The sequence below is a fragment of the Pseudomonas sp. BS3767 genome (assembly GCF_900099665.1).
In the GTDB taxonomy this organism is placed as follows: Bacteria; Pseudomonadota; Gammaproteobacteria; order Pseudomonadales; family Pseudomonadaceae; genus Aquipseudomonas; species Aquipseudomonas cerasi.
Genome location: NZ_FNCX01000001.1, coordinates 857,359 through 912,997, shown reverse-complemented (window position 1 = coordinate 912,997; position 55,639 = coordinate 857,359). Strand labels below are relative to the sequence as shown.

At 60.5% G+C, this 55,639-nt stretch carries 53 protein-coding genes, 2 pseudogenes and 2 riboswitches (2 of these 57 running past the window's edge); of the genes and pseudogenes, 27 read left to right on the top strand and 28 right to left on the bottom strand.

Annotated features, from left to right (window positions below; all coding sequences use genetic code 11):
• The 8 genes from BLR16_RS03540 to BLR16_RS03505 all read left to right on the top strand — a co-directional run.
• On the top strand, positions 1-1,250 hold the 3' portion of the coding sequence (locus BLR16_RS03540; protein WP_060707920.1) for a M10 family metallopeptidase. The gene continues 358 nt to the left of window position 1, outside the view; only the last 1,250 of its 1,608 coding nucleotides appear in the window; its start codon lies off the left edge, out of view; its stop codon occupies positions 1,248-1,250.
• 310 nt (positions 1,251-1,560) lie between these two features.
• Positions 1,561-2,964, top strand: a complete 1,404-nt coding sequence (locus BLR16_RS03535) for an amidase (RefSeq protein WP_060707919.1) — start codon at positions 1,561-1,563, stop codon at positions 2,962-2,964.
• Positions 2,965-3,044: 80 nt separating this feature from the next.
• Positions 3,045-3,803, top strand: coding sequence for a DeoR/GlpR family DNA-binding transcription regulator (locus BLR16_RS03530; RefSeq protein ID WP_003364616.1), 759 nt, complete (start codon positions 3,045-3,047; stop codon positions 3,801-3,803).
• Positions 3,781-5,061 (top strand): Zn-dependent hydrolase, encoded by a 1,281-nt coding sequence (locus BLR16_RS03525; protein WP_044310600.1) that lies wholly within the window; start codon positions 3,781-3,783, stop codon positions 5,059-5,061. Before BLR16_RS03530 ends, BLR16_RS03525 begins: the two co-directional genes overlap by 23 nt.
• Positions 5,062-5,071: 10 nt before the next feature.
• On the top strand, positions 5,072-6,025 hold the full coding sequence (locus BLR16_RS03520) for an aminoglycoside phosphotransferase family protein (RefSeq protein ID WP_074806102.1): 954 nt from the start codon (positions 5,072-5,074) through the stop codon (positions 6,023-6,025).
• Positions 6,022-6,957: a choline kinase family protein gene (locus BLR16_RS03515; RefSeq protein WP_003364609.1), complete on the top strand. Its 936-nt coding sequence runs from the start codon at positions 6,022-6,024 to the stop codon at positions 6,955-6,957. The genes BLR16_RS03520 and BLR16_RS03515 overlap by 4 nt, the downstream gene beginning before the upstream one ends.
• Positions 6,958-7,103: 146 nt before the next feature.
• Positions 7,104-7,364, top strand: coding sequence for a hypothetical protein (locus BLR16_RS03510; protein WP_003364607.1), 261 nt, complete (start codon positions 7,104-7,106; stop codon positions 7,362-7,364).
• Complete coding sequence (locus BLR16_RS03505; RefSeq protein ID WP_011268179.1) at positions 7,361-8,890, top strand: sodium:solute symporter family protein; 1,530 nt, start codon at positions 7,361-7,363, stop codon at positions 8,888-8,890. Before BLR16_RS03510 ends, BLR16_RS03505 begins: the two co-directional genes overlap by 4 nt.
• 13 nt (positions 8,891-8,903) lie before the next feature.
• Here the strand turns inward: BLR16_RS03505 and BLR16_RS27830 are convergent.
• Together BLR16_RS27830 and BLR16_RS03500 are read right to left on the bottom strand one after the other, a co-directional pair.
• Positions 8,904-9,014 (bottom strand): annotated as a pseudogene (locus BLR16_RS27830) (LysR family transcriptional regulator); the annotation flags it as partial.
• Positions 9,015-9,026: 12 nt separating this feature from the next.
• Complete coding sequence (locus tag BLR16_RS03500; RefSeq protein WP_074806104.1) at positions 9,027-9,863, bottom strand: pirin family protein; 837 nt, start codon at positions 9,861-9,863, stop codon at positions 9,027-9,029.
• 112 nt (positions 9,864-9,975) lie between these two features.
• Between BLR16_RS03500 and BLR16_RS03495 the strand changes: the two genes are divergently transcribed.
• Positions 9,976-10,887: a LysR family transcriptional regulator gene (locus BLR16_RS03495; RefSeq protein WP_004413849.1), complete on the top strand. Its 912-nt coding sequence runs from the start codon at positions 9,976-9,978 to the stop codon at positions 10,885-10,887.
• A 30-nt stretch (positions 10,888-10,917) separates the two neighbouring features.
• Here BLR16_RS03495 and BLR16_RS03490 read toward each other — a convergent pair whose 3' ends face one another.
• From BLR16_RS03490 to BLR16_RS03460, 7 genes are all read right to left on the bottom strand, one after another.
• Positions 10,918-11,367 (bottom strand): helix-turn-helix domain-containing protein, encoded by a 450-nt coding sequence (locus tag BLR16_RS03490; RefSeq protein WP_054081032.1) that lies wholly within the window; start codon positions 11,365-11,367, stop codon positions 10,918-10,920.
• A gap of 284 nt (positions 11,368-11,651) precedes the next feature.
• On the bottom strand, positions 11,652-12,275 hold the full coding sequence (locus BLR16_RS03485; protein WP_044309353.1) for a PqiC family protein: 624 nt from the start codon (positions 12,273-12,275) through the stop codon (positions 11,652-11,654).
• A complete protein-coding gene (locus BLR16_RS03480) occupies positions 12,272-13,951 on the bottom strand; it encodes a PqiB family protein (RefSeq protein ID WP_003364592.1) in 1,680 nt (559 codons plus the stop codon). The genes BLR16_RS03485 and BLR16_RS03480 overlap by 4 nt, the downstream gene beginning before the upstream one ends.
• Positions 13,944-14,558 carry a paraquat-inducible protein A gene (locus BLR16_RS03475; protein WP_003364588.1) on the bottom strand — a complete coding sequence of 205 codons (615 nt, stop codon included), beginning with the start codon at positions 14,556-14,558 and terminating at the stop codon, positions 13,944-13,946. Before BLR16_RS03475 ends, BLR16_RS03480 begins: the two co-directional genes overlap by 8 nt.
• Complete coding sequence (locus tag BLR16_RS03470) at positions 14,555-15,184, bottom strand: paraquat-inducible protein A (protein ID WP_044309352.1); 630 nt, start codon at positions 15,182-15,184, stop codon at positions 14,555-14,557. The genes BLR16_RS03475 and BLR16_RS03470 overlap by 4 nt, the downstream gene beginning before the upstream one ends.
• 266 nt (positions 15,185-15,450) lie before the next feature.
• A complete protein-coding gene (locus BLR16_RS03465) occupies positions 15,451-15,750 on the bottom strand; it encodes a protealysin inhibitor emfourin (RefSeq protein WP_003364583.1) in 300 nt (99 codons plus the stop codon).
• Positions 15,751-15,781: 31 nt separating this feature from the next.
• Positions 15,782-16,852: a M4 family metallopeptidase gene (locus tag BLR16_RS03460; RefSeq protein WP_003364582.1), complete on the bottom strand. Its 1,071-nt coding sequence runs from the start codon at positions 16,850-16,852 to the stop codon at positions 15,782-15,784.
• A gap of 267 nt (positions 16,853-17,119) precedes the next feature.
• On the opposite strand from BLR16_RS03460, the gene BLR16_RS03455 reads away from it, so the two are divergent.
• Entirely contained in the window at positions 17,120-17,461 is a 342-nt protein-coding gene (locus tag BLR16_RS03455; protein ID WP_074806110.1) for a hypothetical protein, read from the top strand.
• Positions 17,462-17,552: 91 nt separating this feature from the next.
• Here the strand turns inward: BLR16_RS03455 and BLR16_RS03450 are convergent, their stop codons facing one another.
• A complete protein-coding gene (locus BLR16_RS03450; RefSeq protein ID WP_003364576.1) occupies positions 17,553-17,870 on the bottom strand; it encodes an ElaB/YgaM/YqjD family protein in 318 nt (105 codons plus the stop codon).
• A gap of 153 nt (positions 17,871-18,023) precedes the next feature.
• Here BLR16_RS03450 and BLR16_RS03445 point away from each other — a divergent pair, with 153 nt between their 5' ends.
• From BLR16_RS03445 to BLR16_RS03435, 3 genes are all read left to right on the top strand, one after another.
• The gene (locus tag BLR16_RS03445) at positions 18,024-18,278 is read left to right on the top strand and encodes a hypothetical protein (RefSeq protein ID WP_003315380.1); all 255 of its coding nucleotides are present in this window, start codon (positions 18,024-18,026) and stop codon (positions 18,276-18,278) included.
• A gap of 117 nt (positions 18,279-18,395) precedes the next feature.
• Entirely contained in the window at positions 18,396-19,757 is a 1,362-nt protein-coding gene (locus tag BLR16_RS03440) for an MATE family efflux transporter (RefSeq protein WP_074806113.1), read from the top strand.
• Positions 19,758-19,779: 22 nt separating this feature from the next.
• A complete protein-coding gene (locus tag BLR16_RS03435; RefSeq protein WP_004413838.1) occupies positions 19,780-20,430 on the top strand; it encodes a TetR/AcrR family transcriptional regulator in 651 nt (216 codons plus the stop codon).
• Between the two features lie 16 nt (positions 20,431-20,446).
• On the opposite strand, the gene BLR16_RS03430 is transcribed toward BLR16_RS03435, so the two are convergent.
• Both BLR16_RS03430 and BLR16_RS03425 read right to left on the bottom strand, forming a co-directional pair.
• On the bottom strand, positions 20,447-23,188 hold the full coding sequence (locus BLR16_RS03430; protein WP_074806115.1) for a glycoside hydrolase family 3 protein: 2,742 nt from the start codon (positions 23,186-23,188) through the stop codon (positions 20,447-20,449).
• Positions 23,185-23,427, bottom strand: a complete 243-nt coding sequence (locus tag BLR16_RS03425; RefSeq protein ID WP_044309348.1) for a hypothetical protein — start codon at positions 23,425-23,427, stop codon at positions 23,185-23,187. Before BLR16_RS03425 ends, BLR16_RS03430 begins: the two co-directional genes overlap by 4 nt.
• A 592-nt stretch (positions 23,428-24,019) precedes the next feature.
• Between BLR16_RS03425 and BLR16_RS29190 the strand changes: the two are divergent.
• A pseudogene (locus tag BLR16_RS29190) lies at positions 24,020-24,316 on the top strand (hypothetical protein); the annotation flags it as partial.
• 37 nt (positions 24,317-24,353) lie between these two features.
• On the opposite strand, the gene BLR16_RS03415 reads toward BLR16_RS29190, so the two are convergent.
• Both BLR16_RS03415 and BLR16_RS03410 read right to left on the bottom strand, forming a co-directional pair.
• Positions 24,354-25,172, bottom strand: coding sequence for a glycoside hydrolase family protein (locus tag BLR16_RS03415; RefSeq protein ID WP_371123447.1), 819 nt, complete (start codon positions 25,170-25,172; stop codon positions 24,354-24,356).
• Between the two features lie 190 nt (positions 25,173-25,362).
• On the bottom strand, positions 25,363-25,842 hold the full coding sequence (locus BLR16_RS03410; protein WP_003411342.1) for an LEA/WHy family protein: 480 nt from the start codon (positions 25,840-25,842) through the stop codon (positions 25,363-25,365).
• A 190-nt stretch (positions 25,843-26,032) separates the two neighbouring features.
• Here BLR16_RS03410 and BLR16_RS03405 point away from each other — a divergent pair, with 190 nt between their 5' ends.
• Both BLR16_RS03405 and BLR16_RS03400 read left to right on the top strand, forming a co-directional pair.
• Positions 26,033-27,241: an acetyl-CoA C-acyltransferase gene (locus tag BLR16_RS03405; RefSeq protein ID WP_074806120.1), complete on the top strand. Its 1,209-nt coding sequence runs from the start codon at positions 26,033-26,035 to the stop codon at positions 27,239-27,241.
• An 89-nt stretch (positions 27,242-27,330) separates the two neighbouring features.
• The gene (locus tag BLR16_RS03400; RefSeq protein WP_004413827.1) at positions 27,331-28,104 is read left to right on the top strand and encodes an enoyl-CoA hydratase; all 774 of its coding nucleotides are present in this window, start codon (positions 27,331-27,333) and stop codon (positions 28,102-28,104) included.
• Here BLR16_RS03400 and tssI read toward each other — a convergent pair.
• Positions 28,044-29,666, bottom strand: coding sequence for a type VI secretion system tip protein TssI/VgrG (gene tssI / locus BLR16_RS03395; RefSeq protein WP_074806125.1), 1,623 nt, complete (start codon positions 29,664-29,666; stop codon positions 28,044-28,046). The two genes, BLR16_RS03400 and tssI, sit on opposite strands and share 61 nt — an antisense overlap.
• A 326-nt stretch (positions 29,667-29,992) precedes the next feature.
• Between tssI and BLR16_RS03390 the strand changes: the two genes are divergently transcribed.
• Positions 29,993-30,697 (top strand): YebC/PmpR family DNA-binding transcriptional regulator, encoded by a 705-nt coding sequence (locus tag BLR16_RS03390; RefSeq protein WP_074806128.1) that lies wholly within the window; start codon positions 29,993-29,995, stop codon positions 30,695-30,697.
• Between the two features lie 20 nt (positions 30,698-30,717).
• Here BLR16_RS03390 and BLR16_RS03385 read toward each other — a convergent pair whose 3' ends face one another.
• On the bottom strand, positions 30,718-32,022 hold the full coding sequence (locus BLR16_RS03385; RefSeq protein WP_074806131.1) for a leucine-rich repeat-containing protein kinase family protein: 1,305 nt from the start codon (positions 32,020-32,022) through the stop codon (positions 30,718-30,720).
• A 78-nt stretch (positions 32,023-32,100) separates the two neighbouring features.
• Positions 32,101-32,646 (bottom strand): TetR/AcrR family transcriptional regulator, encoded by a 546-nt coding sequence (locus BLR16_RS03380; protein WP_003364542.1) that lies wholly within the window; start codon positions 32,644-32,646, stop codon positions 32,101-32,103.
• 106 nt (positions 32,647-32,752) lie between these two features.
• Here BLR16_RS03380 and BLR16_RS03375 point away from each other — a divergent pair, with 106 nt between their 5' ends.
• Complete coding sequence (locus BLR16_RS03375) at positions 32,753-33,982, top strand: MFS transporter (RefSeq protein WP_074806134.1); 1,230 nt, start codon at positions 32,753-32,755, stop codon at positions 33,980-33,982.
• Positions 33,983-34,018: 36 nt separating this feature from the next.
• On the opposite strand, the gene BLR16_RS03370 is transcribed toward BLR16_RS03375, so the two are convergent.
• The 3 genes from BLR16_RS03370 to BLR16_RS03360 all read right to left on the bottom strand — a co-directional run bounded on the left by BLR16_RS03370 (position 34,019) and on the right by BLR16_RS03360 (position 36,768).
• The gene (locus BLR16_RS03370) at positions 34,019-35,155 is read right to left on the bottom strand and encodes a M14 family metallopeptidase (protein ID WP_074806136.1); all 1,137 of its coding nucleotides are present in this window, start codon (positions 35,153-35,155) and stop codon (positions 34,019-34,021) included.
• A 101-nt stretch (positions 35,156-35,256) separates the two neighbouring features.
• Complete coding sequence (locus BLR16_RS03365; RefSeq protein WP_044309340.1) at positions 35,257-35,808, bottom strand: sigma factor-like helix-turn-helix DNA-binding protein; 552 nt, start codon at positions 35,806-35,808, stop codon at positions 35,257-35,259.
• 492 nt (positions 35,809-36,300) lie between these two features.
• The gene (locus tag BLR16_RS03360) at positions 36,301-36,768 is read right to left on the bottom strand and encodes an Lrp/AsnC family transcriptional regulator (RefSeq protein WP_004413813.1); all 468 of its coding nucleotides are present in this window, start codon (positions 36,766-36,768) and stop codon (positions 36,301-36,303) included.
• 172 nt (positions 36,769-36,940) lie between these two features.
• Between BLR16_RS03360 and BLR16_RS03355 the strand changes: the two genes are divergently transcribed.
• Positions 36,941-40,423, top strand: a complete 3,483-nt coding sequence (locus BLR16_RS03355) for an indolepyruvate ferredoxin oxidoreductase family protein (RefSeq protein WP_074806512.1) — start codon at positions 36,941-36,943, stop codon at positions 40,421-40,423.
• Positions 40,424-40,510: 87 nt separating this feature from the next.
• On the opposite strand, the gene cobM is transcribed toward BLR16_RS03355, so the two are convergent.
• Genes cobM through BLR16_RS03335 form a run of 4 tightly spaced genes read right to left on the bottom strand, consistent with a single transcriptional unit; the run spans position 40,511 to position 42,635 of the window.
• Positions 40,511-41,260, bottom strand: a complete 750-nt coding sequence (gene cobM, locus BLR16_RS03350) for a precorrin-4 C(11)-methyltransferase (protein ID WP_003364531.1) — start codon at positions 41,258-41,260, stop codon at positions 40,511-40,513.
• Between the two features lie 32 nt (positions 41,261-41,292).
• Positions 41,293-41,742: a cobalamin biosynthesis protein gene (locus tag BLR16_RS03345; protein ID WP_044309339.1), complete on the bottom strand. Its 450-nt coding sequence runs from the start codon at positions 41,740-41,742 to the stop codon at positions 41,293-41,295.
• Positions 41,720-42,442, bottom strand: a complete 723-nt coding sequence (locus BLR16_RS03340) for a CbtA family protein (RefSeq protein WP_046719297.1) — start codon at positions 42,440-42,442, stop codon at positions 41,720-41,722. The genes BLR16_RS03345 and BLR16_RS03340 overlap by 23 nt, the downstream gene beginning before the upstream one ends.
• Before the next feature lie 10 nt (positions 42,443-42,452).
• Positions 42,453-42,635, bottom strand: a complete 183-nt coding sequence (locus BLR16_RS03335; protein WP_003342053.1) for a CbtB domain-containing protein — start codon at positions 42,633-42,635, stop codon at positions 42,453-42,455.
• Between the two features lie 98 nt (positions 42,636-42,733).
• Positions 42,734-42,949: riboswitch (cobalamin riboswitch) on the bottom strand.
• Positions 42,950-43,007: 58 nt separating this feature from the next.
• Positions 43,008-43,230: riboswitch (cobalamin riboswitch) on the top strand.
• A 118-nt stretch (positions 43,231-43,348) separates the two neighbouring features.
• Between BLR16_RS03335 and cobW the strand changes: the two genes are divergently transcribed.
• Genes cobW through BLR16_RS03315 form a run of 4 tightly spaced genes read left to right on the top strand, consistent with a single transcriptional unit; the run spans position 43,349 to position 49,880 of the window.
• Positions 43,349-44,413 carry a cobalamin biosynthesis protein CobW gene (gene cobW / locus BLR16_RS03330; RefSeq protein WP_011268157.1) on the top strand — a complete coding sequence of 355 codons (1,065 nt, stop codon included), beginning with the start codon at positions 43,349-43,351 and terminating at the stop codon, positions 44,411-44,413.
• 3 nt (positions 44,414-44,416) lie between these two features.
• The gene (cobN, locus tag BLR16_RS03325; protein ID WP_074806142.1) at positions 44,417-48,181 is read left to right on the top strand and encodes a cobaltochelatase subunit CobN; all 3,765 of its coding nucleotides are present in this window, start codon (positions 44,417-44,419) and stop codon (positions 48,179-48,181) included.
• The gene (locus BLR16_RS03320) at positions 48,181-49,215 is read left to right on the top strand and encodes a magnesium chelatase ATPase subunit I (RefSeq protein ID WP_003364520.1); all 1,035 of its coding nucleotides are present in this window, start codon (positions 48,181-48,183) and stop codon (positions 49,213-49,215) included. The genes cobN and BLR16_RS03320 overlap by 1 nt, the downstream gene beginning before the upstream one ends.
• Before the next feature lie 53 nt (positions 49,216-49,268).
• Entirely contained in the window at positions 49,269-49,880 is a 612-nt protein-coding gene (locus BLR16_RS03315; RefSeq protein ID WP_042930244.1) for a vWA domain-containing protein, read from the top strand.
• 158 nt (positions 49,881-50,038) lie between these two features.
• Here the strand turns inward: BLR16_RS03315 and BLR16_RS03310 are convergent, their stop codons facing one another.
• A complete protein-coding gene (locus BLR16_RS03310) occupies positions 50,039-50,305 on the bottom strand; it encodes a hypothetical protein (protein WP_003315350.1) in 267 nt (88 codons plus the stop codon).
• Positions 50,306-50,633: 328 nt separating this feature from the next.
• On the opposite strand from BLR16_RS03310, the gene BLR16_RS03305 reads away from it, so the two are divergent.
• On the top strand, positions 50,634-51,959 hold the full coding sequence (locus BLR16_RS03305; protein WP_092194093.1) for a sigma-54 dependent transcriptional regulator: 1,326 nt from the start codon (positions 50,634-50,636) through the stop codon (positions 51,957-51,959).
• Here the strand turns inward: BLR16_RS03305 and BLR16_RS03300 are convergent.
• Positions 51,936-52,481: an AAA family ATPase gene (locus tag BLR16_RS03300; protein ID WP_003364515.1), complete on the bottom strand. Its 546-nt coding sequence runs from the start codon at positions 52,479-52,481 to the stop codon at positions 51,936-51,938. The genes BLR16_RS03305 and BLR16_RS03300 overlap by 24 nt on opposite strands.
• Positions 52,478-53,041 carry a nicotinamide riboside transporter PnuC gene (gene pnuC / locus BLR16_RS03295; RefSeq protein ID WP_004413793.1) on the bottom strand — a complete coding sequence of 188 codons (564 nt, stop codon included), beginning with the start codon at positions 53,039-53,041 and terminating at the stop codon, positions 52,478-52,480. Before pnuC ends, BLR16_RS03300 begins: the two co-directional genes overlap by 4 nt.
• Before the next feature lie 251 nt (positions 53,042-53,292).
• Between pnuC and BLR16_RS03290 the strand changes: the two genes are divergently transcribed.
• Positions 53,293-54,123: an undecaprenyl-diphosphate phosphatase gene (locus tag BLR16_RS03290; RefSeq protein ID WP_004413791.1), complete on the top strand. Its 831-nt coding sequence runs from the start codon at positions 53,293-53,295 to the stop codon at positions 54,121-54,123.
• Positions 54,120-54,554, top strand: coding sequence for a DUF1294 domain-containing protein (locus tag BLR16_RS03285; RefSeq protein WP_032609763.1), 435 nt, complete (start codon positions 54,120-54,122; stop codon positions 54,552-54,554). The genes BLR16_RS03290 and BLR16_RS03285 overlap by 4 nt, the downstream gene beginning before the upstream one ends.
• On the opposite strand, the gene BLR16_RS03280 is transcribed toward BLR16_RS03285, so the two are convergent.
• Positions 54,549-54,917 (bottom strand): MmcQ/YjbR family DNA-binding protein, encoded by a 369-nt coding sequence (locus BLR16_RS03280; protein WP_058396262.1) that lies wholly within the window; start codon positions 54,915-54,917, stop codon positions 54,549-54,551. The genes BLR16_RS03285 and BLR16_RS03280 overlap by 6 nt on opposite strands.
• A gap of 126 nt (positions 54,918-55,043) precedes the next feature.
• Here BLR16_RS03280 and pcaD point away from each other — a divergent pair, with 126 nt between their 5' ends.
• Positions 55,044-55,639 carry the 5' portion of a 3-oxoadipate enol-lactonase gene (pcaD, locus tag BLR16_RS03275; protein ID WP_003364505.1) on the top strand. It continues 196 nt past the right edge of the window, so the window shows 596 of its 792 coding nt (coding positions 1-596); its start codon is at positions 55,044-55,046; its stop codon lies beyond the right edge, outside the window.

The following is a 55,639-nucleotide window of genomic DNA, read 5'->3' as shown; positions in this document are numbered from 1 at the left end:
ACGCGCCGGGCACGCTGGGCCGCTCCGGCGATGTCTGGATCGGACCGAACGTCAACGCGGCCGATCCAGCCAAGGGCACGGACGATTACCTCACGTTCATGCATGAAACCGGTCATGCACTGGGCTTGAAGCATTCGTTCGAAGGCTCGCAGTACAACGATGTCCTGCTCGATGCCAAGTTCGAAGATGCGCGTTACACCATCATGAGCTACACCAACAATTACAGCTTCAAGCCCACCACGCCGATGCTGCTCGATGTCGCGGCCATGCAGTTTATATACGGTGCCAACACCCACTATCACACTGGCGACGACGTCTATAAGTGGGCGCCCGGGCAATCGGTATTCGAGACCATCTGGGACGCTGGCGGCAAAGACACCATCGATGCCAGCAATCAGGAAGCTTCGGTGAAAATCAACCTCAACGAGGGTGAGTTCAGCACTATCGGCAAGGCGTTTCTCGATTACAACGCGAACCCTGACGCACCCACGCTGATGAATTCCGGATTGGCGATTGCCTACGGTGCGCACATCGAAAACGCCATAGGTTCTGCCTTCAATGACACGTTGATCGGCAACGATCTGGATAACGTGCTCAATGGCCGCGGTGGTCTGGATACCATGATCGGCGGACTGGGCAACGATACCTACGTCATCGATCAGGTCGGCGAACTGGACCTTGTTCAGGAAAAGGCCGATCAAGGCGTCGATACGCTGAAGATCACTTACGACAATACCTCGCCCATTGCACAGGTGATCAACCTCAATGCCGGGACGCTGGCGAACTTCGAGAATGTGCATCTCAAAGGCGAGGGTGCATTCACCGTGCTGGGCAATGACCGCAACAACACCCTGACCGGTAATGATGCGGACAACGTTCTGTTCGGCGGTGCCGGCAATGACAAACTGGTGGGCGGTCAGGGCGCCGATATCATGACTGGTGGTAGCGGTGCTGACCGTTTCGTGTTCAACGATCTGTCGGAAATGGGCAAAGGCCACAACAGCGACGTGATCACCGACTTCAATAGCCAGCAAGGCGACAAACTGAGCTTCCTGAAAATGGATGCCAACGTGGACACCAAGGCCCTCGATGCTTTCAGCTTCATCGGCAGCGGCGAGTTCACTGGCGCTGGCCAGCTGCGTTTCGCTGATCATGTGCTGTCCGGCAACGTCAACGCTGACCTGCATGCGGACTTTGAAATCCAGCTGGTTGGCGTCACCGAGTTCCATGCCCACGATCTGGCGGTCTGATCGCTGACCTGAAAGACCGATCACAATGACAGGACTGCGCCGCTGACAGGCGCAGTCCTTTCCCGCCGACTTTCCCCTTCTTTTCTGGTTTTAATCGCGCACCGCAATTGTGCGATGCGGCGTTTTGCGCGTTTTTTGGCACCGCGACTGTGCTGTTACAAAATTTAAAACCACAAATTCAATATATCCAACAAAACCCACTTGACTCATAAGGGCCTGCTGAATGTAATGCCCCGACAGCCGTTGGTGCCGTGCATTGCGCATAAGTGTCTGAGAGGTATCCGCTTTGATTGAGTCCAAGCCATCTTCCATGCCTAACGTGATTGAAGCTGCCACGCGTGTCCGCGAAGGGGGGCTGACGCCGATACACTTGACCGAGTTGTGCGTTTCAGCGATTGAAACCCACAATTCCACACTGAATGCATTTGGTGATGTGTATGCCGAGGCGGCGCTTGAACAGGCCGCAAGCATGACCGCCGAACTGCAGCGCGGTGAGGTGCGCGGGCCGCTGCACGGCGTACCCTTTGGCATCAAGGATCTCTTTTCCACCGCAGGGCTGCGCACCACCCGGGGGTCGTTGACCGCTCTGGACTCGGTGCCGGCCCAGGACGCGCCGATCATTCGTCGCCTGAAGAACGCTGGCGCGATCATTCTTGGCAAGACAGCGACCACCGAGTTCGGCTGGACGGGCGCCAGTACGTCGCGGGTGTTCGGCAACGGGCGCAACCCGTGGGACCCGAACCTCACCAGCGGCGGCTCCAGCTCCGGTTCGGCAATTGCCGTGGCGGCGCGAATGGTGCCAGCCGCACTGGGCTCCGACGGCGGCGGCTCGGTACGTATTCCGGGCTCGTTCTGTGGCGCATTTGCCCTCAAGGGCACGCTGGGCCGTATTCCCACCTGGCCCTGGTCGGCCACCGAGATGCTCAGTCATGCCGGACCGATCACCCGCACCGTGCGCGACAGCGCATTGCTGTTCGACATTCTGTCGGGCCCCGATCCACTGGATCATCAGGCGCTGCCAGCTCCCGACGAGTCCTTTCTGGCCCGTTGCGACCAGCCGCTGAAACCCTTGCGCATCGGTTTCTGCCCGACGCTGTTCGACACGCCGGTCGATGCGCAAGTCGCTGCAGCGGTTGATGCCGCCGTGGGCAATATCGCCAGGTCGCTGCCCGTCACAGTCAGCATACTCAAACCGGATTGGCATGACCCGCTGGCGACCTTCGAAACCCTGTGGGTCGCCGGGCGCGGTATTGCCTATGGCAAGGCGCTTGCGCAGAAACTGGACCAGCTCGATCCCGGCTTTGCCGATCTGATCAAGCGGTCTGCCCAGTACAGCCTGAGTGATTATTTGCAGGCTCTTCAACAGCGTGCGGCGTTCGCCAATCAGGTGCACGCGCTGTTTGAAGATTACGATCTGCTGCTCATGCCCACGCTGCCGATCCTGCCGTTTGCCGCAGACGATGTCGCCCCCGTGGGCTATGCCGGGCAGGACGGCGCTGTGCCGTGGGCGCGCTGGACGCCGTTCACTTACCCTTTCAACATCACCGGCAACCCGGCCGCCAACCTGCCTTGTGGCTGGAGTTCCGAGGGGTTGCCGATCGGCCTGCAAGTCGTAGGTCCACGCTTTGCCGATGCCCAGGTGCTGCAGTTCTGTGCCGCTGTAGAAGCCATTGCGCCCTGGGATCAGCACCTGCCACCGGTTTCGGGGCAATAGACATGTCGCTCTCGCACACGGATCAGGGGGCCAACGGCCCGGACACTGGAGTCATCACTTTGCAACGGAATGTCACCCCCATGCTCAATCAGCCGCGTCTGGACGAAATCATGCGCCTGCTCGCTCAACAGCAGCGGGTCAAGGCGTCGGACCTTGCACAATTGCTGTTTGTCTCCGAAGAGACCATCCGCCGCGACTTCAAGCATCTGGAGGAAGAGGGCAGGTTAAGGCGCATTCACGGTGGCGCTATTCTGCCCAGGTCCAGCGAAGAATTGCCGTTGCAGGAGCGCAGCAGGCTCAAGCCTCGCGCCAAGGCGGGCATCGCCGTGCGTGCTGCGCAGCTGGTCAGCGAAGGCATGGCCATCTTCCTCGACACCGGCACCTCGACGCTGGCGCTGGCCCAGCAACTGACCCGGTTCAGTCAGTTGAAGATCATCACCAATTCGCTGGACATCGCCCAGTTGATATCGCACCAGAGCGACAATCAGGTTCTGGTTGCGCCCGGTGATGTGCGGCGCACCGACAACGCCTTGATCGGTCCCCATACGCTGGAATTCGCTCGGCAGTTTCACTACGACATTGCCTTCATGGGCATCGGCGGCATTGACCTGGACTTTGGCCTGATGGATTACCAGGAGCCAGAAGCCATGTTGCGCAGAACGCTGGTCAGGCATTGCACGCGCAGCGTTGTGCTGGCTGACGATGGCAAGTTCGGTCATCGCACCTTTATCAACACCCTGCCATTTGCCGCGATCACGACCCTGGTCACTAATCGCGCGCTATCCGACGAGTTTGCGACACGCCTGGAGAAAGATCATGTCGACACCCTCTATTCCTGAACTGATCGAGCCGGGCGCAGCTGATCTGGCAGCGTTCGAAGCATTGTTTCGGCAAAGCTCGGCGATCGGTGCCACACCCGCCGGTGGTTTGCATCGGCTGGCGGCTTCGGTCGAAGACGGTCAGGTACGCGACCTGTTTCGCGACTGGCTCGACGCGCACGGCTTCGAAGTCCGTATCGATGCGGTGGGCAACCTGTTTGGCCTCATGACCTTTGATCCTGACGCGCCTTATCTGCTCTGCGGTTCGCACCTGGACAGCCAGCCGAGTGCCGGGCGTTTCGATGGCGTATACGGCGTGCTTGCCGGCGCCGTGGCGGTGTCCAGTCTGACGCGGCAATTGCTTGAGCGTGGCGAAGTCCCACGCTGTAATCTGGCGGTCGTCAACTGGACCAACGAGGAGGGCGCGCGCTTTCAGCCGAGCCTGATCGGCAGTGGCGTGTTCACCGGTGCCTTGAAGCTGGACGACGCCTGGGAAAGCCGCGATGGTGACGGCATCCGTCTCAAGGACGCCCTGCAGGCCATCGGGTATCTGGGCAACGATCAGGTTGATGTGAACATTGCCGGGTATGTCGAGATTCATGTCGAGCAGGGTGCTGGCCTGGAAAGCAGCCAGACGGCTATCGGCGTAGTGCGCGAGACCTGGGCCGCGCTGAAACGGCGAGTGCGTTTCGATGGCGAGCAGAATCACACCGGCCCCACGCCCATGGCCGCGCGCCGGGATGCGTTGCTGGCTGCTGCACACACCATCACTGCGGTGCATGACGAAGCCTTGCAGCACGGCGTGCAGATGCACAGTTCGGTAGGACGTATCGAGGTCTACCCCAATTCGCCCAACGTCGTGCCTTCGCGGGTGTCGCTGCTCATCGAGTACCGCTCCCGCGACGTCGATCTGCTGAGCGCTGCCTCGGAACGCCTGGATGCAACGCTGCACGCGATCGCCGACAAGACCATGACCGCGTTTGAAGTGGAAAGCAGCGTCTTGCGCTCGCCTGCCAGGCTGCATGACGGGTTCGCTGCACTGGCGCATGGCGTAGGCGCCGAGCTGGGTTTGTCGACCACCGACAGCATGACCGTCGCCGGTCACGATGCGATCAGTCTGAACCGGCGCTATCCCGTGTGCCTGCTGTTCATCCCCAGCAGCAATGGCGTTTCTCATAATGAGGCCGAGTACACCAGCGATCAGGACATGCACAACGGTTTGCGCATGCTGACCGGTCTGTTGCATCGGGCTTGCACCTCATCCGCGTCATTTAACTGAGGGGCTGAGCATGTCATATGCCGACGACCTGACCACACGCCTGCGCAGCGCACTGGCACCTTGCGGGTTCGCTGAGGACGCCGAGATCGAGAACGTGACGCAGGGCGTGGCCTCGCCTTCGAGATTGTCGACCGAGTGGGCAGGCTTTCGGGTCAGTAGCGCGCAGGGCGGTTGCTACGTCAAGGTTCTGCATGCCGACATGGCGCAACTGATCGATTTCGACACGGTAGCCCAGGCCAGCGAATGTGCCGGCCGCAGTACGGCGGCACCGCGTCTGCTTGGCGCAGACCAGGCCAATGGCGTGCTGATCTTCGAGGACCTGGGTTCGAACTGGCGAGCTGCGCGGCTCGACGATCTGCTCGCACCCGGTCGGCTTGCAGCGCTATGGGCACTCAAACGGCAGGTGCATGCCGGACCTGTGCCTGATGCCGTGCGCTCGCCGATGGCGGATATCGAGCGTCTTCGCACCTTGTGCGGGCGCGATAACGTTGCGCTGCCTGCCGAGCATCAATGGATCGACCGCTGCGTCGACATGGCCTGCCAGGCGCTGCAGAGCCACGCCGTGCAAGCAGTTCCGCTGCACGGTGACGGAGTGTCCAGCAACGTCATGGTGTCCAGCGAAGGCCAGTTGCGTCTGGTGGATTTTGACTACGGTGGCTGCATGGACCCGTGGTACGACGTGGCGATTACCCTCAATGAGCTTTATTCGTTCGAGCGTCAGTGGCGCGAGGGGATCAGCGCGTGGGCCGGACAATGCCTGGAAATCGACTACGCCGTGTGCCGTCTGTATGCGCTGATCAACGACTGGTACTGGACATTGTGGGGGCTTTGGGCCGGTACCACGTCCTCGCGGCCACTGGAGTTTTCCAAGGTCGGGCAATGGACGCTGTTGCGCTGCCGACAGTGCGTTCAGGACCCGCGGCTGGAAGGCTGGATGCGTCAGGTTCAGGAGGGTAGAGCATGAAAACGTTAGGGCAGTCGGTCAGTACCCAGGAACGACAACTGGAAGCCGCCGTGCGCAGCATCGACAGCTGGCAAGGCCGCCGCGTTGACTACGAGCCTGTCAGTGGCGGCATTTCCAATACCAACTGGCGGGTCGAGGTCGAGGGCGCCGACACGGCTTATTTCTTCAAGGTGCCAGGCGTCGGTACAGAGATGTTCATCGACCGTCACACCGCCCACGAGGCCAGTGTGAAGGCTGCGCAAACCGGGTATGGCGCGCCGGTTTTCGCTTTCCTCGAAGCCTTCGGTGTCGAGGTGTTCGAGTTCATGGAGGGCTGGCGGGCGTCGTCCAACCATGACTTCCTGCAACGCGACATACGCCACAGTGCCTTGCGCGGGCTCAAGGCGTTCAACGATCAGCCGCTGCTGCAACAGACCAAGACCGTATTCGACATGATAACCGAGCACCAGAGCCAGGTGGCCGAGCTCAAGGGTATCAAGCCTCAGGATGACGACTGGCTGTGTCTGCAATATCAGCGCGCAAAGGCTGCGCTGCAGGCTTCCGGGATCGACTTGGCGCCGTGCATGAACGACACGCTGGCAGGCAACTTCATGCTCAATGCGGATCGCCAGATTCGCCTGGTGGATTTCGAGTACGCCTCCAACAACGACCGCCATTACGAATTGGCGCTGTGGTTCGGCGAGATGTTTTTCAGCGACGACATGGAGCTGGCGCTGATTGAGGACTACTTCGGCCAGGTCAGCGCGCAAACCGTCGCGCGGATCAAGCTCAACAAGGCCTTGGCCGACATCAAATGGTCGACCTGGGCGATGGTGCAGCACGCGGTGTCGCAACTGGACTTCGACTTTTACAAGTACGGCACCTGGAAGCACATGCGAGCGCGCAGCATCATCAATGATTCGCAATGGGAAACCTGGCTGCGGCAGGTCTGAGTCGATCTCGTCCTGTGAGCCTTCGAATACGTAAAACAAGTACTTCAATAATAAAAAAGTAGCGGGTAACCGCGTGTTTCTTTCACTGCTTGAGTTTTATCCGATCACTTATCCATAGCCAGATCCTGAAATTCAAGGAGCACTCCATGAGTAACGTTCCGTCCCTTTCTACCCCCGGCCGCCTGAAGAATCTGGTGTTTGGCCTGTACTTCTTCGCGCTGTTGATGATGGCGCTGTTTCCGCCGTTTTACCTCAAAGTCAGCGGCAGCAGCGTGCTGGTGCTCGGCATTCCGCTGCCGATCTTCTACTGGATTCTGATCGCGGTGCTCATGGGGCTGGGCCTGTGGATGCTCTACGTGGTCGAGTCGCTGCTGGGTGAAATTCCACAAGAGGGGGACGGGCAATGATCAGTACGACTACGGTTTCGGATCTTTACATCACCTTCGGCCTCATCGGTGTATTTCTGGCGGGCATGATTGCGGTGCTGTACGCGACGAACCGCAAGAGCGAGAGCTTTTCCGATTACGCCGTGGGTGGCCGCTCTTACGGGCCGTGGTTCATCGCCATGTGCTACACCAACTCCTGGTGGCCGGGCGCAACGTTCACAGCGTTTTTCGCCTTGTCGGTCGGTGGCGCGCTGGGCTTTTACGGCATGGTCTACGCCACGCTGGGCGTGACGGCGATGTACCTGATGGCCAACCGTGCCTGGACCTGGGGCAAGCGCTTCAACCTGACCACCCAACCGGATTTGCTGGGGATGCGCTTCAACAGTCCCGTGGTCAAACGCATTGCGTCGATCATCGGCATCATCTCGGTATTCCCCTGGGTGGTGATGGGGATTCAGGCCCTGGCGACGCTTTTTCAGTTCGCCAGCTTCGGCCGCTGGGGCGTGACCACCTGCCTGTTGGTCGGGGTGGTGGTGATCCTGATTCGTCAGTACTGGACGGTGAGCATGGGCATGCGCGGCCTGATCATGACCGACATGTATCAAGGTTTGATCGCCTACGTACTGTGCGCTGCGCTGTGCATCTTTCTGCTGTTCGGTGCGCAGGCGTCGTTCAGCAACCTGTCGCAGTTGCCCGCCAGCATGCTGGTGATTCCTGGCGGAGCAGGCAGTACCTATGGGCCGATGTACATGTTCAGCCTGATCTTTACCGGCGTGATCGGCTCGATGTGCTGGCCGATGAGTTTTCAGCGTATCTACACCGCCAGCGGCGTGCGCTCGGTGAAGAAGGGCACGCTGCTGACCATCCTGCTGGTAGGCGGCTTTTACGGGATTCTTATGCTCTTCGCCGCGGCGATCAGCCAGGACCCGAACGTTGCCGCTCATCCGCAACACGGCTGGTTCCTGTCCCTGTTCGACATCGGCGGGCCATGGCTGCTCGGCGTGGCAATCATGATCGTACTGGCAGCCAGTATCGGCCATGTCGACGGCTGCGTGCAGGTGTGTGGTACGCAGTTTGCCAATGACCTGGCGACCTGGAGCAAGCCGCGCAGTGATCGCGAGAAGACCATTCTCGCCAAGGTCGGCATGGTGGTGTTCATTGCAGCGGCCTCATTGCTGGCCTACCTGACCTTCGACTATGCCCGCCTGCAATTGCTGGCGCAGATTTCCTATCAGGGCATCATCCAGTTGGCCGTGCCGCTGTTTTTCGGCGTGTTCAGTCGTCATGGAAACAAGCAGGGCGCGATTGCCGGCATGCTGGTGGGGATCGTGATCGCCATCGTGCTGACCACGATCTACCCGGATGACATTCCGGCACTGGGCTCGTTGACCAGTGGCATCGTCGGTCTGATTTTCAATGCGGGCATCTTCGTTGCCTGTGCCGTTGCCATCAAACCGAGTGCGGATGAAGTCAGACGCGTCGATGAGTTGTTCGCCATGGCGGCGCCAGCTCGGCGTGGCGTGGGTCCGGTTGTGGCGATGAGCTGACGCTGCCTGTGGCTCAGCGCGCATTGATAAAGTCGATGAAAGCCCTCAGCGGCGAGGGCAGGTAGCGGCGCCCCGGGTAGTACAGATACGGCCCGGTAAAGCGCTGCCACCAAGGCTCGAACAGGAGGTTGTTTAATCAGAGCCTGCCTTCCTCGCGCAACAGTGCGCCAATGCGTTCTATCTCCAGCTCGCCCTGAATCAGCGCGGCTTTGCTGGTGTGTACCGAGTAGTAGCCTGTGACCAGGTCGTGCGGGTGCTTGACTGCCGATCCCAGCACGAAGTGGGCGTCACCCTTGGCGACGATGTCGATGGGGCGATCCGATTCCTCGAAAATCACCAGCTCACCCGCGCCGATCGGGCCGCCTGCGTCCAGCTGTCCGGTGTGGACTGCCAGCCAGCCCACGCTATGGCCAGCGGGTGGTGTATAGCGCCAGTGCTCGCCATCCTTGAGCTGTACTGCCAGATAATTCATGCCTTCCGGTGCCGGCAGGCTGCTTTTTGCGCTGCCATAGCGTCCCAGAAGCACGTTTGCCGGGCCTTGTTGCGCAACCTGCGCTGCCGACAGGTATGCGCTTTGTGCCGGGCCATTTTCCTGCGCGGCGGGCAGTGCGACCCATAGCTGAAAGCCCCTGACTGCCGAACCGCTGATTGGCTGAGCGTCATGCCAGGCGCCATTGCCGGCGCTCATCCATTCCACACCGCCGCTGGGCAGTACTCCGGATTTGCCGGTGGTGTCTTCATAGGTGAGCTCGCCTTCGATCATGTAGGTCAGCGTCGCGATACCCGAATGCGGGTGCATGCCGAATCCTGTTTTCCCCGGCTCGGACGTGAAGCCGATTCGATCCAGAAACACGAAAGGCTTCAACAATTGACCCAGATCGCCCGGGCTCACCAGTCGGGTGATCGGCCCTCGGGTTTTGCCGGTAGTGCGATGGGTAATGGCGCGTGGCCGAATACTGGCGATGCTGTTCATGGCGTTCTCCTCTGGGCCTTGATGCCTGAGCGCCAAGAATAAGCGTCAATGGATTGCTTGATTAGCCGGTATAGTTGGCTTGGACTGATCCATAAATTGAAGGAATCCAGGCGTGGTGTTCGATCTCAATGACGTTGCCCTGTTTGTGCAGGTGGTGCGCAGCGGCAGTTTTGCCCAGGCAGCAAGGCACTTGGGCATGCCTTCCAATACGATCAGCCGCAGGGTTCAGCAACTGGAAATGCAGCTGGACACTCGCCTGTTGCAGCGATCAACGCGTAAGCTGGTGCTCACTCAGGCTGGAGAGGATTTCTACGGCCGTTGCGTCGGTGCGGTCGACGGAGTGATGGAGGCCGCAGAACAGCTTGCTTCAGGGCGTGATGAGCCGGGTGGTCTGGTACGTATCGCAGCGATGGCTGATTTCTTCGACTTTTTCTCGATGGACTGGGTGGCCGGTTTTCTTGCCCGCTACCCGCGCGTTCAACTGGAGTTCGTGCTCAGTGATGATCACGCTGACCTGATCGCTGACCGGCTGGACATCGCCTTTCGGGGCGGCCCCTTGCAGGACTCGGGATACGTTGGGCGGCAATTGATCGATGAAAGCCATGACACGATGGTCGCCAGTCCGACTTATATTGCCGCTTACGGCATGCCTGATTCCCTGCAGAGTCTGCACAGCCATTATTGTGTCAGCGCAGCGCATCGCGGTGGCGTCACAGCCTGGCGGTTGCTCGGGCCGGACGCGAAGATGCATGAGGTGCACATTGCCAGCCGGTTCAATGCCAACACCGCGCAGGCGTTGCGCAAGGCGACCCTTGCCGGGCTCGGTATCGCGTTGTTGCCAGCGACGCTGATCCGCTCGGATCTGCGGGATGGCCGACTGGTGCCGGTACTGGCGCAGTACCAGCGCACCAGCCATGGTTTGCATGTGCTTTACCCCAGTCGGCAACATCTGCCGCCAGCGGTGTCGGCATTTATTGCGTTGGTGATGGAGAAACTAAGGGACAAGGCGTTTGCGGCGCAATGAGCAGCCTTGGCGGCACGCGATACTTGCGCGTTACTTGATTCGTGACGTCATATAGATCAGCCGAACGGTGGCGACGGTGATCGCTTCGGCGTCGTTCTTGATGTTTTCCAGCTGATTGCTGTCCACATTGCCAACGCCTGGATTCGATTCGATCAGGCGGGTGAACAGGTAAAGGTTCTGGGTCACGTCGTGCAGGTTGCCGTGCAAGCGTTCGACGACGCGGTTGAGCGGGGCGCAGCTGGGGCTGTCCGACGTTATGACAGTGGGGACGTTATGCGTAGCGCTGAGGCCGGTGACCACATAGGCCACATCAACGCCGGCATTCGAAATGCTGGACAGATAATCCGCACGGGGAGAGCGGACGCCGTTCTCGTAATTGCCCTGAGCGTTGGTTTCCACGCCACCTATCGCGCCCAGTGCGCTTTGCGAAAGCTTGAGGCGCAAACGTTCCTTTTTCAGCCGTGGTCCGATCCCTGTCATCCGTTTGTCCTCTATAAACTGTGCATCGCTACAGCCAGGGTTAACAAGCGTTTCCGGCATTGACTGATCAGACATCCCGGCAAAGGCGAGAGGTTGCGTGTTCGGTCCGATCAGGTACTAACGTGCCAGACAGGCGGCAGAGTGTACGTAGGAATCAGTCAGGGTGATACATTTTTGTACGGAATTGAACGCTTCTGAGCTGCGACGTCCAGGCGGCTGGCAGAAGGGTTTCAGGCCGATTGCAGCGAAATCGGGAGGCCTTGTGCGCAGGCCTCCCGAGAGGTTTACAGGCAGCGAGAACCAGGCTGTGCGGTCCAGCGCGCTGCCGTGGTGGCGATCTTGTCCGCCAGTTGGGCAACCGCTTTCTGGTGAGCAATGATGAGATTTTCCATGCCTTCACCGGCCTGCTCGCGGATCACGCTGCTGCAGGTCAGGCTCTGCCGTTTGCTGCCCGCCGTGGCACCGGCGTCGCGAAGGCCGAGTGTCCACACCACATCAATGAGTGCGTAGTTGCCGGGCATCGACTCGAAGCGCCTGACGTCCGTACGGATCGACAGCGTTGGCTGATCGCTGTTCTTTGGCAAACCGGCCATGTCGCGGCTGCCGAAACGGCGCTCCAGCTGCGGGGTCAGCGCGTCATGAAACTCGTCGCCCAGCGGTGATCCCCAGCGTTCAGTGTCCAGAATGGCCAGGCTGCCGTTACCCTGACGAACCACCAGCGGCGGCTGGTCGACCTGCACCGGCATGATGACCGGCAGCATCTCGAACTGGAACGGCATGGGTTTGCTGGTGGCAGCGCTCGTCGCGCCCATTGGCGCGATCAGCGTGTAGTAGTGGGTCTGTGTCGATGTGCAGGCACCCAGGCCCAGTGCTGCGGCAAGTACCACCAGTTTCAGGCGCAAGGTCATTGTTTTGGCTCCGGATCAATGGCTCGGGACGAGGACGGGGCGTTGAACGAGCGTGGGGCAGCATCGCCCGTACGGCCGCGAATCAACGACTCAGGGTGGCGGCTGAGGAAGTCGGTCAGGACCCGCACCGAACGCGCGGTACGTTGCACTTCATCCATGGCCTGGCCCAGTTGCTGACGCGCCGGTGAATCTTCGGCGAACGAGTCGTTGGCAGTGCCCAGGGTTTTCTCGGCCTGCTGCAAGGTGCCACGCATCTGCGGCAACACGCTGCTGTTGACCTGCTTGAGGGTTTTCTGCAACTCGCTGAGGGTGCCGTTGAGGTTGCCGGCCAGTTGGTCGATCGGCAAGTTGCTGAGCTTCTCGACGAATGCCTGCAGTTGCTCCTGCAGCTTGTCGAAGCTGCCCGGCACGGTAGGGATCTCCAGCGGTCGGGCCTTGGCGTTGAACGCGACCTTCGGCGCCTTCGGATCGAACTCCATGGCGATGTACAACTGGCCGGTCAGCAGGTTGCCGTTACGCACCTGAGCACGCAGACCATTGGCCACGAAGGCGCCCAATACCCGGGCAGACTGTTCTTCTTCATCACCCGAGCCGCCGAGTTCCTTGAGCTTGGACTCGGCCGCCCCCAGGCGCTTGGGGTAAATCACCGCGCCAACGATGCCGGGGAAGGTCTTGGTGGCCGGATCATAATCCAGGTCGACCGATACCACCTTGCCGATATTGACCCCGAGGAAGTCTACCGCGGCATTGACCGTAAGACCGCGCAGCGATTGATTGAAGCGCATGCGGATGTAGCGTGGCTCGCCATCGGGAGGTGCCATCGCCGTGGTCTGGTCATCGAATATCTTGAATTCTGCGTTCTCGTCCGCCGGCTTCGAGTCCGGGCTCCAGTTGGGCTCGCGAAAGGCGATGCCCCCGGAAATGATCGAGGTCAGGGACTGTGTATTGACCTTGACCCCTGATGCGCCGACGGTGATGTCCACACCGCTGGCGTTCCAGAAGCGTGTGTCAGTGGTGATGTACTGATCGTTCGGTGCGTTGATGAAAATCTGGATATCGACGCCGCGGCCGTCCTTGGACAGATCGTAAGCCACCACCTGACCGACCTGAATGCGTCGGAAGTAGATCGGTGAACCGATGTCCAGCGAGCCCAGATCGTCAGTGTGCAGGGTGAAGCGCTTGCCTTTTTCGCCAAAGGTCACTGGAGGCGGGGTTTCCAGGCCGGTGAAGCTGGTCTTGGTTTCCTCTGCGCTGCCGGCGTCGGCGCCGATGAATGCACCCGAAAGCAGTGTGTCTACACCCGAAACACCGTGTGCGCCGATGCGTGGGCGCACCACCCAGAACTGGCTGTCGACCCGTGTGAACGGAGTAGCACTGGTGTTCAGCTCGATGTTGGCCAGCACATGCGTGCGGTCTTCACTGAGGCTGATATCCGTGACCATGCCGATGACCACGTTCTTGTATTTGACCTGGGTCTTGTTGGCTTCCAGGCCTTCGGCTGTCAGGAAGCTGACAGTGATTCTGGGGCCGATGTTCATCCAGTCATGGAAGGCCATGGATATGCCAATGATCGCAGCAACGATCGGCACCAGCCAGATCAGCGAGACACGCAGGCGCCGACGTTTGACTTCAGGGCGTGGCACTGAAGCAGGCGGGGGGAGGGTACTGTCAGACATCTTCAACCTCTGCGTCCCAGATAAGCCGGGGATCGAAACTCATGGCGGCGAACATCGTCATCACCACTACCAAGCCAAAAAACAGAATACCGAGTCGCGGCTCGATGGTGCTGAGCTCACGAAACTGAACAAGAGACGCTACAAGGGCTACAACCAGCACATCGAGCATCGACCAGTAACCGATCAATTCGATGAAACGGTACAGACGCGCGCGCTCGCGCATTGCCCAGGTGCTGCGACGCTGGCAGGTGATCAGCAGCATGCCGAGCACCAGAAACTTGATGCACGGCACCAGAACACTGGCGACGAAGATCAGGATGGCGATGTCCCAGGAGCCGCTTTCGAAAAACTCGATGACGCCGCTCATGATCGTGCTTTCGCTGCGGTTGCCCAGCAGGTTGGTGTACATCACCGGCAGTACGTTGGCCGGGATATAGAAAATCAGCGCGGCAATCAGATACGCCCAGGTGCGGCTGATGCTGTTGGGCTTGCGCCTGTGCACCGGCGAATCACAGCGCGGACAGCGCGTAGCGTCCTCCTGGCAGGCATAGCCGCAGGTGTGGCACAGGCAGAGCTTGTGTTCATGGGCGAAGGGGATGCCGTTCATTGCGGCTGCACTCCCAGTTCATCCCACAACCGGCGGATATCCTTGTTGGCGATCAGCAGGATCAGCACCATCAGCATTGCCATGGCCCAGAGGCCGACGCCGGGGTGTACGTCAAGCATCCCGGACAGTTTGATGATCGCCACCAGAATGCCGAGCATGCACACTTCGAGCATGCTCCATGGGCGCAAATGCTCAAGCGCACGCATACAGGTTCTGAAGCCGGGCGCAACGATGCCCTTGTGTGCATGTACCAGCACCCAGAACAGCAGGACGATTTGCAGCAGCGGCGCAAAAATGATCGACAGCCCGGCCACCAGCGCAATGATCGTGATTCGTCCTTGAGCAAGGGCTTCAACCGACTGCCAGAGCGTGACCTCGTTGGACAGGCCCTTCATGTTGATGCTGATGACCGGGAACAGATTGGCGAACAGGAAAAGCATGGCTGCGGCGATGGTCAACGCCAATAGCTGTTCTATGGTCACCCGATGGCCACGACCGAGCAGCGCTTCGCAGCGAAGGCAGAATGCCGCCTCGCCGGGTTGCAGAGGGTGAGCTTCGTAGAGCGAGTCGCAATGCTCGCAGATGATCAGGCCGGAAGAGTGTTCGATAGGATGCACAGTGCTCATCGACGCCATTGATGCAGAGGTAAGGAGGTAAGAACGCGCAGCACGAAAAGATACCTCGTTAATGGCAGTGTGAAGCGTTTTTTTTTGTACGGTCAGCGCTAGCGGGCTGGTACAAATCATTGACCGTCAGGGTGTCGGGTGGTTCACATGTCACTGCGCCATTATTCCATGCGCGGAGAATAGTGGCGAATCCGGCAGCAGCGATGCCCTCCATCTGTCGACGAAAGGGCATCGCTGCTGCCAGAGTCCTTTGGCAAACGCCTGTCTCAGAGCTTGCCGGGTTTGACGCGCTGCTTGAGAAAGCCGAGCAACTGGCGGGCGGATGCAGGCACGTTGTGTTCGTCGAACGTCAGGCAAATTGCCCTGGCGTCATCCTCGATGGTGATTTCGTACTGATTCAGGTCCCGCGCTTCGTCATTAAAAGCACTGCTGGACTGGTTCAGGCCGCTGTCGCTCACCAGCCGCTGCAACTGCTCGGCTTCGGGCTGCTCAAGGGTCGCTGTATCGACTTCACAGCGTTTGACTGCACCTGCAAAACCGCCGGATTGCACTAGACAGACCTTCATTTCAAGCACCTTTTTGATGGTTATGCCTTGGCTATACCTTGACGCCGACCTCTTTCCAGGCCGCTTGTACGGCTTTTTTGGCTTTGGGGCCGAAGCGCGGGTCGGAGGCGATTTTTATGCTGGCCTTGGCACAATCGACGAATTGACTGTCCGACGCCAGCTTCAGCATCGTTTCATACCAGATTCTGCCCGCCACTTCCCAGGCATTTCCGCCCAGCGCCTTGGCCACCAGTACGAATGCCCGGTTGGGAATGCCCGAGTTGATGTGTACACCGCCGCGATCCTTGGCCCCGGTGTACAGGTCGGCCATCGTCGCAGGTTGCGGATCATCACCCAGATCCGGATCGTTGGAATACGCCGTGCCGGGTTTTTCCATATCGCGAATGCCTCGTCGCGTCGGGGCAGGCACCAGTAGCTCCTTGCCCACTACCCAGTCCGACTCGGCGGCGCTGGTGCCTTGTTTCCACTGGCGCACCAGCATGCCGAATACGTCGGCAAAGTGCTCGTTCAAGGCCCCGGATTGCCCGCGGTAGTCAAGGTTCGAGGTGAAGCTCTGCACGCCGTGGGTCAGCTCATGACCGATCACTTCAAGGCTGCCGGTAAAGCGCTTGAAGACCAGGTCATCTCCATCGCCGTAAGCCATCTGGCTGCCATTCCAATAGGCATTGCTCAGCGGTACATGATCACCGTTGAAATCCACCTCGGCGACGTGCACCGTCGAGACCAGCGACATGCCACTGTCGTCCAGTGAGTTGCGTTCGAACAGTTGCGCATAGAAGTCATAGACGTCACCTGAGCCATCGTAGGCTTCATCCGTCGCCTTGTCGCCCGTGGCTGCCTGGCCTTCCTTGCGCACCACGACGCCGGGGAGATTGTCAGTGCCCTTGGCATCATGAATCACGCGGTGCTTTCGTCCGTCAGGCGATTTGATCGCGTGCATGGAGGGCATGGTTCGGGCGGTCAGGCGGGAGGCGAGGAACGCCGAACTGCTCGTCAGGTTGGCAATGGCCCGGGCGCTGACCAGGGTCTTGGGGGACTGCGCCATACGTTCGAGCATGTAAGGCGGAATGAAGCAATGCAGGGGATTTCGGTCGTCGCACATGATGAACTCCTGTACTAATGCACCGATGGCGGCAAGCCACCGATCAACATGGTCGCACTCGTGTGACACCTCCCGTGGCGTTTATATGCAACGAAATATCCGATTACATGATCAGTGGTTACCGCCAAACCTGACTGAAGTGGCAATAGCCCCGTATTGCGGGTACTTCAAGTCATTCCAGGGCCCATGCGACACCTCGACACAGGCGATCAACGGGCCGCGCGGCAATGTTAGACTCGCGCCACTTCAGACGAGGAGCAGACCTACGTGCGCAAGACGGTAATGATGATAGCGGTACTGGCTCTGGCCGGATGCGAAGGCGGCGGGCCCGCCAGGGATAAAGTCCAGGGGGCGGCAGCGACCGCTCCGGTCTCTACGCCACAGTGGTTCATTCAGATGAACTCGCGGGAGGCGGTCAGCGATTCCAGCGCCTGGTTACTCGAGCGCAGTTATGCCCCGATCATCGTGGACGTGGACGGCAAACAGCAGGTATTGATAGGGCCTTATGAAAGCCAGGCCAAGGCCGAGGAGGAGCGCGTGGCGTTACAGGCTAAGGTGACCAAGTCGCACCGTTTTGCCGAGCCTTCGGTGGTACAGCACACCCGATAGGGCGTTCGCCGGGTTTAGATCTGCTTCATCACACTTCAGTGCATCGGCATCGCGGGTCAGCAACTGGCCCGCGATGCCGTTCATCAGTCGATCAACGACGACCCAGCAGCAGGCCAACTACCAGGCCAAAGCCCGCAGAAATAGCCACGGTCTGCCATGGGTGACCACCGATGTAGGTTTCGGTTGCTTCGACAACCGGCTTGGTGCGCTCGCGGACGCTGGCCATCGAGTCCAGTGCCTGCTTGAGTTTGACACTCAACTGCGCGCGCAATGTCTCTGCTTCTTCACCCACCAGAGCAGCACTTTCCTTGAGCAGTTTGTCGGATTCTTCGATCAGTGCCTGCAGGTCACTGAATGCCTGATCCTTGATTTGATCGGCAGCTTGTTGAGCAGGGGTCTTACGAGCCATGGGTGTATTCCTTTCAAGTGGTGGCAACAGTGTTCAATGGAGTCTCGCGTATCCTTAAAAGTTGCAATTGCTTGAATGACCCGACGCAAGACTCTGCAAGCAATGCCCCTTACGGGTGTAAGATGCAGCCGTTTTTAGCCGTAGGTGACTGTGATGAGTTTCAATCTGGCCAATCGGCCGCTCCCTGAGCGTACCGCTCTCGAAGACGAAAAATCCCGTCTGTTCGAACTGTGGCAGAGCAATCTGGGCAAGGCCAAGGGCGAGGCGGCGCGCTTGATGGGCGAGCGCGCCAAGCGCAAGGGCAAGTGGTCTGAATGGGTTCGGTCCGAGCTGGACACCATGAGTCCGCCGGAATACGCCAACATGGTTCGCAGTGAAGTGAATCGTCTGATGGCGGCGAGCAGGTAGCAGCACAACCCGACAGCGCCCGACAATCCGCGCCGATCATTCTTCACGCTTCAGCGTGAGGGTGTCCTGGTGAGGGGGTCTTGCCTTCCTGATCCGTCAGGCCTTTTGAGAACGTTGATGGCCCAAGCCAGTGCAAGATTTACCCAAGGCAGCGTAGCGCGTCATATCGTCGTCACCGCCAGTGCCAGCGCCTTGAGCCTGTTCGCCGTCTTTCTGGTCGACATTCTCACGCTGGTCTACGTATCGATGCTGCATGACCCCGTGCTTCTGGCGGCTGTCGGCATTGCCAAGGTCCTGATGTTTTTCAACGGCGCGCTGGCAACCGGCCTGATTATCGCCGGGGCCTCGGTGCTTGCCGCACGCATCGGCCATCGGGCAGCCAGATCGATCCCCAGGCTCACCGCCAGCCTGATGCTCATGGTGATCATGGTCAGCGGTCTGGCCGCCGCCGCGCAATTGACGTTTATCGTGCCGATCATGCGATGGCTGGGTGCCGAGTCGGCCACTTACGAGGCAGCGCGCAGTTTTATCTGGCTGACCCTGCCTTTTACCGCGTTGCAGGCGGTGATGCAGATGTCGGCGCAAATGCTCAGAACCATTGGTGACAACCGTAGGGCCATGGGCGTCGTGCTGTCCGCTGCCGCCACGCTGGTAGTGGCGGACCCGTTTTTCATCTTTGGGCTCGGCCTGGGGCTCGACGGTGCTGGTATCGCGTTTGCCGTGTCTGCAGCAGTTTCCGCGTCCATCGGTCTGTATTGGGTGCGCAGCCGAATAGGCATGGTGTTCACGCGTCATCTGAAACTGTTGCGCCTGCACGCGCGGCATACCTTCAGGCTGGCGCTCCCGGCGATGGCGGCAAATCTGGCGACGCCAGTCGGTTTGGCTTATCTTGTCGCCTCGCTTTCGGCATTCGGCACCTCGGCTCTGGCCGCGATGACCGTGCTGGATCGAGTCATACAGTTTTCGTACTGCGCTTTTTTTGCCTTGCCTGGCGCGCTGGCTCCGGTGCTGGGTCAGAACATTGGTGCGGGCCGCGATGATCGCGTGCGTTCCGCGGTCACTTTTACCCGGCGACTGGTGGTCTGCTACGGGCTGGCCGTGTGGCTGGTGCTGGTGCTTTGTGGAGGCATGATTGCCGACCTCTACCAACTGGGGGACGAAGCCCGCGCCGTGTTCATGGCCTTTTGTTTGTGGGGCGGCGGTCTCTGGGTTCTGATTGGTCTGGATTTTGTCGCCATCGCGGTATTCATCACCATGAACAGGTCGTGGTGGGTCGCGGTGTTTGCCTGGCTCAGGGCAACGGCGGGTACAGTGCCGTTCGTCTTCGCCGGGACCCACTGGTTCGGCAGCAGCGGCGCCTTGCCCGGCATGTTTACCGGCAATGCGCTCATCGCGCTGATCTCCATCACCACGGCGTCGCTGACGGCGAAACGGTTTTTTACCAGCAGGGCCCCGGTCATGAGCATTGGGGCACATTGAATCAAGGCGTTATCAGGTTTTTATGGTCATCGAAGAATCAGGGAATGAATCCGCAGAAACGGCTCCACCCAAGCGTCGCCGCGCACCCAAGGGAGACATGCGCCGAAAGGCCTTGCTGGACGCCGCTACTGTTGTTTTTGCCAGAGACGGCTATTCGAGTGCGTCGATGCGCGAGGTTGCACTGCTTGCCGGTATCACCACGGTCGGATTGCTTCACCATTTCCCCAACAAGGAAGCATTACTCGCGGCCTTGCTGGAGCGCAGGGACCAGCGGGTCACTTCGCGCTTTCAGGATCTGGTCACCGAGCCGACGCTCGAAGGGTTTCTGAAGTTTCTCAAGCTGAGCATGAGTTTCAGCATCGAGAATGCCGAGGAGTGTCAGGCAGCGTTGCTGATGAATACCGAGAGCCTGTCGAAGGCGCACCCGGCCTGGGCCTGGCACCTTGAACGATTCCAACTGACCCACGAACACGCACGCGGGCATTTGCAGGGGTTGATAGAGGCGGGGGAAGTGCGCAGCGATATCAATGTCAAAGCCCTGGCCCAGGAGATCTTCTCGGTCATGGACGGCTTGCAGATTCAGTGGCTGCGAAGCCCTCAGGACGTGGATGTCATGGCGGTTTTCGATATCTACGTGCAGCGATTGGGAAGGGATATCAAGGCTCATCCATGAGCCTTGAAGGGGTACATCAGTAGGTCTGTGCCGCGCTGACCTGGACTGCCTTGCGCAGTGGCAATGGCAGCGGGTTGCTGTCACGCGTGGTCAGTTTTTCCGGGTACAGGGTGATCAGCGTCCTGTTGAGTGTGAGGTTCTCCGAATCCGCACCGACGAGGATCTTGAACTTCCCGGCATCGACGTCCCAGCTTGCAGTCTTGTCGACGTAGTAAGCCAGGGAGCGCGAGTCTATCGGTACGCTGACGGTCTTGCTCTCGCCCGGCTGCAGGTACACCTTGGTGAAGCCCTTGAGCTCTTTCTCCGGACGGTCCACAGCAGGTTTGACCGGCTGCACATACAACTGCGCCACCTCGAAGCCTGCCTTGTCGCCGGTGTTGGTCACCGTGAATTTTACGTCGATCGTCGAGCCTGGCGTCAGCACGTTGGTCGACAGTTTCAGGTCGCTGTAGCTGAACGTGGTGTAGGACAGGCCATAACCGAACGGATAAAGCGGCTTGGCGTGTTTCTTGTCATACCCGCGATAACCCATGTACAGGCCTTCGCTGTAGGTCATCTCGGTCAGCGGGTTGCTGCCGCGATAGGCCGCCGGATCCGGATAGGAGGCATAGCTCGGGTTATCCTCGATCTTTTTGTCGATCGTGACCGGCAACTTGCCCGACGGGTTGACCTTGCCGTAGAGAATCTCGGCCAGTGCCTGACCGCCTTGCTGACCCGGGAACCACGCTTGCAGCGTGGCGCCGACCTTGTTCGCCCATGGCTGCATGTTGGCCACGCCACCGCCGTGCATGACGACGATGGTGTTGGGGTTGGCCTTGGCGACGAAGCTGATCAGTTCAGCCTGTTGGTCCGGCAGATCGAAGCCATGGTCGGAACCTTCACCTTCGTTTTCAGACGTAGTCCCGGTCGCAACCACGACCGCATCGTATTTCGACAGGTCCTTTGGCGGACGCAACGCAGCCCAGCTCATCTGCACGCCTGTCAGGCCGCCCAGTACCGGAATGAAATTACCCTGCACGCGCTGGTATTCCAGTTTCACGGTGTAGGTCTTGCCGGCCGACAATGCTGCAGTTTTCCCCGACGTTGTCAGCGCATTCACCACATCGCCCGAGTAAGGCACACCGTCGCTCTGCACGATGAGCTCATCGTTGACCCAGAGTTTGTATGGGCCGTCCGCACGCACCTTGAACGCCTGGGCGCCCGAGATGGTGGGCTTGATGGTGGTGGTGAAACGTGCCGAGAAGGCGCCGGGTGTCGGGCTGAAGCCAGACACCGCAGTGCTGCCTGTGTTGGTCACGTTGCTGCCGGTGGTCCAGTTCAGGTTCACGCCGGGTTCGACACGCGTCAGCACCGGGTCACCGGAAAAGCTCGTGTTGGAGAAGTATTCGGCTTTTACCCCGGCGTTGCTGATCCCGTTATCGCCGGTTGCTGGCTGATACCACACCGAGCTCGCCGGATTCAGGCTCATCTCTGACAGATACGTGACATCGCTGCTGCTGGATGCCAGTTGCTGCAAACCGCTCAGCTCGGTCACGTAGCTGTTGGGCGGGGAATTGGCGGTGCCGAAAGGCGACGCCGGTACGTCGTGCGCCCAGTTGCCGATCACGGCGATTTTTGCCGAACGGTCCAGCGGCAGCAGTGGTTTGCCGGCAGCGGTGTTCTCGTTGCGCAGCAACACGATGGATTCGCGCGCGGTATTCAGCGCGGCACGCATGCCGTATTCCGGATGCTCGAGAGTCTTGGCGGTGTTGAGGTTGTTCTGGAGGTCGTAGCTGACGATGCCGCGCAGGTTGCGTTTGACCTTGTCGTCGATCACGTTCTGGGTCAGTTGCCCGCTCCACAGGTAGGGCAGGAGTTTGGCTTCGGTAAACTGCAGGCCGGAGGGCATGTCGATGTCCGTACCAGCCCATGCGCCCTTGAAGGCATCATGAATGGCGTTGAAGTCACTGATGACCATGCCCTGATAGCCCCATTCGCCCTTGAGCACTTCGGTGATCAGGTGATGGTTTTCACAGGCGTAGTCGCCGTTGACCTTGTTGAAGCCACACATGATCGAGGCGACATTGGCGTTCTTCACCATCGACTCGAAGCCTGGCAGGTACAGTTCGCGCAGGGTGCGCTCATCGACCTTGACGTCGACCGCCTGACGATTGGCTTCCTGTTCGTTGGCCAGGTAGTGCTTGCCGCTGGCCTGGATACCCTGAGCCTGGATGCCGTTGACGATAGCGGGTGCCAGCACGGCGCCGAGGAACGGGTCTTCACCGCTGACGTATTCTGCCGAGCGGCCGTTGTAGGGTGTCCGGTACAGGTTCACGCCTGGCGAGAGCATCTGCTGACCGCCGGAAATGCGCGTTTCATAAGCGATGGCCAGACCGAACTCCTTGGCCCGGTTGATGCTCCAGGTCGCTGCCAGCGCAGACTGCGAAGGGTATTGCGCGCCGAACGTGGCGTTGTTGACGTGTACCCCCATGGACGAGTCATACGCCACGGTGCCCTTGATGCCCCACTTGAGCAGGGACGGGATCATGTGGCCGTCGTCGACGCGGGTGAAGTTGATCTTTTCCGACTGGTTCATGTTGTCGAGAATCGAGCTGACGCGCGCTTCGACTTCGTTGCCGGTCGCCGGGGTCACGGCGGCGAGTGCCAGGTTGGCCTGCATGACGCTGAACGTCAGCAGACTCAGGCCCAGGGTCTGTTTGAAAGCTGACAAGGCAAGTGTCCTTCCGGTCGATGTGATCGGTTGATTGAGGTTGTTCATGGTCGTTGTGCCTGGGCAGGGGCGTCGTCGGTGTCCACCGGCGTTTCGAGCAGGGACGACGAACTCTGTTGTTGAGCCGGTTTGATCTTGTCGGCGCCTGATAACTGGTCGCGCTTGGCTTCCACCTGCGTCCGGATCTGTTGATCGGACCCGGTGGCAGGTGTGCTGGAAGTTGAGTCCGCGGCGAAAGTTAAGGCACTTTGCGCGCACAGAAGTACTGCACTGAAAACAGACAGCATTGATCTAGTCATCGATTGAATCTCGATTGATGGTTTGCAGGATAAAAACGGACGGCTGTTGCAATCGCCTATTGCTCGGCTGAACACTCAGTCCAGCGAGAGCGAAAAAAGTTCACCGGTCGCTAAAGTATGAGTAATGAAGATTTTAATAAATGATGTCATGTGGCTATCATCTGATTTTTCCAGATGAAGGCAGAGAATTTAAGCGCGTTTTAAAGCATAAATTAGATAAAATGGCTATTTTTCAGCTATAAAAATCCAAAATAACGGAGAAAAATAGGGGTTTATTGTTTTTTGATAAACCTAATTGTCGTTAGGTTTAGAGGGCTGGTAAGCTTTGCATCCTCGCGGTTCGTGCGCGCTTTAAAAAGCCTGGTACGAGAGATAAAAGTATTGGGATGCGCCAGTTATTTAATTAACGTGTAAAGGAATTGTTCAGGGCTTACCGTGCGCGACTGATAATCGGCGTCATTAATTTTATTCGTGGCCATTTAAAAAAATGGACGTGCAAGTGTGCATTGTCGGTTGACCGAAGCTGTGTGTCGACGCAGAAAAACGACAGGCATATTCAGTCGGTCGCGCGTCAGGTTTCATTAAGTTAAAGGCAACAGTGGTGAGTGACGAAAAACAACGGCTGGACCTTGCAGTGCTGCACATCGTCAGTCGCCTGTGCTTCAGCAAACCGCAAAAACTGACATTCGGTCAGATCTACAGGGAGCTGGTGCGCGCGTATTCAAGCGCTCCGGCAATCCACGTCTGTGTGGCAACCGTCGACACGCTGGTCGGGGAAGGGCTGCTGATCTCGACAAGAGTCCTGGAGCCCGATCAATCATTTCCCTATACCCAGCACATCATCAGCGGTCTGACCGAGATCGGCGCGGCCTCGCTGAGAGGCTGCAAAGACGCGTTGGCCGAGCAGCGGGAGGTTACTCGCTGTGTGGCAGCGAGAGGTAATACTGGCCCAGTTCGGTCAGCTTGCCCTCAGCGTCCAGCAAGCTGGAAAAGTGCGGGTCAGGGTTCATCCGGCCCGTGAACCAGGCGTATCTGAACACGTCCTGGCGCTGCTCGAGAGTGGCGACCATTTCCGCCATCTGCTGCTTCTGCTTGTCGACTGAATCAATCTGCGCACCGTCATCCAGGGTGTGCCAATTGGCGAACTCGGTGACCCAGAAGGGTTTTCCGTACTTCGACAGCCGATCGAGCATTCCCGGCAAGCCATAGTCGTACCAGTGAAAAGCCAGGTAATCGATGCGCGGGTCCCGATTCTGATTCATCGATCGATAGGCTGTGTAAAAGGCATCGAGCCACACCACCGGGTCGCCGTAGCCCGGCATGGTTCCCCAGTTCATCGCTGGCCCCACCAGTTTTACGCCGGTCTGGGCGGCGATCTGTTCCAGCCTCGGCCAGAAGCTGGCTGCCGCTTCGGGCGTCATGTTGGCCTGGTCGAGCAGATTCGGCTCATTGATCACCAGCAAATAGCGGATGGCTGAATGAGCCAGCAGGTATTGCTTCAACTGCCCGTCGTCAACGTTGCCGTTCCATACCATCGGGATGAAATCCACGCCGTACATCGACGCATAATCGTACGACGCCAGACGGTCATGGGGTCTGGGGCTCCAGTTGTACCACCAGCTCACGCCCGAAGATAACGCACTCAGGTCGGCGGGCAGGGCGATGTCGTAGGCAATGCCGCGCTTGGCGCTTTTTTCTGCAGCCCATGTCGGTGCCATGCACAGGCTGAGCATCAGCGTCACAAGGGCCAGAAAGGTCGGGAAAAAACGTGCTGACGGGTTCTGTGGAGTCATTGGCAAATCTTCCTTGAGGGTGGGGAGGCGCAGGGCATGCGCTGCAGTCAGCGAGCAGAAAGCATGCCACCTGTATCGTCCCGTTTACCCTGCCAGAACCCGGACAGGCATTGCCACCCATAATCACTTGTTACCAGGGATCTCCCTCGGCCTGGCGCAAATCCAGCGTGCCGCTGTCACTGAAGCGCATCGTGCCGAACAGGCCGCCAGCCAGTTTGCCGCGAAGCGTATAGGGCAGATTGTCCAGACGCTGGCTCTGACTGAGCCCCAGTGCCTGGCGCAAGGCAGCGAATGCCGACACGCTGACCGGCACCACCAGGACCGCCTCGGAGAAGCGTCCTACAGTGCCTTTCTGGTTGCTGACCCCGGAGGCCAATAGTCTGTCGTTCACGTCGAGGTCCAGCGCGACGCCGTTGTAGTTGATCTCGGTTTCGTTTGGGTTCTGCACCCGCAACGTGACCGCCATGCGCAGTTCCAGACCCTGGCCGGGGATGGGTTCGATACCCACGACGCTGATCGTCAGCGGGTCTCGATGGGGAATCAGCGCACAGGCGCTCAAGCCGAGGATAAGCAGCCCGGAGAGCAGGGCGCGGATCAGGCGTAGCGACATTCGTGTGCTCCAGCGTCAGGTTCAGTGATCTTCAGACCTCGCCAGTGGTGAGAGATTCGTCGCGTCGGGCACGATGCCGGGATAGCGGCTAATCTGCCTGCCTCAACCATTGCGTCTGCACGGCAGCAGGTTGATGATTCCCGCGTACCTATAGAAAACCGTACCTATAAAAACAAGACTGGAGATAGCCATGTCCATCGAAAGGACACCCCCTCATCAAGACCCCGTGGTCATTGTCAGTGCCCTGCGCACGCCCATGGGTGGTTTTCAGGGCGACCTGCAGAGCCTCAGCGCCACCGCGCTGGGATCTATCGCCATCCGTGCCGCTGTAGAACGCGCAGGCATCGAGCCTGCAGACGTGGAGCACGTGCTGTTTGGTTGTGTATTGCCGGCAGGCCTCGGCCAGGCACCCGCTCGACAGGCGGCGCTGGGTGCCGGGCTGAGCCATGCGACGCTGTGCAGCACGGTCAACAAAATGTGCGGTTCCGGCATGCAGGCCGCAATCATGGCCCATGACCTGTTGCTGGCAGACAGTACTGCGGTGGTGGTGGCTGGCGGCATGGAGAGCATGTCCAATGCGCCTTACCTGTTGGACCGCGCGCGCAGCGGTTATCGCATGGGGCATGGCAAAGTGCTCGATCACATGTTTCTCGACGGCCTTGAGGATGCCTATGAGCCAGGTCGGCTGATGGGCACCTTCGCTGAGGACTGCGCGCGGCTCAACGGTTTCACTCGCGAGGCGCAGGATGCCTTTGCGCTGGCGTCACTGGCTCGCGCGCAACAGGCCATTGCCGGAGGTCATTTCGACGCCGAGATCGTGCCGGTGCAGGTCACCGTAGGCAAAGAGTCGAAGCAAATCACCCACGACGATCAGCCGCCCAAGGCGCGTCCGGACAAGGTTCCCACGCTCAAACCCGCGTTTCGCGAGGGCGGCACGGTCACCGCAGCCAACTCCAGCTCTATCTCCGATGGCGCGGCAGCGCTGCTGTTGATGCGCCAGTCCGAGGCTAGGCGGCGTGGCCTGCGGCCTCTGGCGGTGTTTCATGCGCACGCGGCGTTTGCCGACCAGCCGGGCCTGTTTCCAACGGCGCCGATAGGGGCCATTCAGCGCCTTTTGGGTAAGACAGGCTGGAGCCTGGATGACGTGGATCTGTTCGAGATCAATGAGGCGTTCGCCGTCGTGCCGCTGGTGGCGATGCGCGAGCTGGGGCTTGAGCACGAAAAGGTCAACGTCAATGGCGGTGCCTGCGCGCTGGGCCATCCGATCGGTGCCTCGGGTGCGCGGATCATCGTGACGCTGCTGGCGGCGTTGCAGCGTCGACAGCTCAAGCGCGGCATTGCGGCGATCTGCATCGGCGGCGGCGAGGCTACTGCAATCGCTGTCGAGATTTTGAATTAGCCTTATTAATCAATAACTTGATATAAGAATTGAATGTTGATTCTATAAAAAATATTAATTGACTAATTAAATAAAAAGGATATTTATCAATGCTTTACGAGACTATTCTCATAGAGGTTATAGATAGCGTAGGTCTGATCAAGCTGAACCGGCCCCAAGCGTTGAACGCCCTGAATGCGCGCCTGATCAACGAATTGAACCATGCCCTCGACCAGTTCGAGGCGGACAGCGCCATCGGCTGCATCGTACTGACCGGCTCGGAAAAAGCTTTCGCCGCCGGTGCGGACATCAAGGAAATGGTCGACCTGTCCTACCCGCAGATCTATCTCGATGACCTGTTTCGTGAAAGCGACCGGGTCGCCGCGCGACGCAAACCCGTGGTGGCTGCGGTGGCCGGTTTTGCCTTGGGGGGCGGCTGTGAGCTGGCATTGATGTGCGATTTCATTCTGGCTGCCGAAAACGCCAGGTTCGGACAGCCCGAGATCAATCTCGGCGTGTTGCCCGGCATGGGCGGTACGCAGCGACTGACACGCGCGGTCGGCAAGGCCAAGGCGATGGAAATGTGCCTGACCGGCCGATTGATCGATGCTCAAGAGGCCGAGCGCGCCGGTCTGGTGGCCCGCGTGCTGCCGCTCGATCAGTTGCTGCCGGAGGCGCTGGCAGTGGCAGCGGTGATCGCCAGTAAATCCCTGCCAGTGGCGATGATGGTCAAGGAGAGCGTCAATCGCGCATTCGAGGTCAGCCTGGCCGAAGGTATTCGCTTCGAGCGCCGGGTTTTTCACGCCGCCTTCGCCAGCCAGGATCAGAAAGAGGGCATGCGCGCCTTTATCGACAAACGCCAGCCCGACTTCAAGGACTGCTGATCTTCATGGCCCACGATCAGGATACGTTGCGCGTCGACCTGCAGCGCCGCGGTTTGCCCGCGTACCAGCAATCCGTCGTGGGCATTGACGTGCAAGTGCCGACCGCCCGCCACTCGAATACAGCCAGCCGGCTGTGCGGTCATCCCGTCCAGCTCATGACCCGGTGACAGTACAGCGCAAATCACAGGCCGTTCGGGATGATTGTCGAGGTAGCGCACCAACACACGTGCGCCCGGCGGTAGCCGATGAACCTCCGCGCAAGCGACCTCGGCCAACGGCCAGTGTTGTGCGGGTTCGTCTTCCAGATCCTGAACGTGCCAGTCGAGGCGGATTGAGCGATATCCGGGTGGGTCCGGCTGCATGCCGTTGCGCTGTAATGTGGCGAAATGCTCACCGGTGACCGCAGGTCGAGGGTGGCTGATCGAGGGGCGAAACGGCGTCGCCCAGGGTATTACCCTGAAACTGTTGCAGTAGCCGTTGCCTTGCAGCTGTTCAGCCTCGGCTGACGAACGTTGCGCTTCCACGAGGATGCGCAGGATTGCCAGCGCATCATGAGCGGCGACACCCTTCAGCACCTGTAACTGCCTGCCTGCGTGAGCGACTTCGGTCACTAGCCATTGGTCGTTGAGCAATGGCTCCGGGTGATCGAGCACCTGAATGACTTCACCACACTGTAAGGCGGTGTCGGTGCTTTGGCCTCTGACATCGCGCCGCTCGCAACGCAGGCGCTCCAGCCTGCGACTGCCACGCTGCCGACTCAGTGCCTCCTGGTGACTGATTGCTCCACGAACGCCTGGCGGTTGAAAGGCTTGATTGGCCGCTATCGTCAGAGGATGTTCATCGTGCAGCGATGAGGGTGCATGCGCAGGTCGCGGGTGCTCGGCGACTTGCTTTGAAACGTGCGCAAACGCCAGTCGCTCGGCCAGGTGCAACAGCGTATCTCGCAACGCGCCTGACGCTTGCGGGCGTTTGAAGCGCACCGGCAATGGCTGCGCCGGAAAGCTGGCTGGGTCGTCCGAGAACACCAGCCGGTGGCCGCTCCGTCGATGCTCGAAACGGAAATGCATGCCTTCTTCCTCACACAGGCGCTGCAACAGGTGCAGATCGCTTTCGTCGTACTGGGTGTGCAACGGTTTGGCAGGATAAAGGCCGTTCATGTGCTCGAAGCGGTAAGCGTTTGCTCCGATGCCGTGCGCTTCAAGCAATCGCATGATCAGTTGAGGGATCGCAAGGTCCTGATAGGTGCGGCGATGTCGATGCTGCGCCAGTTGTTGCAGATCAGGCATCAGGATCAGATGGTAAAGGCTCATTCGAGCCCCCCTGTGGAGCCGGGCCGCATGCTCGATACGGCCATGCCTGCCGCCGCCGGATTCGCCGAAGCTTAAAAACGCTTCGCGTTGCAGCAGGCTGTGTACATCCCACTGCGGGTCGCTGCCGATCATCCAGATGTCGAAGCGATACGTTTCGTTGAGGGCTTCATGGCCGGCGAAGCTGATGATATGCAGATCCGGCTGGCAGTCGGTGATCGCCAGCATGAAGGGCACTTGCAGGTCCTTGCGCATCCGCGGGGCTCTCTAGCTTCAAAAACGGGGCCGCGAAGGTTACGGAATACGGGGTTACAAAAGCATTGCTGCAAGGTTTTTCGGAAAGAGCCTACAAGCGTTGATGGAAAGACGATGAGTGCCGTTGGCCGGATTGATAGTCATCTTGGCCAGTTCGTCAGGCCAATCTGCCTGTCGGGGGTTTCATCTGCCGTGATCGCGTATAAAATGCGCCGCGCCGGACAGGGTATTTGCCGGTGACCCTTTTTCAGCGCCTTGCCTGCGCCGCGTTCTGTGAGTCATGCAGACGCAGGCGGCGAGGCGCCTAGCGAATCAAGAGAGCAGACATGGGCGCACAGTGGAAGGTCAAGCATAAAGAAGCGGCAGCCAATGCCAAGGGACGTACGTTTGGCAAGCTGTCCAAGGAAATCATGATCGCGGCTCGTGCTGGTGCAGACCCGGACATGAACTCGCGTCTGCGGCTGGTGGTCGAGCAGGCCAAAAAGGCCTCGATGCCGCGCGAGACTCTGGAACGCGCCATCAAGAAAGGCGCCGGCCTGCTGGGCGAAAGCGTCAACTTCGAGCGTCTGACCTACGAAGGTTTTGCGCCACACCGCGTGCCGGTGATCGTCGAGTGCCTGACCGATAACATCAACCGGACGGTCTCGGAAATTCGCGTGCTGTTCCGCAAGGGCCAGCTGGGTGCTGCGGGTTCGGTTTCGTGGGACTTTTTGTATCAGGGCATGATCGAGGCTGTTCCTGCAGCAGCGGATGCCGACCCGGAGCTGGCGGCAATCGAGGCCGGTGCCCAGGATTTCGAGCCAGGTGAAGAAGGCGCGACGCTGTTCCTCACCGAGTCCACCGACATGGACACAGTCTGCAAGGCGCTTCCGGAATTCGGTTTCACCGTCCAGTCCGCGCAACTGGGCTACCGCCCGAAAAGCACCGTGGACGGCCTGACCGATGAGCAGATGGCCGAAGTCGAAGCGTTTCTCGAAGCCATCGACAACCATGATGACGTGCAGAACGTTTACGTGGGTTTGGCAGGCTGATCACTGCGCAATGGAGCGCTTTACGCGCTCCATGTTTTTATCTGTAGAAGAATCTCTGCCAGCGACGGTCGTTGCTGGCAATCAGGCTGCACGCAGCTTGCCTGCAGCGCCGTTAGACCCGCCATGACGTCCTGATCCTGCGGATCTGCCTCGCAACGTTCCAGCAGTTCCCCCAGCAAGATACCGAATGCCCGCGTTTCGATGCGCTCCAGCGCCTCTCCCAACCCGGCTGACGGGTGAAAGGACGCCGCACCGAAGTCGCTCAGCAGGCAATTGCCATCCTCCTGCACAAGAATGTTGTGGCCATACAGGTCACCATGCGTGATCCCGCGGGCGTGCAGGTGCACGGTAACCGATGCAATGCCTTCAGCGAGGCGCAGCAGCACGGGCAGGGAAAAGCGCGTGTCACTGGCGTAGACATCGCGGCTACAGGATTCCAGGCTCGGCGGGCCGGCAAGATTGCCGAAATCGGGGGCTATCAGCGCCATGACCAGGCCGCGCTGATGCTCGGGATGCCCGCTGATCTGTCCAAGCACCTCGATCAGCTGTGCGTGGCGGCCTGCGGCGATGCAGGCCGCCATTTCATTGAGCGGCGATCCATCGCTGGTGACCGCGCCCTTGTACAGCTTGACCGCTGCCATGTGCTCAGCGCCGGCGTCGTGCCAGACCGCCTGCTGAATGATACCCGACGCACCTTCGCCCAAGCGTTGATGGAGGCTGAGGTGTTGCCAGGGGATTTCACGAATCGGCGCGGTGGGGCGTTCAGCGCACAGCGGGTTGTCGGCGAAGGCGAGCCATGCCAGGGCAGGCAGGCTCAGCAGCCAGTCCGGCAGCTCGGTCAGACGATTGGCCGCAATGCGGATCAGCTCCAGCTTGTGACACTGCGCGAGGGTCGCGGGCAGGGTGCGCAAGCGGTTGCCGGCGAGCATCAGCTTTTGCAGGTCCGGGCGGCGGCCCAGTTCGTCGGGCAGCGACTCGATGCGGTTGTCGGTGAGGATCAGCCAGCGCAGGCGCGGCGGCAGTGCTGCGGCGCTGACCTGTTCTATGCGATTGGCCTTGAGGCCGACAATCTGCAACTGTTGGCATTGGCCAATGCTTTCCGGCAGGTGCGTAAAGGCGTTATCTGACGCGAACAGCACGCGCAGGCGGGTCAGGCGACACAGGTCGTCAGGCAGTGAGGTCAGCCTGTTGCCACTGAGATTCAAGACTTCCAGCGTGTCGGCCAGGTCAAAGATTTCAACCGGGAATTCGCTCAGGTCACAGGAGAGGTCAAGCCGTTGGGTGCCTGCCAGCTTGCCGGCGCGTAGATCTGCGAGGGTGTGCATGAATAGGTTCGGTCATTGATGTCGGACGAGGCGCGCATGATAACGGGAGTTGCGCCCGCTGACTCCCTGCAAAGCGGCTCAGCTCAGGCAGCGGTCGACCCATTGACGCACGCGTTCGGGCGTCGGCGCCGATTCGGCATACAGAATCCGGTAAATCATCGGCGCGATGACGGCATCGATCATGTCGTCGGCACTGGGGGAAACCTCGCCGCGAGCGATGGCGCGATCGATCATGACCTGCAACTGCTCGCGAACCATTGCCGCACACTTGCCGACACAGCCGGAGGTACTGGCGGCGACATCGCGCATCAATGCCCGGCCAGGTGCCGAGGACATTTCGTCCAGATACATTTCACTCCAGGTCAGCAGGTCCTGATGCAGACTGCCCTGATCGATCGGTACGTCAGGGCGCAGACGCTCCAGGGCAGCGTCCGCCAGCAACGTGGTCAGATCACCCCAGCGGCGATAAATGGTCGACGGCGTAACGCCTGCGCGGGTCGCGATCATCGGCACGCTGAGTGCCGACCGATCGTGCTCCTGCAACAAATCGCGGACGGCGCGGTGGATGGATTCCTGCACACGGGCACTGCGGCCTCCGGTGCGAACTGCTTCTTTAATAGCCATACGGCGGACCTTAACACAAAGTATTTGCTTTAAGCGCTATCACGTCGCACACTCCGCAAAAGCTAATTTATGGCTTTAACAGGTTGCATTGGCGGAGAGCGTATCCATGTCCCTTTCTTCACACGATTCGACGTCGCCAGACGTGAAGTCTGACGGTCGGGCACGAAACCATCTCGGGTTTCTGGCGTTTACCACGTTATGCTTTTTTGCCGCGTCCAGCACGCCCACGCCGCTTTATCACCTTTATCAGGAAGCATGGGGATTCTCGGCGGGCGTGCTTACCCTGATTTTTGCAGTCTATGCATTCAGCCTGCTGGCTGCCTTGTTGATGGGCGGGTCGCTGTCTGACTATTTGGGGCGGCGCCCGGTGATTTTCGGCGCCTTGCTGCTGCAAAGCGTCTCGATGCTGCTGTTCATTCTGGCCAGTGACGTCAGCTGGCTGGTGGCTGCGCGCCTGCTGCAGGGTTTTGCAACAGGTCTGGCTGCCAGCGCACTGGGCGCAGCCTTGCTGGACAATGATTCGGTCAAGGGGCCGTTGATCAACAGCATTTCGCCGATGCTCGGCATGGCCGTTGGCGCTCTGGGGACGGCACTGCTGGCGCAGTTCGCGCCGTTGCCGTTGATGCTCGGTTACTGCTTGCTGCTGGCCGCCTTTCTGAGTCAGGCCCTGTACCTGGGACGCGTCGAAGAAACCGTCAGTCCTCAGCCCGGTGTCTGGCAATCCCTCAAGCCCTCGCTGCATGTACCGCAGCAGGCACGGCGCATGCTGTGGCTGGTTCTGCCGGTGGACATCGCCGCGTGGGCGCTGGGTGGCTTCTTTCTGTCGTTGAGCCCGTCCTTGCTGGTAGCGGCGACCGGCTCCACCTCACCGCTCAATGGCGGCCTGGCGGTTGCGGCGCTGACCCTCAGCGGCGCGGCGGCGATTCTGACGTTGCGTCAGCGCGAGCCGGTACTCGGCTTGTGGGTAGGTGCGAGCTTTCTTCCGCTGGGTGTCGCGGTGATCCTGCTTTCGATCAACCTGGGTTTGCTGTGGCTGTTTTTCGTCGGCGCAGTGGTCGCAGGTGTGGGTTTCGGGTCGAGCTTTCTGGGCGCGCTGCGCATGCTCATGCCCTTGGCGCATGCCCACGAGCGGGGCGGGCTGATGTCGGCTTTTCTGGTGCTCAGCTACCTGGCCTTCTGCATACCGGCACTGGTCGCCGGCTTCTTTGCCCACTCGGCGGGGCTGGTGATGACCAGCAATGTCTACGGGGCAGTGGTGATCACGCTGGCGCTGATCGCGCTGGCCAGTCTGATCGTACGGCGTGCCGCCAGCGCAAACAAAAATGCCCACGCATAGGTGGGCATTTCGGTTTGCCTGAAGGCAGGAGAGCCCTTAACGCAGCTCTTTTACCATCTCGGACAACACGGTCAGTATATCCCCGGCCAGTTGCGCGGAGCGCTTGCCTGACCAGCCGGTGACCGGGTCTGGCGCGTTGTCGTGATCCTTGAACGGCATTTCCAGGGTCAGTGACAGGCACTTGTAGCGTTCGCCCACAGCATTGGCGGCCAGGTTCATGTTGGCCTGACCGGGCGCGCTGCGTGGGTAGCCATGAGTCGTCTGGAAGTTGTCGCTGACCTCGCACAGGCGGCTGCGAAAGCGCTCTTCAAGCTGGCGTTGCTGTGCGCTATACCCCGGATTACCTTCGCAGGCGGCAGTGAATACGTAGGGGATTTCCTCGTCGCCGTGCACGTCGAGGAACATGTCCACGCCGTACTTTTCCATCTGCTGCCTGATGAAAGACACTTCCGGACTCAGCGCTTCGGTACTGTCCTGCCAGGCACGATTAAGGTCCTTGCCGTTGGCGTTGGTGCGCAAGTGGCCATGAAAGGCACCGTCCGGGTTGACGTTCGGTACCAGGTAAAGATCCGCTTCTGCCAGCAATTGCTGCAGCGCGGCGTCATCCTTTTGCTGGAGGCGTTCGATTACGCCCTCCATGAACCATTCGGCCATGTGTTCGCCAGGGTGCTGCTGAGCAATCATCCAGATCCTGCGTTTGCCTTCGGCACCGTCGCCTTTGCGCAGCAGTTGAATATCCCGACCCTCGACGCTTTTGCCGACAGCCAGCAACTGCGCACCGGCTTTTTCCTGCGCCTGTTCGATCAGCCACTCATGGCGTTCGCGGCTGTAGGGTTCGAAGTACGCAAACCAGACTTGCGGCTGGTCCGGGGCCAGGCTGAAATTCAGCGCCTTGCCGTCGAAATCCGACGCTACCCGAAACCAGTTCTCATGGTCGTAGGACGCCACGGCGTTGTAGCCGGTCCAGGCACTGTTGAACGTGGACTCGCTGGCATTGGTCAGGCTGAAGCCATAGGTCTGGCCGACGTTCAGGCCTTCTGCCTTGAAATGAAACCACTGGAAATGCGCGCTTTGCGTGTCGGGCCGAATCGCCAGCCTGATATGCGCCGGGTCGCTTGCGTCGAGAACCTGAATGTTGCCGCTGTCGAAATCTGAACCAATAGTGAGAGTCAAGATAGGTGCCTGCTTGCGTAGATGCCTTTTCAGGCCACTACTGTACACCGATCAACATCGCGCCCTGCGACGTAAACTTCACTGCAACGGTCATCTGCGCCTCAGGATATGGCTTCGGCAGTGACCATCAGGCTGCAGATGAAGGCGGTCAGCAGGCACCAGATCAGATACACACTGCGCTTGCGCCGATGCCAGCCGGATGCGCCGAGCAGCGAGGCGGGCGCCTGCAACTGACGCCACAGTCGCTCGCTGTTCTGGAAGGCCGAAAGGTGCGCGGCGTCGGCGTCCAGCCAGTGGCGAAATTCGATGCGTTCGCTGGCGGTTGCCGCTGGGCTCTGCAGGTGCACATACCAGCGACTGGCCTGATTCTGAATGGCAGCCTGAATGGCAGCGCTTGGGGTGTCTGCCGCGCCAGGTACGTGGGCCTTGCCCAGCGCACGAAGCATCGCACGCTCTACCCGGGCGATATCGACGTTCATGAAGCGCGCGATGTCGGCATAGGCCAGTCCGTCGAGTCGGCTGAGCAGAAATATCTGCCGGGTCCGGCGCGAGAGCTTGCCCAGTCGGTGACCGAGTTCAATGGCCTGCAGCGTGGGTTGCGGCTCGGGCACGCGGACAGGGAGGTGCAGTAGAGACGAGAGCTGATTACTCATGATGTATAGCTCGCTGATCGTCCATGGGAGTCTTCCTTGTGATGTCGGGTAGCGTCCGTGACAAGAATAGACTAGTGAATACGAGAATCATTCTCAAGTGAAAAGTCGCAGCAATTACTTTTTATCTGCCGCATTGTGGCGTTTTTGCCATAAAAGCATGGCCTTGATCGAGTGGCCTTTGCTATGATCCGCGTCATTGCAACACACCGCGCAACACCCAGACTTCATTAGCCTGAAGCAGCGAAACCATAAAGAAAGAACCAAAAAAAGACCCGGCAAAAAGCCGGGTCAAAAACCGTGATTAGCCTGATGAGGAGATAATCAGGAAGCCGACCTAAGACTTCCCGGTTATCCAGCGAGTCTCGCGACCCGCTGATGCAATAATAATCATTATCATTTGCAAGTCAAATGTTTTTATTGCCCTCATTGATACCGATAATCCGCCAGCGCTCGCTCGGCGGATTTTCTTTTCTGGCTTCTCCCCGATATCGCCTAGTCCAGCGGCAGCTCCGTGGTGCGCTTCACCGTGCTCATGGCAATGTTTGAATGGGCTTCGTGGACGTGGGGCAATTGCAGCAAATGATCGCGCAGAAAGCGCTCGTAGCTGGCGATGTCCTGAGCGACCACCTTGAGCATGAAATCCATCCCCCCGGCCATCGTGTAGCACTCCAGCACCTCGGGGTGGCCGATGATCGCCTCCTCGAACTCCGCCAGATAGCGACGGCCATGGCCTGACAGCTTGACCTCGACGAACACCGTCATGCTCAGTCCCAGCTTCTGGGTGCTGAGCAGGGCGACCGTGCGTTCGATCACCCCGTCTTCCTGAAGGCGGTGAATGCGTCTCCAGCAGGGCGATTGCGACAGCTCGACGCGTTCGGCGATTTCCGCTGCCGACAGGCTGGCGTCATGTTGCAGCAGACGAAGAATCCTGCGATCGATAGGGCTCAATTTTGGCTGCATGAATTGACCTTGTTTTTTGTTCTGGCCGAAAAAAGCATGCTGAATATCAGCAGATTTGCGCGCATTTAGAAAGAAAAAGCCTCTTTGCTGCTGGCAGTCTAGTTGCAAGGCTGCCGGGCAGGACCGTCCCGGTGCAAATGACCTGACTTATAAGAACAAGAGAGGTATGCGCATGTCCCTGGCTGATATTCGTCTGGATGATAAATACCGGCTTGCCACCGGCAATCTGTACCTGACCGGCACACAGGCCCTGACCCGCCTGCCGATGCTGCAAAAGCAGCGCGATGAGGCGCAGGGCCTGAACACTGCCGGGTTCATCTCTGGCTACCGCGGTTCGCCGCTGGGTAATCTGGACAAGAGCCTTTGGGACGCCAAGGACTACCTGCAACAAAACGCCATCCATTTTCAGCCGGGCATCAACGAAGAACTGGCCGCCACGGCGGTCTGGGGCAGTCAACAGGTCAACCTGTTCCCGCATGGCAAGTACGATGGCGTGTTCGCCCTCTGGTACGGCAAGGGGCCGGGCGTAGATCGTTGCGGTGATGTGTTCAAGCACGGCAACTCGGCCGGTGTTGCGGCCAATGGCGGCGTGCTGATCCTGGCGGGCGACGACCACGGCTGCAAATCATCGACCATCGCTCACCAGAGTGAGCATGCGTTCATCGCCTCGATGATCCCCGTGCTCAACCCCAGTAATGTCCAGGAGATTCTCGACTACGGCATCATTGGCTGGGAGCTGTCGCGCTACAGCGGTTGCTGGGTGGCGATGAAGACCATTGCCGAGAACGTCGACTCTTCCGCGGTGGTCGAGGTCGATCCATTGCGGATCAAAACCCGTATCCCTGAAGACTTCGACATACCCGAAGGCGGTTTGCACATCCGCTGGCCGGACCCGCCGCTGGCTCAGGAGGCTCGACTCAATACCTACAAGATCTACGCCGCCAGGGCCTTCGCCCGCGCCAACCAGTTGAACAAGGTGGTGATCGATTCTGCGCAACCCCGGCTGGGGATCATCACCACCGGCAAGTCCTATCTGGACGTGCGGCAGGCCCTCGAAGAGCTGGGTATCGATCAGGAGCTGTGCGAGAAGGTCGGGATTCGCGTGCTCAAGGTCGGCATGAGCTGGCCGCTGGAACCGGTGTCGGTGCACGATTTTGCCGAAGGGCTGGACGAAATTCTGGTGGTCGAGGAAAAACGCAGTGTCATTGAAGACCAGCTCACCGGTCAGCTCTACAACTGGCCTGTTGAACGGCGGCCAGTGGTGGTCGGCGAGTTCGATGAGCAGGGCCGTTCACTGCTGCCGAACCTCAGTGAGCTGACCCCGGCGATGATTGCCAGGGTGATCGCCAAACGCCTCGCGCCGTTCTACAGCAGCCCGCAGATCGACGCGCGCCTGCAGTTTCTCAGCGACAAGGAGCAAGCGTTGCAGGCGCCGCTGTTCACCACCCAGCGCACCCCGCATTTCTGCTCCGGCTGCCCGCATAACACCTCGACACGGGTTCCGGAGGGCAGTCGCGCCCTGGCCGGCATCGGCTGCCATTACATGACCATCTGGATGGATCGCGAAACCGATACGTTCACCCAGATGGGCGGCGAGGGCGTGACCTGGATCGGTCAGGCACCGTTCACCGAAACTCCGCACGTTTTCCAGAACCTGGGCGACGGTACCTATTTTCACTCGGGGCACCTGGCGCTGCGTGCGGCAGTGGCCTCCAAGGTCAACATTACTTACAAGATTCTCTACAACGATGCGGTGGCCATGACCGGTGGCCAGCCGATCGACGGCGTGCTGCGCGTCGATCAACTGAGCCGTCAGGTGTTCAACGAAGGCGTGCTGCGCATCGCGCTGGTTTCCGACGAGCCGGACAAGTACCCGAGTCGTGAGGACTTCGCGCCGATTACCACCTTTCATCATCGGCGCGACCTGGACAGCGTGCAGCGCGAGTTACGCGAGTTCAAAGGCGTGTCGGTCATCATCTACGACCAGACCTGCGCCACCGAAAAGCGCCGCCGTCGCAAACGCGGCACCATGCCTGACCTGGAAAAGCGCGCGTTGATCAACCCGGCGGTGTGCGAAGGCTGCGGCGACTGTGGGGTGAAATCCGGATGCCTGTCGGTGCTGCCCAAGGAAACGGCACAGGGGCGCAAGCGCGAAATCGATCAGAGCGCCTGCAATAAGGATTTCAGTTGCGTCGAGGGTTTCTGCCCAAGCTTCGTTACGGTGCATGGCGGCAAACTGCGCAAACCTGTGTTGCCCAAGCAGGTCGAGGCGTTCGCGCGTCTGCCAGAACCGGCACTGCCGTCGCTCGACAGGCCGTTCAATATTCTCCTGCCGGGTGTCGGCGGCACAGGGGTGACCACCGTCGGCGCGATGCTGGGCTATGCCGCGAATCTGGAAGGCAAGGGCTGCAGCGTGCTTGATCAGGCCGGTCTGGCACAGAAATTCGGTCCGGTGGTCAGCCATATCCGCATTGCCGCGCGCCAGGAGGATCTGTTCGCCGTGCGTATCGCCGCCGGTGAAGCGCACCTGCTGCTCGGCTGTGACTTGCTGGTGGCTGCCGGCCCGGATGCGATCGCCAAGCTCGACAGCAAGATTTCCCATGCGGTGGTCAACAGCCAGCAAACACCGACCGCCGAGTTCACGCGCAATCCGGATGCCGTGTTCCCGGCCGAGGCCATGAAGCAGACCATCATCGAGGCGGTCGGCGCGGCGAAGACCCACTTTGTCGAAGCCACCTCGCTGGCCACCCGATTGATGGGCGACAGCATCGCCAGCAACCTGTTCATGCTCGGCTATGCGTTCCAGCTGGGCCTGATTCCATTGACCTCGGCGGCCATCGAGAAGGCCATCGAACTCAACGGCGTTGCGGTCAACCTGAATCAGCAGGCGTTTCTCTGGGGCCGTCGTACCGCGCATGATCCCGCCGCCGTGGAGGCCTTCGTCAATCCGCAAGACAAGGTCAGCGAGCCGCAACCGATGGACCTTGATCAGCGTATCCAGAGCAACGTCGATGCCTTGAAGCAGTATCAGAACGCGGCTTACGCCAAGCGCTATCTGGCGTTGGTGCAACGCGTACGCGACAGCGAATCGCGGGCGTTCCCCGGTCAGCAGCCGACGCTGACCGAGGCTGTGGCGTTCAATTACTTCAAATTGCTGGCGTACAAGGACGAATACGAAGTGGCGCGGCTGTACAGCAACGGCGAGTTTGCCCGCCAGTTGCAGGCGCAGTTCGAAGGTGACTATCGACTGGAGTTTCATCTGGCACCGTCGTGGCTGGCCAAGCGCGACCCGCACACGGGCCTGCCACGCAAACGCAGCTTTGGCCCGTGGATGCTGCGCGCTTTCGATGTGCTGGCGGCGTTCAAATTTCTCCGTGGTACGGCGCTCGATCCGTTTGGTCGCAGTCTTGAGCGTCAGCAGGAGAGGGCGCTGATTGATCGCTATGTCAGCGATGTCGAACTGATCCTGCAGCACCTTCAGGCGCACAATCGCCACACCGCCTTGAGTCTGGCACGCCTGCCGGAACGCATTCGCGGCTATGGCTACATCAAGGAAAGCGCCATGAAAGCAGCTGCCGTGCAGGCCGATATTCTGCGCAAGAGCCTGGAAAGCGGCGAAGTGGCCGCGCCGAAGCTGTATGAGGCGGCTGCCTGAGGAGGGCAATACCAATCAGCGTGCCAGCTCAGCGTTGGCACGCTTTTCATTACGCAATGCGATCGTCGTGCCGCGTAGAGGTACTGACTACACCGGCCTGAACAGGTGGGCATGCCCGGCGCGGTACAGCGAGGACTCGCTGAAGGTGTCATCGGCAAGCACACGTCCGACCAGAATCAGCGCTGTACGGCGAAAGCCCTTGGCCTGTACCTTTTCCTGAATATCCGCCAGCGTGCCAACGGCCCAGTCCTGATCCGGCCAGCTGGCGCGGTGCACCACGGCAATCGGGCAGTCGGCGCCGTAATGTGGCACGAGTTCTTCGACGATCCGCTGCAGGTTGTTCACCCCCAGATGAATCGCCATCGTTGCCCGATGGCTGGCCAGACTGGCCAGTTCCTCGCCGCTGGGCATTGAGGTCTTGTCGGCATAGCGGGTCAGAATCACGCTTTGCGAAACGTCCGGCAGGGTCAGCTCGACGCCCAGCAATGCAGCGCAGGCAGCGGTCGCGGTCACCCCCGGAATGATTTCGAACGGAATGCCCAGTTCGCGCAGATGGCGGATCTGCTCACCGATAGCGCCATACAGGCTCGGGTCTCCGGAGTGCACGCGTGCGACATCCTGGCCCTGTGCGTGTGCGCGCTTGATCAGCTCGATGATCTGCTCCAGATGCAGCTCGGCGCTGTTGGTCACCTGCACGGCCTGATGACCTTCCAGCACAGCGAGGGGGACCAGCGAGCCTGCGTAGATAATGACCGGGCAGTTGCGAATCAGGCGTTGTCCCTTGACGGTGATCAGCTCCGGATCGCCAGGGCCTGCGCCGATGAAATAGACAGTCAATGAATTCTCCGGGGTGAATGAGCGCGGGGAGATTATCCGCTGTGCGCAGGGCTGATTGCCAAGGCAAATGTGGCCTGCGCGCTTTTCTGTCGTTCTATCAGCAGCGTGGCCGTACCGTCTCCCAGTTGCGCCGCCAGTGCCAGGGCCGAGCCTTCGGCGACGCCATGACAGCCAGTGCTCTGGAAGACCTGCGCAGAGCGGTGCGTCAGGTGCAGTTCCCACGCTACCAGTTGCGCGGCGTTGAAGCATACCAGTGGCACTGCCAGTTGCCCGGCCAGCTCAAGCAGACCGGGCTCGGTTTGTTTCAGGTCGATGGACGCCAGCGCGGTCACCCGGGCAATGTCCAGCTCAAGTGCCTGCAGGCTTTGCTCAAGCAGATCGCGCAACAGCGCAGCCGAGCAGCCGCGCCGACAGCCCAGCCCGGCGACCAGAGGTGCGCCGGGTTGAAGGGTAACTGGATCAGGCCTGATGCAGGTCGACATGGTCGGCGTGCACATCGTTTTTGCGGAACAGCCAGGCACTGATCAATCCCAGAGCGACCCAGAACAGCGCGTTGGTCAGCAGCGAGGCCATCATGAACTGCGATTCCAGAGCCTCGGGAGCCAGGCTTTCATGGACCAGCGGCTGTGGCGCGCCAAGCACATGCGGGACCAGCAGAATCGCCACACCCAGTGCTTTGAGCAGCCAGTTCTGGCCGAACACCAGCAAGGCCAGCCCGACGGCAGTCGACGCAGCAGCGCCGAGCCACCATAGCTGACGCTGACTCAACTCGGCGGCGGCCGTGCCTGGCAGTTCGGGTGGCAGGCCAAGGGTCGGGGCCAGCACGAACACGGCAAAACCGGCCAGCCCCCACCATGCGCCTTGCACGGTGCGACCCGGTGCCCGCAGGGTGTAAAGCCCGGCAAGCATCAGCGCAAAGCCCACCGCGACCACCAGGTTGCCGCCGGTGGTGGACAGCACACGCTGCCAACCGTTTTCGGGCTCCCAGGCCGCTTCTTCATGGGCATGGCTGTGTTCGGCCAACGCGCCGTCCGTGTGCTGATGCAGTTGCTCGGCAGGCGCGTTTTCGTAGGTCTCGGCCTGCTGGATCAGCGGCACCACCCACAGGCTTTGCAGCAGGGTCAGCAGCAGGGCGGCGAGCAGGCCGGTGAAACCTGCGGTGTAGGCGATTCGCTTGAACATTGTGTGGCCCTCAATGGCAAGGAAAGGCAGCGCTGTGACGGGTGTCGTGTGCCGCGTTGTGCACGGCCGCGATGTGCGAGAAACCGGCGAAGTACACCAGGCAGGCGCCGAGAAGCGCAGCGCTGATGGCGGCTGTCAGGCGTTGAGTGCGTGTGGAGCTGGGCGCGGCGGCGTGGCTGCTGATGGTCGACATGGCGTTCCCTCTTGTTGGTAATCGGCAAGTGGGCCACGCGCAAAAGAGCCTGCCGGCAGATGCCGGAGGTTTCAACTGCGCCCGCCCACCGCGGGTTTGTCATTGCAAGCATATCGGGCCGGTCTCCGGGCTCGCGAGGGGCCAGGACGTCAGTGCGTCAAAGCCTGCAAAGTCACCTTCCCATGCCAGCGGCACAGTGGATCAGACCTACTCTCGCTTACCGTTGCGGGGGCAGCACCGGACTTGCTCGACAACGCGAGCGCACCGGTTTCCCGTTTCACCCCGTGAGGGGCACCCGAAACAAGGCGCACAGGAGAGCATGGGCGGCAGGGCAGCGTCAATCTGAACGATTGACCTGTCTGCAGTCACTGCGTAGCCTTGCTGACTCGAGGTTCTCCCCGGGTAAAACATCACCCAGTGGAGCTAAGACGGGAATGCGGTACAAGCCGCAGCTGCCCCCGCAACTGTAAACGGTCATGTTCATTGCACAGCCACTGCTGCGGCGGGAAGGCGCGATGAATGCGTGTCGGCGTTTCTCACTGCCTGCCGCACGCCGCCGTGAGCCAGGAGACCTGCCTCGAACGGGCCGCACATGCTGCGGCCCTGGAGAATTCTCACTACAACCGGGCGGGGTGATCCGGTGGCGATCCGATCTGCGTGTCCTGCATGCGGTTCTCGTCCTGTTTGCCCGCCGCATTGCCAAAGGGCACCTGATGAAAACACTGGCCAAGCTTCCCGTCACCATCGTCACCGGCTTCCTCGGCTCGGGCAAGACCACCCTGTTGCGGCACATGCTCGACAACGCCGAAGGGCGGCGCATTGCGGTCATCGTCAATGAGTTCGGCGAGCTGGGCATCGACGGAGAAATCCTCAAGCAGTGCACGATCGGCTGCACCGAAGAAGAAGCCAACGGCCGGGTGTACGAACTGGCCAACGGCTGCCTGTGCTGCACCGTGCAGGAAGAGTTCTTCCCGGTCATGCGCGAACTGGTCGCGCGCCGTGGTGATCTGGACCATATCCTGATCGAAACCTCGGGGCTGGCGCTGCCCAAGCCGCTGGTCCAGGCTTTTCAATGGCCGGAAATCCGCAACGCCTGCACGGTCGATGCGGTGATTACGGTGGTCGACAGCCCGGCGGTACTGGCTGGTACTTTCGCTGCCTTCCCCGATCAGGTCGATGCGCAGCGCAAACTTGATCCCAACCTGGACCACGAGTCGCCTCTGCACGAACTGTTTGCCGATCAACTGGCCAGCGCTGATCTGGTGATCCTCAACAAGGCCGACATGATCGACGCCGAAGGTCTGGCGACGGTGCGTGCCGAAGTTGCCGAAGAGTTGCCGCCTGCCGTCAAGGTGATCGAAGCCAGCAGTGGTCGCCTGCCGATCAGCGTGTTGCTGGGTGTCGGTGCCGAGTCGGAACTGCATATCGATGCGCGCAAGACCCACCATGATCACCACGACGATGACGATCATGATGACCACGATCACGACGCGTTCGATTCGATATCCCTGAAACTGCCGCAAGCTGACGAGAAAGTCCTGCTCGATGCACTGAATCAGTTGGTGGTGCAGCACGGCATTCTTCGTGTGAAGGGCTTCGCGGCCATTCCCGGCAAGCCGATGCGCCTGCTGATTCAAGGTGTCGGAACGCGTTTCGACAAGCACTTCGACCGCGCCTGGCGTGCCGATGAAGAGCGTGCCACACACTTGGTGCTGATTGGTCAGGAGCTGGATGCCGCAGCCCTGCAAGCGCAACTCAACGCTGCGATTGCTGGCTGACCCATGCATTTACTGAGAACCCAGCCCGGCGGTTTCGTACCTGACGACAATATTGCCGATCTGGGCCAGACCCCGGCCGAGCTGGTGATTCTCTGCAGCGGCGACTCCAGCCTGGCGCTGCTGGCCGAAGCTGCCCGGCAGCTCCCCGAAGACTACCCCAGCCTGCGTCTGGCCAACCCGATGCAGGTCCAGAATCACGCCTCTGTCGACCTGTACGTCGATGAAGTGCTGCGTCACGCAAAGGTCATCCTGATTTCTCTGCACGGCGGTATTGGCTACTGGCGCTACGGCGTCGAGCGGCTGATGGAGCTCGCGGCACGCGGCGTTCAGGTCATTCTGGTGCCGGGTGATGACCGCCCTGATCCAGAGCTGAGTGATTTGAGCACCGTGCCTGCCGTAGAACGCGACCGACTCTGGCAGTTTTTGCGTCAGGGCGGCCTGCAAAACGCGCTGCAACTGTACAACTGCATGGCCAGTCGCTGGCTGGACCGCGATTATTCCTGGGTCGAGCCCGCGCCGTTGCCGCGCACGGCGATCTACCATCCGCGTTTGGCAAGCGCGCAGCTTGCCGATTGGCAGGCAGACTGGCTTGCCGAGCAGCCGGTGGTAGCGCTGCTGTTCTATCGCTCGCACCTGCAGGCCGCCAATACCGGTTTCATCGATGAGTTCTGTGTGCGCTTGCAGGCGCAAGGCATCAACCCGCTGCCCATAGCCGTGGCCAGCCTCAAGGAGCCCGGCTGTTTCACTCAGGTGGAGGACTGGCTGGATGAGGCTGAAACCGAGCTGATCCTCAATACCACCGGTTTTGCCCAGTCGAGTCCGGAAGCGCCGCATCTGCGGCCGTTTCGGCGCAACGTGCCGGTCATTCAGGCCATCTGCGCGCAGGACAACGAGCCTGCCTGGCAGGCCAGCGAACAGGGCCTTGGCGCTCGTGATCTGGCGATGCACATTGCCTTGCCGGAGCTGGACGGACGGATCATCAGCCGGCCGATCAGCTTCAAGGACCTGGCCTGGCGCAGTGAGCGCAGCCAGTCGGACGTGGTCTGCTACCGCGCCCAGCCGGACCGGATGGATTTCGTCGCGCAACTGGCGCGGCGCTGGATCGAGCTTGCGCGCCTGCCCAATGGCGAAAAGCGCGTGGCGCTGATCCTCGCCAACTACCCGACTCGCGACGGGCGGATCGGCAATGGTGTGGGGCTCGATACGCCTGCTGCGGCGCTGAATATCCTGCGCGCCATGCAGGCAGAGGGCTATCCGCTGGCGCCGTTGCCGGACACTGGCACTGAACTGATCCAGCAACTGCTGGGCGGCGTGACCAATGATCTGGACAGTATCGACCAACGCCCGTGTCACCAGAGCATGGCGCTGGAGGAGTACCTGGCGGCGTTCAACGAACTGCCGCAGGAAAATCGCGACGCGGTGAACGCCCGTTGGGGCACGCCGGACACCGATCCGATGTTTCGCAGCGGCCGGATGATGATCGCCGGGCTGCGCTTTGGCCTCACCTTCATCGGCATTCAACCGGCGCGGGGTTATCAGGTCGACCCGAGCGCGGTGTATCACGACCCGGATCTGGTTCCACCCCATGGCTATCTGGCGTTCTACTTCTGGCTACGCAAGGCCTACGGCGCGCATGCGGTGGTGCATGTCGGCAAGCACGGCAACCTCGAATGGCTGCCCGGCAAGGGTGTGGGGTTGTCGCGAACCTGCTGGCCGGACGCGGTGCTGGGCGCCATGCCGAACATCTATCCGTTCATCGTCAACGATCCGGGCGAGGGCGCACAGGCCAAGCGGCGCACTCAGGCGGTCATCATCGATCACTTGATGCCGCCGCTGACCCGCGCGGAGACCTACGGCCCGTTACGCAATCTGGAACTGCTCGCCGACGAATTCTACGAAGCGCAATTGCTCGATCCGCGCCGCGCGCGCGAGCTGCAGCGTGACATTCTCGAGCTGGTCCGTGAAACCCATATCGACCGCGAACTGGCGCTTGGCGAGAACCTCGACAGCGATGCCGACGCGGCGCTCTGGCTGCCACGGCTGGACACTTACCTGTGTGACCTGAAGGAATCGCAGATTCGCGATGGTCTGCATATCTTCGGTCAATCGCCGCAAGGTCGTCTGCGCATCGATACCTTGCTGGCCCTGCTGCGTATTCCGCGTGGTGACGGGCGTGGCGCGCAGTCCAGTCTGTTGCGTGCGTTGAGCAAGGCGTTCGAGCTGGACTTCGACCCGCTGAACTGCGAATTGGCCGAACCCTGGACCGGCCCGCGTCCCGCTGCATTGCAGGCCCTGAGCAGCGATCCCTGGCGCAGTGCCGGCGATGCTCGCGAGCGGCTGGAGCTTTACGCCGCCATCCTTATCGAACGCGTCATCCAGGGCGAAGCGTTGACTGACTTGCCTGCACACGATGATCTGGCCCAGATCCTGGACAGCCTGCGTGACGTCGTCGCGCCGCGTCTGGATGCCTGCGGCCCCGGCGAAATGCAGGGCATGCTTGATGCCCTGAGTGGTCGTTTCGTGCCGGCAGGTCCCAGCGGCGCGCCGAGCCGGGGGCGTCTGGATGTGCTGCCCACCGGCCGCAACTTTTTTACCGTGGATGTGCGCAACCTGCCGACCACCACGGCCTGGCGAATCGGCTTCCAGTCCGCCAATCTGCTGCTGGAACGACACCTCCAGGACCATGGCGACCACCTGCGCCAGTTGGGCCTCTCGGTGTGGGGCACGGCGACCATGCGTACCGGCGGTGACGACATCGCCCAGGCCATGGCGCTGATGGGCGTGCGTCCGGTGTGGGCGACGGGCAGTCAGCGGGTCGATGACTTCGAGATTCTGCCGATCAGCCTGCTCGACCGCCCACGAGTGGACGTGACACTGCGGGTCTCCGGCTTCTTCCGTGACGCGTTCGCCAACCTCATCAAGCTGTTCGACGCTGCGGTGCAGGCCGTCGCGGCGCTTGACGAGCCCGACGACCTGAACCCGCTGGCGGCCAGGGTCCGTGAAGAACGGCAGGGCTTCATCGCAGAAGGTCTGAATGAAGACGAAGCGGCGCGTCAGGCTGGCTGGCGGATATTTGGTGCCAAACCCGGTGCCTATGGCGCTGGCGTGCAGGGTGCTATCGATGGCCGCCTGTGGCAGAGCCGCGATGACCTTGCCGAGGTTTACCTGAACTGGGGCGGTTACGCCTATGGCGCTGCCGATGAAGGTACGCCCGCACGCCAGCGCTTTGCCCAGCGGCTTTCTCAGGTGCAGGCGGTGCTGCAGAATCAGGACAATCGCGAACACGATCTGCTCGACTCAAACGACTACTACCAGTTTCAGGGCGGCATGCTCGCCGCTTCGGAAAGCCTCAGCGGGCAGAAGACCGCCAGTTACCACGGCGATCACAGCCAGCCCGACCTGCCGAAAATCCGTACCCTCAAGGAAGAGCTGAACCGGGTGATACGTTCGCGCGCAGCGAATCCGAAATGGATCGAAGGGGCCAAGCGCCATGGTTACAAGGGGGCGTTCGAGATGGCCGCGACCGTGGATTTCCTGTTCGCGTTCGATGCGACCACCGAGCTGATCGATGATCACCAGTACGCGCTGCTCGCCGACGCCTATCTGCTGGACCCGGCGACTCGCGATTTCATCGCTCAGCACAATCCTGATGCCTTGCGCGACATGACCGAGCGCATGCTCGAAGCCCAGCAGCGCGGCCTCTGGCAGGAGCCTGGCGAGTATCAGCAGGCGCTGGAAGACCTGCTCCTGGACATAGAAGAGAACTGATGACCGTGTCTGATTCAACGATGAGTGAAACTCCGCATTTTCCGCTGGCCGCTGTGGTCGGTGCTGATGACCTGAAACTGGCGTTATGCCTGACTGCCATCGACCCGCGCATCGGCGGCGTGTTGATCGAAGGGCCGCGGGGCATGGCCAAATCGACGCTGGCCCGCGGGCTGGCCGATGTGCTGGCCAGCGGTCAGTTCGTCACCTTGCCGCTGGGTGCTACCGAAGAGCGTCTGGTCGGCACGCTGGACCTTGACGCCGCACTGAGCGAGGGTCGCGCGCGCTTCTCTCCGGGCGTGCTGGCCAAGGCCGACGGCGGCGTGCTGTATGTCGATGAGGTCAACCTGCTTGCCGACCATCTGGTCGACCTGCTGCTGGACGTCGCGGCCAGCGGCGTCAACCTGGTCGAGCGCGACGGTATCTCCCATCGTCATGCTGCGCGTTTCGTGCTGATCGGTACCATGAACCCCGAAGAAGGTGAATTGCGCCCGCAGTTGCTGGACCGCTTTGGCCTCAATGTGGCGCTGAGCGGTCATACACTGCCTGCCGAGCGCAGCCAGATCATCCGTCGCCGTCTGGATTTCGACACCGATCCGCAGGGCTTCTGCCAGCAGTGGCAAGCGCAGCAGGATGCCTTGAAGCTGCGCTGTGAACAGGCCCGTCAGCTATTGTCGAGCATCGAACTGGATGACCAGTCGCTGGCAATGATCACCGAGCGTTGCTTTGCCGCAGGTGTCGACGGCATGCGTGCCGATCTGGTCTGGCTGCGGGCTGCGCGTGCTCATGCGGCGTGGCGGGGTGCCGGGCACATTGAAGAGCAGGACATCGAAGCGGTTGCCGAATTTGCCTTGCGTCACCGGCGTCGCGAGCCCTCACCGCCACCGCAGAATTCCGAGGCGCCGCCACCGCCTCCGGGCTCGTCCAGCAAACAGGCCGAGCCTGACGGCGGGCAGGGCAGCTGGGGTGAGTTGCCCGCCCAGGCCGTCACGACCGGCTCACGCCGCGAAGTGCCGAGCTGGCCAAAAAAGCCCTAGGCATCCGTCCCCGCGCCATACAGGGGGCGGATGCCATTCCCCGTCCCGGTCGACTGGCCTGCGGCAGGCAGGGCGCTGTGCGTGTCGGTGCTGATGGCCCGGTGCAATGGCTACCGACCTTTCTGCGCGGTCAGCCGAAGAGCCACAAGGATTTGGTTCGCCAGCCGCGCAGCAGCCGGCCCAGCGAGTTATTGCTGGTGATTGTCGATGCTTCGGCGTCTACCCGCCGCCATCAGGCGTTGAGTCAGGCCAAGGGCCTGCTGTCGCAGATGTTCGACGATGCCTATCGACGCCGCGCGCGGCTGGCCTTACTGACCGCCAGCGGCACTGCGCCACGCTGGCAACATCAGGGGCTGAAGGCCTCATCGGCGTTGACACCCTGGCTGGATGCACTGGGGGCTGGCGGTGGTACGCCGTTGCCGGAAGCGCTGCGACAGGCAGCTGAATGGCTGGGGCAACGGCAAAAACGCTATCCGGCCGAACAGCAGCGGGTTCTGGTGCTGACCGATGGCCGGATCAAGTCGTTACCGGCACTCCCTGCGTTCGACTGCGCCAGCTTGCTGATCGATATCGAGAAAGGCCCGATCCGCCTGGGAAGGGCGCGGGAACTGGCATCGAGTCTGGGGGCTGAGTACCGGCACATCGATGAGTTGAAGCGGGTCTGAGGGTGGGGAACCCCTCAGGCCAGGCTCTCTTGCCGATGCTCTGCGGGGGTGGCGCGCGCAGAGCATGGCACTGAAAACACACCTCTGTGGGCGCGGCAAGGGCGGCGATCCCACGGGGTTTTCCATTACGCCAAGCGGGGAGCCCGCTCAGTCAGCCATCAAGCCGGCATGGTCCACGGCTCAAGGTCGTAGCCTTCGTTGCTGATTTCTGCACGGGCCTGTTCCAGCGCGCTGGCCAGTTGGCGCTTGTCGGAATAGGTGCTGCTCGGGATCTGCTTGCGACCGATACGGTTGCTGGTGCGGTCGATCACCGTCAGGCTCAGTTCGCCGTTACCGTCCTGTGGTGCCCAGGCAACACACTGGAAGGGTTCAAAAGCGTGTCCAGCGATCAGAAGTGCATCGTTGAAGCGCAGTGGGGCGTTCATGGTCGTTTCCTCAAGTGCCCATATCAATTCAGTCTCGGCGGCGGGCTGACCGTCCGGCTGGTTACTTGTGTTGATGAACGACAAGGGGGCATGAGTCACACCGTTCATTGAAAATATTTGCGAATTATTTTTGATGGGGCGCGTGGAAGGCTGCCTGTTGCCGCAAGAACCGGGCAGGTAGCGCACTAATGACAGCAGGTTATGAGCGTTAGACCCAAACGGTACAACGCTGCGCCAAATATTTGCTAGGGTGATGAGTGGGCTCGCCAACAGACTGTTTATAAAAAGCTTTTCAAATCTTCCATACGCCGGGCGCCAAGGAAACCTCATGCATGGATCGGCCCCAACACGACGTCTGTTAATGCTCGACGGCGGTGACGACTGTCATCCATTGATCCCCGTTCTGGTCGAGGCCGGATGGGCGGTGCAGGAAAGCCCATCGGATTCGGCAATCATTGCTGATTGTGATGTAGGCCTGATTCACCTGACCCCCGATCATTTTGAACACTTGCCCAGGCTCGAGGCGCTGTTCATTGACAGCCCGGTGCGCTGGATTGCAGTGCTGGCAGCCAGTGATTTGCGCCGCGAGAAAATCGGTGATTTCGTCTGCCGCTGGTTTTTCGACTTTCATACGCTGCCTTTCGACGCGGATCGGCTGCATGCCTCGCTGGACAGAGCGTTTACGGCCGGGCGGCCGCAATTGCAGGGCTCGCCTTCGCAATTCAGCGTGGAACCCGAGTGGCTCGGCGACAGTCGGCCTGTCCGTGAATTGCGCAGGCTGCTGAGCAAACTGGCGCCCACCGATTCGCCGGTATTGATCAGGGGCGAACGGGGCACGGGCAAGGAACTGATCGCGCGCAGCCTGCATGTTCAGTCCTTGCGACGCGACAAACCCTTTATCGTGGTCGATTGCGCAGCATCTGACGGGCAGTCGATCCACGCCGTGCTGTTCGGTCATGAGGACGGCGGGTTTGACGATGCTCAGGAACGTAGGGGCGGGTTGCTTGAAGCCGCAGACGGCGGCACGCTGTTGCTCGACGAGGTCGGTGAGCTGCCGCTGGATACCCAGGCGAGCCTGCTGCGCTTTCTCGAAGACCGGCAGATCGAGCGCGCGGACGGTAGCGAACCGATTGCAGTGGATGTGCGGGTGCTGGCCGCGACCCGCGAGGATCTTGAAACGGCGGTGCGCAAAAAGCGCTTTCGCGAGGACCTGTATTACCAGCTCAATGTGCTGCAGGTCGGGGTAGCGCCATTGCGCGAGCGTCATGGCGATCTGGCGTTGCTGGCCAACCATTTCGCCCATTTGTACAGTCAGGAAACCGGCAGGCGGGCGCGCAGTTTCAGTCAGGATGCTTTGGTTGCGCTGGGCAAGCACGATTGGCCGGGCAATGTGCGCGAGCTGGCCGGTCGCGTTCGGCGCGGGCTGGTGCTGGCCGAAGGCAGGCAGATAGAAGCGGCAAATCTCGGCCTGCTGGGTGAGGAGGACAGTGTTGGCAGCATGGGGACGCTGGAGGATTATAAGTCGCGGGCCGAGCGTCAGGCGTTGTGTGACGTGTTGACGCGCCACAGTGACAATTTGAGTGTGGCGGCCAGAGTGCTGGGTATTTCGCGGCCGACGTTTTACCGGCTGTTACACAAGCACCAGATCCGCTGAATCGCCCAGCAACTGCGAGACAGCGGTCAGCGCCTGTACGCGGCGCTGCTCCCAGTTACCGCCCACTACCCGGTAAGCTTGCCGGTGGTGTTCCAGCCATTCCCGGCTGGCGTCGAAAAAGGCCTGGCGTTCACCCAATTGCGGCTGGCAGCGCTGGCCGTCGCTGATCCAGTCAACGCCTTCAGGCGACAGCAGCAGATGCAGGTCATAGGTACGCCTCAGCAGTTGCTGTTCGATCCACGCAGGGCAGTCGCCGAACAGCGTGCGGCTCCAGAGCATGTTGCTCAACAGGTGCGTGTCGAGTATCAGCAAGTCTGGCTCGGCGCCGCGCGCGGCGTCCTCCCAGGCCAGTTGGCCCTGGGCGATGGCCGGAATATCGGCGTAAACGGTATCGCGGCCCTGCTGATCGATGAACTGCCGGACATATTCGCCGACCAGCAGGCCGCCGAACCTGTGTTGTATTTCCGCCGACAGCCAGCTCTTGCCGCTCGACTCGGGGCCGGTGAGAACCAGAACTTTCATCGCGCCAGCGCCAGATCGTTGCGCCACTCGCGCCAGCCCTGTACCGCCAGCAGGGTGAACAAGCCATACAGCGCAGCCGTCAGGTACAACTCTTTGTAGATGAACAAGCCGACGAAAATCACATCGAGCAGGATCCACAGCGGCCAGCACTGAACGCGTTTTTGCGCCATCCAGACCTGCGCCACCAGACTGAACCCGGTCAGCGCGGCGTCCAGCCAGGGCTGTGCCGCATCGGTGAAATGCGCCATGCCTGCCCCCAGTGCGACGCTGACAAGTGCGCCGACCGCCAGCCCCTTGAGCACCGAACGGTTCTGCAAGGTGGTCACGGCTTTGACCGGCAGGCCGTCACCGTGCCGCGTCCATTGCAGCCAGCCATAGACCTGCAGGCCTGCGTAGATGACCTGCAGGAGCATGTCCGAATACAGCTTTACGTCGAAGAATATCCAGATGTAGATCACCACCATGACCAGGCCGATTGGCCAGCACCAGGGATTCTGCTTCACTGTCAGCCAGACCGCGATAACGCCGATGGCGGCAGCGAAGAGTTCAAGCCCGGACATGGCGGCTCCTTGGTGAGGGTAGTGAGGGGCGTGGCCGGCGATTGTATGCGCTTCTGCGCGCTGCGTGCAGCTTGTGTTGCGCCAGACCTTACGTCAGCAGGCTTTGTGCGTGCAGGTCTGCTAGCATTCCGCGCCTTGCATTTGCGCGAGTTTCTTCAAGCTTCGTTCAGGCATGTGGCGGCATAGTGGCAAGCATTTTTTACACGACAACATTAAACAGCGAGCCTGCGGCATCGCTTCATGGGGGAATGATGGATCTTTGGACCGCTGCTCAGGCGTTGATATTGGGTGTTGTAGAAGGGCTGACGGAGTTCCTGCCGATCTCCAGTACCGGGCACCAGATCATCGTCGCCGACCTGATCGATTTTGGCGGCGAACGTGCCATGGCCTTCAACATCATCATTCAGTTGGGGGCGATTCTGGCGGTGGTCTGGGAGTTTCGGCGCAAGATCCTCGACGTGGTCGTGGGGTTGCCGAAACAGCAACAGGCGCAGCGTTTCACCCTCAACCTGCTGATCGCCTTCATGCCGGCCGTGGTGCTGGGCGTGATTTTCGCCGATACCATCCACCACTACCTGTTCAATGCTATTACCGTGGCCACGGCACTGGTCGTTGGCGGGGTGATCATGCTTTGGGCCGAGCGCCGCGAACACACCGTGCGCACCGAAACCGTCGATGACATGAGCTGGAGCGATGCGCTCAAGGTAGGCTTGGTACAGTGCCTGGCGATGATTCCCGGCACCTCGCGTTCGGGTTCGACGATCATTGGTGGCCTGCTGTTCGGCCTGTCCCGCAAGGCGGCGACAGAATTCTCGTTCTTCCTGGCCATGCCGACGATGGTCGGTGCCGCAGTGTATTCGGGCTACAAGTACCGTGACATGTTTCGCCCTGACGACTTCGCGGTGTTTGCCATCGGCTTCATCACCTCGTTCATCTTCGCGATGATCGCAGTGCGCGGTTTGCTCAAGTTCATCGCCACTCACAGTTATGCGGTGTTCGCCTGGTATCGCATCGCCTTCGGCCTGCTGATCCTGGCGACCTGGCAGTTTGGCTGGATCGACTGGGCATCCGCCAAGGCATGACGGCGAGCCGCGGGTCGTCACGGCCAGCCAGCCTTGGCAGGCCGCCGGTCCGGCAATTGCGCTTGAAGATTCTGGTGCTGTTGCTGCTGTGTGCGTTGCCAGTCTACGGCTCGGCATCGCTATGGCTGAGGCAGGTCACGCCGATCCCGGCGCTGGTCCTGATCGTCATGAGCCTGCTGGCGTTCGTGCTTTACCGGCATGACAAGCGACAGGCCGGCAGTGCTGGCCAGCGCACCCCGGAGAACGTCCTGCATGGTGTCGAGCTGCTCGGCGGCTGGCCCGGCGCGCTGCTCGCGCAACAGGTGTTCCGGCACAAGACCCGCAAGGTGTCTTTTCAGGTCGTATTCTGGCTGATCGTGCTGGTGCATCAGGCGTTGTGGATTGACTGGCTGTTTTTGGGCAAGCGGCTTGTGCAGCTGTTGCCGTTATAGCATCAGGCCGATCTGTTGCCGTTTCGGCAGCCTGCCGACCACCAACTGGTGCGAGCGGGTCAGCAGGTCGCGCAACTCATCGGCGCTCAGCGTCTGCAGGTCTGCCACGCTGATCCAGTGCGCACGCGCCAGGTAGGGCGCAGGTCGTATGCCGGGGCGATCCACGTAACCCAGAAACAACTCTGGGTGGACCTTGAACGCTAGGTCCTCGCCGACCAGATCCATGACCGCGAACATTTTCTTTTCGGCGACGGAAAAAACCCGTACGCCGCCCCACTTGTAGTCTTCACGCGCGCCCGGCAGGTCGAGGCAGAATCTGGCGATGTCTTCCTTGTGCAGGGTCTTTTGCGGGCTCTTTGGCATGGATGCTCCCTGGGGGCGGACGGCGCACGGTAAGCTGTTCGATAGCCGCACGGATATTCGATCAGCGGATTGTATGCTGCTGCGACACTCATTAGTGTGCAGCTTTGCCTTTATCCGGAGTTTCGAATGTCTGCCGTGCAACTTGCTGATGGTCAACTGAACTACCTGCTCGAAGGCCCGGCGGGCGCGCCGGTGCTGGTCTTGTCCAATTCCCTGGGCACTGATCTGCACATGTGGGATAACCAGGTGTCTGCATTCACCCGTCACTTTCAGGTATTGCGTTACGACACCCGCGGTCATGGCAAATCGCTGGTCAGCGAGGGCAGTTACAGCATCGAGCAAAACGCTCGCGATGTGTTGGCGCTGCTTGACGCGCTGGACATCGACAAGGCTTTTTTCTGCGGCCTGTCCATGGGCGGGCTGATCGGCCAATGGCTGGCAATCAATGCGCCGCAGCGCCTGCACAAGGTCGTGCTGTGCAATACGGCCGCCAAAATCGGCAATCCCGATGTCTGGAACCCTCGCATCGAAACCGTTCTGCGTGACGGCCAGTCAGCCATGATCGCGTTGCGCGATGCCTCGATTGCGCGCTGGTTCACGCCTTCCTTCGCGGTCGCCGAACCTGCTGCGGTCGACACGGTTGTCGGCATGCTGGCACGCACCTCTCCACAGGGTTACGCGGCCAATTGCGCGGCCGTGCGCGATGCGGATTTCCGTGAACA

What these genes read in the sequence shown, in the direction of transcription:
- BLR16_RS03375 (WP_074806134.1), top strand. Translation starts at nt 32,753, where the DNA reads ATGTCCCTTTCTTCACACGATTCGACGTCGCCAGACGTGAAGTCTGAC.
- BLR16_RS03365 (WP_044309340.1), bottom strand. Translation starts at nt 35,808, where the DNA reads ATGAGTAATCAGCTCTCGTCTCTACTGCACCTCCCTGTCCGCGTGCCC.
- BLR16_RS03360 (WP_004413813.1), bottom strand. Translation starts at nt 36,768, where the DNA reads ATGCAGCCAAAATTGAGCCCTATCGATCGCAGGATTCTTCGTCTGCTG.
- BLR16_RS03305 (WP_092194093.1), top strand. Translation starts at nt 50,634, where the DNA reads ATGCATGGATCGGCCCCAACACGACGTCTGTTAATGCTCGACGGCGGT.
- BLR16_RS03380 (WP_003364542.1), bottom strand. Translation starts at nt 32,646, where the DNA reads ATGGCTATTAAAGAAGCAGTTCGCACCGGAGGCCGCAGTGCCCGTGTG.
- pnuC (WP_004413793.1), bottom strand. Translation starts at nt 53,041, where the DNA reads ATGTCCGGGCTTGAACTCTTCGCTGCCGCCATCGGCGTTATCGCGGTC.
- BLR16_RS03435 (WP_004413838.1), top strand. Translation starts at nt 19,780, where the DNA reads ATGGTCATCGAAGAATCAGGGAATGAATCCGCAGAAACGGCTCCACCC.
- BLR16_RS03285 (WP_032609763.1), top strand. Translation starts at nt 54,120, where the DNA reads ATGACGGCGAGCCGCGGGTCGTCACGGCCAGCCAGCCTTGGCAGGCCG.
- BLR16_RS03310 (WP_003315350.1), bottom strand. Translation starts at nt 50,305, where the DNA reads ATGAACGCCCCACTGCGCTTCAACGATGCACTTCTGATCGCTGGACAC.
- tssI (WP_074806125.1), bottom strand. Translation starts at nt 29,666, where the DNA reads ATGCGCAAGGACCTGCAAGTGCCCTTCATGCTGGCGATCACCGACTGC.
- BLR16_RS03430 (WP_074806115.1), bottom strand. Translation starts at nt 23,188, where the DNA reads ATGAACAACCTCAATCAACCGATCACATCGACCGGAAGGACACTTGCC.
- BLR16_RS03415 (WP_371123447.1), bottom strand. Translation starts at nt 25,172, where the DNA reads ATGCTCAGCCTGTGCATGGCACCGACATGGGCTGCAGAAAAAAGCGCC.
- BLR16_RS03530 (WP_003364616.1), top strand. Translation starts at nt 3,045, where the DNA reads ATGCTCAATCAGCCGCGTCTGGACGAAATCATGCGCCTGCTCGCTCAA.
- BLR16_RS03300 (WP_003364515.1), bottom strand. Translation starts at nt 52,481, where the DNA reads ATGAAAGTTCTGGTTCTCACCGGCCCCGAGTCGAGCGGCAAGAGCTGG.
- BLR16_RS03515 (WP_003364609.1), top strand. Translation starts at nt 6,022, where the DNA reads ATGAAAACGTTAGGGCAGTCGGTCAGTACCCAGGAACGACAACTGGAA.
- BLR16_RS03385 (WP_074806131.1), bottom strand. Translation starts at nt 32,022, where the DNA reads ATGCACACCCTCGCAGATCTACGCGCCGGCAAGCTGGCAGGCACCCAA.
- BLR16_RS03505 (WP_011268179.1), top strand. Translation starts at nt 7,361, where the DNA reads ATGATCAGTACGACTACGGTTTCGGATCTTTACATCACCTTCGGCCTC.
- BLR16_RS03340 (WP_046719297.1), bottom strand. Translation starts at nt 42,442, where the DNA reads ATGTTCAAGCGAATCGCCTACACCGCAGGTTTCACCGGCCTGCTCGCC.
- BLR16_RS03290 (WP_004413791.1), top strand. Translation starts at nt 53,293, where the DNA reads ATGGATCTTTGGACCGCTGCTCAGGCGTTGATATTGGGTGTTGTAGAA.
- BLR16_RS03335 (WP_003342053.1), bottom strand. Translation starts at nt 42,635, where the DNA reads ATGTCGACCATCAGCAGCCACGCCGCCGCGCCCAGCTCCACACGCACT.
- BLR16_RS03460 (WP_003364582.1), bottom strand. Translation starts at nt 16,852, where the DNA reads ATGTGCGACGACCGAAATCCCCTGCATTGCTTCATTCCGCCTTACATG.
- BLR16_RS03520 (WP_074806102.1), top strand. Translation starts at nt 5,072, where the DNA reads ATGTCATATGCCGACGACCTGACCACACGCCTGCGCAGCGCACTGGCA.
- BLR16_RS03465 (WP_003364583.1), bottom strand. Translation starts at nt 15,750, where the DNA reads ATGAAGGTCTGTCTAGTGCAATCCGGCGGTTTTGCAGGTGCAGTCAAA.
- BLR16_RS03410 (WP_003411342.1), bottom strand. Translation starts at nt 25,842, where the DNA reads ATGTCGCTACGCCTGATCCGCGCCCTGCTCTCCGGGCTGCTTATCCTC.
- cobW (WP_011268157.1), top strand. Translation starts at nt 43,349, where the DNA reads ATGAAAACACTGGCCAAGCTTCCCGTCACCATCGTCACCGGCTTCCTC.
- BLR16_RS03445 (WP_003315380.1), top strand. Translation starts at nt 18,024, where the DNA reads ATGAGTTTCAATCTGGCCAATCGGCCGCTCCCTGAGCGTACCGCTCTC.
- BLR16_RS03320 (WP_003364520.1), top strand. Translation starts at nt 48,181, where the DNA reads ATGACCGTGTCTGATTCAACGATGAGTGAAACTCCGCATTTTCCGCTG.
- BLR16_RS03470 (WP_044309352.1), bottom strand. Translation starts at nt 15,184, where the DNA reads ATGAGCACTGTGCATCCTATCGAACACTCTTCCGGCCTGATCATCTGC.
- BLR16_RS03440 (WP_074806113.1), top strand. Translation starts at nt 18,396, where the DNA reads ATGGCCCAAGCCAGTGCAAGATTTACCCAAGGCAGCGTAGCGCGTCAT.
- BLR16_RS03450 (WP_003364576.1), bottom strand. Translation starts at nt 17,870, where the DNA reads ATGGCTCGTAAGACCCCTGCTCAACAAGCTGCCGATCAAATCAAGGAT.
- BLR16_RS03355 (WP_074806512.1), top strand. Translation starts at nt 36,941, where the DNA reads ATGTCCCTGGCTGATATTCGTCTGGATGATAAATACCGGCTTGCCACC.
- cobN (WP_074806142.1), top strand. Translation starts at nt 44,417, where the DNA reads ATGCATTTACTGAGAACCCAGCCCGGCGGTTTCGTACCTGACGACAAT.
- BLR16_RS03345 (WP_044309339.1), bottom strand. Translation starts at nt 41,742, where the DNA reads ATGTCGACCTGCATCAGGCCTGATCCAGTTACCCTTCAACCCGGCGCA.
- BLR16_RS03475 (WP_003364588.1), bottom strand. Translation starts at nt 14,558, where the DNA reads ATGAACGGCATCCCCTTCGCCCATGAACACAAGCTCTGCCTGTGCCAC.
- BLR16_RS03485 (WP_044309353.1), bottom strand. Translation starts at nt 12,275, where the DNA reads ATGACCTTGCGCCTGAAACTGGTGGTACTTGCCGCAGCACTGGGCCTG.
- BLR16_RS03500 (WP_074806104.1), bottom strand. Translation starts at nt 9,863, where the DNA reads ATGAACAGCATCGCCAGTATTCGGCCACGCGCCATTACCCATCGCACT.
- BLR16_RS03480 (WP_003364592.1), bottom strand. Translation starts at nt 13,951, where the DNA reads ATGTCTGACAGTACCCTCCCCCCGCCTGCTTCAGTGCCACGCCCTGAA.
- BLR16_RS03525 (WP_044310600.1), top strand. Translation starts at nt 3,781, where the DNA reads ATGTCGACACCCTCTATTCCTGAACTGATCGAGCCGGGCGCAGCTGAT.
- BLR16_RS03535 (WP_060707919.1), top strand. Translation starts at nt 1,561, where the DNA reads ATGCCTAACGTGATTGAAGCTGCCACGCGTGTCCGCGAAGGGGGGCTG.
- BLR16_RS03390 (WP_074806128.1), top strand. Translation starts at nt 29,993, where the DNA reads ATGGGCGCACAGTGGAAGGTCAAGCATAAAGAAGCGGCAGCCAATGCC.
- BLR16_RS03510 (WP_003364607.1), top strand. Translation starts at nt 7,104, where the DNA reads ATGAGTAACGTTCCGTCCCTTTCTACCCCCGGCCGCCTGAAGAATCTG.
- BLR16_RS03400 (WP_004413827.1), top strand. Translation starts at nt 27,331, where the DNA reads ATGCTTTACGAGACTATTCTCATAGAGGTTATAGATAGCGTAGGTCTG.
- BLR16_RS03490 (WP_054081032.1), bottom strand. Translation starts at nt 11,367, where the DNA reads ATGACAGGGATCGGACCACGGCTGAAAAAGGAACGTTTGCGCCTCAAG.
- BLR16_RS03405 (WP_074806120.1), top strand. Translation starts at nt 26,033, where the DNA reads ATGTCCATCGAAAGGACACCCCCTCATCAAGACCCCGTGGTCATTGTC.
- BLR16_RS03280 (WP_058396262.1), bottom strand. Translation starts at nt 54,917, where the DNA reads ATGCCAAAGAGCCCGCAAAAGACCCTGCACAAGGAAGACATCGCCAGA.
- BLR16_RS03425 (WP_044309348.1), bottom strand. Translation starts at nt 23,427, where the DNA reads ATGCTGTCTGTTTTCAGTGCAGTACTTCTGTGCGCGCAAAGTGCCTTA.